The organism is Nannocystis pusilla (assembly GCF_020073745.1).
In the GTDB taxonomy this organism is placed as follows: Bacteria; Myxococcota_A; Polyangia; order Nannocystales; family Nannocystaceae; genus Nannocystis; species Nannocystis radixulma.
The window spans coordinates 113961-170772 of the sequence record NZ_JAIRAU010000044.1; the positions used below are offsets into that span (position 1 = coordinate 113961).

Genomic DNA, 56812 nt, shown 5'->3' on the forward strand with positions numbered 1-56812 from the left:
ACCACCAGCGGGCCGATCGTGATGTTGGGGACGAAGCGACCGTCCATCACGTCGACGTGCAGCCAGTCGGCGCCGGCCCGGTCGAGCGCGACGGCCTCCTCGCCGAGGCGGGCGAAGTCGGCGCTGAGCAGCGAGGGGGCGATCACCGGCGCGTGCCGGTCGGACGGTGCTGTATGTTGGGACATGTCTCTCCGAGACAGGTGAGGAGCGGGCGGCCGCGGTGTGGTAGCACAGTCCGGCGCGCCTGCGGTACGCTGTCCGGGTGAGCTCGGAGGACACGCCGCCTGCGCCGCGGCCCGGGTTCGCCGCGGTGGTCCGCGGCAACGTGCTCGCCGTCGGGGTAGTCAGCCTGCTCACGGACCTGGCGAGCGAGAGGATGAACCCCCCGCCGCCGGTCGACCGGGTCGGCAAGGGCGTCCGCACCGGCCCGCGCGACGCGCTGATCGCCGACGCGGCGCCGGCGGCCCGCCGCGGGCTGGCGTTCTCGTTCCACCGGGCGATGGACCACGCGGGGGCGGTGATCGGCCCGCTGGTGGCGCTGGGGCTGCTGCACCTGCTGCTCGGCCACGGGTCCTGGCGCGGCGACCGGGCGGCGCCGGCGGCCGAGGAGCTGGCGGCGCTCTCGATCGGCGCCGGGCTGGCGCTCGCGGCCGCCGTGGTGCTGCTCACCGCCGTCAGGCCGGGGCCGGGGCGATGAGCAGCGAGGCCGCCCGGGCGCACGAGCGCGGGCTCGACCCGGCCCGGCGCAAGATCGACGGGGTGTTCTACACGCCGCCGGACGTCGTCGAGCGGCTGGTCGCGGAGGCGCTCGGCCCGCTGCTGGCGGCCCCGCCGACCGACCGCCCGATCCGCGTGGTCGACCCGGCCTGCGGCGCGGGGGCGTTCCTGATCGCGGCCGCGCGGGCGCTGCTGGCCCGGCACGAGCAGATGTCCCAGGGGACAGGTGCGCCGGCGTCGCGGCTCGAGCTGGTGCGCGCGGCGATCTTCGGCGTCGACGTCGACCCGGCGGCGGTCGAGCTGACCCGCGCGGCGCTGGCCGAATTGGTGGGGGCTGTCCCCGAGGACATGTCCGAGAACATCAAGGTCGGCAACGCGCTGCTCGGCGCCGACGCGCCGGCCGAGGCGGGGGCGCCGTTCGTGTGGGCGCGCGAGTTCCCGGCGGCCCACGCGGCCGGCGGGTTCGCGGCGGTGCTCGGCAACCCGCCGTTCGTCGACGCCGAGGCGATGACGCGCCACCACCCGGCGCTGCGCCGCCACTGCGCGGGCCGCTACGAGGCCGCCCGCGGCAACTGGGACCTGTTCTGCGTGTTCATCGAGCTCGGCCTGCGCCTGTGCGCGCCGGACGGCTGCCTGGCGCTGGTCGTGCCGAACAAGCTGGCCTCGGCCGACTACGCCGCGGGGGCGCGCCGGCTGCTGACCCGCGAGGCGCGGCTGGTGGCGCTGCACGACCTCAGCGCGGCGGCGGTGTTCGCCGCCGGGATCTACCCGCTGGCGTTCGTGGCCCGCCGCAGGCCCGCGGGCCACGAGGGACCGGTGACGCTGACGCGGGCCGGCGCGCAGCGGGACGAGGTGCGGACGGAGATGTCCCTCGGGACAGGTGCCTCCGCGGGGCCGTGGCCGATCTCCGGCCGCGGCGACGCGACCTCCATCGCCCACATGCGCGCCGTCGGCCGCCCGCTCGGCCAGCTCGCCGAGGTGTGGGGCGCGGCCACCGTCGGCGAGGCGTACGCGATCGCCGAGCTCATCACCGAGGGCGAGGCGGGCGCGCCCGGGCTGCGCGTGGTCAACAGCGGGACGATCGACCGCTGCGCCTCGCTGTGGGGCTCGTCGCCGCTGCGCTACCTCGGCCGCAGCTTCCTCCGCCCGGTGGTCGCCGAGCCCGAGAAGCTGCCGCCGCGCCGGCTGGCCCAGGCCAGCACGCCGAAGCTGATCGTCGCCAGCATGACGCGCACGCTCGAGGCGATGATCGACGCCCGCGGCGAGGTCCTGGCCGGCAAGTCGACGACGATCTGCTGGTGGCCGGCCGACCTGCGGGTGCTGGCCGCGATCGTCCACAGTCGGGCGATCGACGACTATTATCAGCACGTGCACGGCGGCGACCGCCTGGCCCGCGGCTACCTGCGGATCGGCCCCCGCCAGCTGCGCGGCCTGCCGGTGCCGGCGCCCGCCGACTGGGACGCGGAGGTGGCGGCGCAGATCGCCGCGCTGGTCGACCGCTGGACCGCCGGCGATGCCTCGGTCGCGCCCGCGCTCGACGGGCTGGTCGACGCGCTCTACGGACTGGCGTGATTGGACCCGGGGGACATGTCCCGCGGGACATTGGACAGGATCAGGCGAGCAGCTTGTCGCGGATGTCCTTGAGCGTCTGATCGCTCGGCTGGGGCTCGGACGGCGGGACGCTGCGGCCGCGGATGACGGCCGGCCGCTCGCCGATGGCGCGGAGCCAGCGCTGGAGGTTGTCGAGGCCGTCGACGGGGACACCGGCCCAGTCGTGCCCGCGGACCCACGGCCAGGTGGCCATGTCGGCGATCGAGTAGTCGCCGGCGACGTACTCGACCTCGCCGAGCCGCCTGTCGAGCACCTCGAGCAGGCGCCGGACCTCGCGCTGGTAGCGGCCGATGGCGTAGGGGATCTTCTCGGGGGCGTAGCGGAAGAACACGTTGGCCTGGCCCATCATCGGGCCGATGCCCCCCATCTGGAACATGAGCCACTGGATCACGCGGCTGCGCGCGCGCGCGTCGGTCGGCAGGAACTGACCTGTCTTCTCGGCCAGGTAAATGAGGATCGCGCCCGACTCGAACACGGCGAAGTCGCCGGCGTCGCGGTCGACGATCGCGGGGATCCGCCCGTTGGGGTTGATGGCGAGGAACTCGGGCTGCTTCTGGTCGCCGCGGGTGAGCGAGAGCGCGTGCACCTCGTAGGCGAGGCCCATCTCCTCGAGCGCGATCGAGACCTTGTGCCCGTTCGGCGTGGCTGCGGTGTAGAGGTCGATCATCGCGATGCTGTAGCACAGATGCCGGCGGACCCGACGAGGCCGCAGGCCGCACCTGCCGCGAATCACCCGCGACCCTGCCGCCGCCCGCGAGTCGTGTGCGACGTCGCGGCGAGCGGAGGGACGAGCAGGCGGCGCGATCGGACGGTCACCGAGGCAGGCGGGCGGCTCGAGCGCAGCGGGGGTCGCGGGGTGTGGGATGGTGCTAGCGACATGTCTCGAGGGACATGCAGTCAATGTAGTCTGCCCGGTCCGACATCGGCGGGTGCCGGGCTCGCTCCGACAGCCAGGCTCGGCGGCGTCGACCCGCGGCCGCGCGGGATTGAGGGTGGTTGGAATGGCGGCTCACGCGTCGCGCACGATGGTCTTGAAGCGCCGCAGGTAGGTGACGAAGGGATCGCTGATCGCCAGCTCGTGCAGCTGGGCGGGGGTCAGCGGGCCGCGCTCGGGGACGAAGGCGGGATCGGCGGCGCGGCGCGGCCAGTCGGGGTTCAAGACCGCGGCCTTGCCGAGGGCGACGATGTCGGCGCCGCGGGCGAGCGTGGCCTCGGCGTCGGCGACGGTCCAGATGTTGCCCGCGACGACCAGCGGCACTTCGACCGGCAAGGCGGCGCGGAACAGCGGGATGGGGTGCTGGTCAGGCCGCTTGGCGGTATTTTTAAAGACGTCCCACAGCGAGACGTGGAGGAAGTCGACGCCGTCCTCGGCCAGCCAGGCGGCGAGCTGCAGCGATTCGTCGAGGTCGATGCCGCGGGAGTAGCCGAAGTTCTCGGGGGAGATCCGGACACCGAGGACGAATTCGGCGGGGGTGGCGGCGCGGACGCGGCGGGCGATCGTGCGGATGAGGCGAGCGCGATTGACGAATGCGCCGCCCCAATCGTCGGTGCGCTGATTCATGGCGCTGCTGAGGAATTGCGCGAGCAGGTAGCCGTGCGCGCCGTGGAGCTCGACGCCGTGGAAGCCGGCCGCGGCGGCGCGCACGGCGGCCTGCTCGAAGGCGGCGATCGCCGCCTCGATGTCGCGCTCGTCGGCGGCGCGCGGGACCTCGAATTCGGGCCGATCCTCGGTGAAGCTGCTCGCGCTCCACGGCTGCCGGCCGGTCAGCCGCGAGGGCGAGCGCACGCCGCCGTGGTAGAGCTGGACCAGGCCGAGCGCGCCCGTCCGGGCGATGCCGGCGGCGAGCTCGCGCAGACGCGGCAGCTGATGGTCGCCCCACACGCCCATCTGCCCGTCGAAGCCCTTGCCGTCCTCGGAGACGTAGGCGGCGCAGGTCTCGATCGCGCCGAAACCCCCCTCGGCCCGCCGCTCGAGCCAGCGCTGCTCCTCCGGCGAACACACGCCGTCGACGGCGCTCTGGCCGTTGGTGAGCGGCGCGAGCCAGACGCGGTTGCGCGCGACGACGCCGTTGCGGAGGCGGATCGGGGACAGGAGAGCGCTGCTCATGCAGCGGTGGTTAGAGCATCACCAGGGCGCCCGACCGACACGGGGGCGCGACGAGGTGTCGTGATAAAAATCGCGCGAGAGGTGGCGCGCGACGGCGACGGGCCCGCCGCGTTCGGCGAATGACGGGCGGCCGTCGATGCCGCGACGAACGAAGGCGCCCGCCCGCGAGCGGACGAGCGCCTCGGGGCGCCGGGCGGTCACACCATTCGCGGGGTCGACCGCCGGCGTCGCGACGAATCGCGCGGCTCACATCGGCGGCATGACGCCGCAGTCGTCGACCTCGCTCGGGACGCAGCCCTCGCAGTCCCAGCGGAAGTTGTCGAGGAGCGCGGTGCTGGTGTAGATCGTATCACCCATGTCGGTGATGTAGAAGCCGATCGTGACCTCGGCGCCGGGCTGGACGCCGCCCTTGGCGGTGAACCAGTCGGAGCAGGCGTGCTGCTCGAAGCCGGTGCCCTGCAGCTGCGGCTCGGCGTAGGTGTAGCCCGGGCCCATGTAGTACGGGTCGAGCGCGGTGATCGTCAGCGGCAGGCCCTTGGTCGGGTCGCCCGGATCGGGGATGAACGTGACGTTGCCGGTGTACGGCTCGACCGGCGGGTTGGCGTTGGGATCGGCCGGCGTCGGGTCGACCTGCCAGGCGACCAGCAGGTCGTTGAACGAGCCGCCGACGAACACCGGCCACTCGCTCGAGCAGAACACGAAGTCGAACGTGTAGCCGAAGGTGCCGGCCGGGACCGTGGTCTTGAAGGTGAACCACAGCTGGTCGTTCGGGTTGGCGCTGGCGACCTCGAACCACTGGTACTGCAGGGTGTCCGAGCAGTCGTTGACGCCGTCGCAGCCCTTGAACGGGGTGCCGCCGAGGCCGCCGTTGCTGCCGTCCTTGGCCGCCATGGGCGCGGGCATCGCGTCGGGCAGGTCGGGGTTGCTGTTGCTGCCGACGGCGGCCTGCGAGTTCGGCGGCTGGATGACGATGCCCTGCGGGTTCGGCGGGGTGATCGTGCCGGTGCTGATCATCAGCATGGTGTCGCCTTCACGCGGGCTGTAAAGCAGCTTCGGCGGCGTGTTGGGGTCCATGTCGTGATCGTGGGTGTAGGTGCCGAAGCCCTTGGCGATCTGCCACGACGCGTTGTCGACCGCGTTGAAGCTCCAGTCGGTGATCAGCACCGAATCGGCGGCGTTGCTGTTGCAGATGCCCATCGCCTTGTGCGCCTGGGTCTTGTCGGCCTTGTTGGCCAGGTCGAGGGTGTCGTCGCAGACGACGTAGTCGGCCGGGGCGTTGCAAGAGGCCGGGAAGAACGGGGTGCAGTCGTTCTTGCAGAAGTCGCCGGGGCCGCCGTTGATGTCGTTGCCGTCGTCGCACTGCTCGGTCCCCTCGACCTTGCCGTTGCCGCACATCGGCGGCGACACGGTGCAGTCGGGCTCGCAGCCGTCCCCGGGCACGTCGTTGCCGTCGTCACACTGCTCGGGGTCCTGCACGGTGTTGTCACCGCACACCGCAGCCGGCGTCGCCGTCTGACAGTCCGCGCTGCACTCGTCGCCGTCCTCGTTGTTGCCGTCGTCGCACGCCTCGCCCTGCTCGACGATCTCGTTGCCGCACACCGGCGTGGGCAGGCAATTCGGCTCGCAGCCGTCGCCGGCGTCCTGGTTGCCGTCGTCGCACTCCTCGTTGCCCTCGACCTCGCCGTTGCCGCACACCGGCTCGGGTGCGCCCGTGGTGTCGACCGCTCCGGTGGTGTCGGTGTCGCCGGTGCTCGAGTCGCCCGAATCCGAGTCGGTGCCGCCCGATTCGCTGGTCGTCGGCACGCTCGTCTGCGAGGTCTGCGTGGTCTGCGTGGTCGTGGGCGTGCCGTCGTCCGTGGTTTCGGTCGTCGCGCCCAGACTGTCGCCGGCGGTGGCGCTCACGTTGCCACCGTCGTCACCGCACGCTGCGAGCATCAAGGTGCTCAGTCCAATGCTCAAGTGTCGGGTCATCATCGGCTGTTCCTCCTGTGGGCCTCACGAGCGCGCAGTGGGCGCGAGCGCGCAGCCAACCGCACGGTACCTCACAGGATCTGTGGGGGTAACCGCCCTCGTGAGATGAGACTCACGGCCAATGTCGGGACGTGGGGTGTGATGATCCTCGCGAGTGTGCGGCAAAACAGCCGGCCGCTCTCTCGGCGGACGGCGTGATCGCGGCCTGAGTGCCCCGTATGTCGAATCCTCCGTCTATTGAATGCGATTCAGCGCCTCGTGGAATCCCCGATGATTGTAATCGGTATCGGGCTCGAATCGTCGTCCGGTGTTTCGACGTGAGAATTTTCGGCTGGAGCTGCAGTGAGCGCGATCCCGGCGGGCGCCACGCGAACGCGGGTGCGCAGCGCCTGCTCCGCGCCGGGGTGTTGCCATCACCGCGAGCCGTCGTCGTGCGGTTCAGCAATCCTATGTCTCGAGAGACAGGCGGTCGGCGAGCTCACGGCGAGCGTTCGCGCAGGCGTCGCGCGAGCGCGGACCGGTCGGCGAGGAACCACACGCTGTCGCCGCGGTTGGACTCGCGCACGTAGTCGCGCAGCGCCTCGCTGTCGGCGAGGGCGGGCTCGAGGTCGCCGAGGACGACCATGCGGAGGCGGTAGTTGACGAACTTCTGCGCGAACTCGCCGGCGATCCGGGTGCGCAGGCGCAGGAATTCGGGGTGCAGGCGGGCGAGCGGGACGACGACCGTGTCGGCGCCGGCGCCGAGAGCGTCGCCGATCAGCTGGGCGGCGTCGGCGGTGCCGAGGACCGGCCCGACGTCCGCCAGCACGAGCAGGGTGGCGCCCTCGAGCCGGACGATCTGCGAGGAGGTCATGGGCTCGACTATGGCCCGGGCGCAGGCCGCTGTCGTGCTCGAAGCGCGGATGAAATCGCGCGCCGCTCGTACCTCGGTCGGACATCGCGCCGGGGCGCGGCGCGGTGCGGTTATCGTCGATGCATGCGTCGGGTCGTCCTCGCGGGGGTGGTGGTGCTGACCGGTTGCGCCGCGCGGCCCTCGTCGGACGAGGCGACGGCCGCGGACGCGACGACAGACAGCGAGACCACGGGCGAGGCGAGCGCGACGGAGGCGGTCGAGCCGACGACGACCTCGGCCCCGGGCGGGCCGCACATCCCCGAGGGGCTGTTCATGTGCCTCGACACCGAGCTGTGCGCCCGCTGGGACTGCGCGGGCGGCTGCGAGACGCCGGGTCCCGAGGCCATGTGCGTGCTGAGTGCCCTGTACGAGCGGACCTTCGGGGCGGTCGAGGTGGTGCGCTGCGACGGCGACTGCGCGCTGCACCGCATGATCCCCCGCGCCCTCGGGACCGACGGCGTGCGCTGGCAGTGGCGCTCGCAGACCAATCCGCCCGGGTACGCGGAGATCGTCGACTGCGTGCTGCGGCCGCCCGAGTTCTTCGAGTCGTGCCTGCTCGCCTTCACGCCGGAGTGCGCCGATCCGGCGGCGTGGGTCGAGGATTGCTCGCCGAGCCTCGAGGTCTGCTTCGACTGAGTTGTTTTGGACATGTTTTTTAAGACATGTCCTCCAGGGCATTCAGATGAGCTTGACGTGGACGGACCAGGAGAACGAGGGCCGGCCGTCGGGCAGGGCGGTGGACATTTCGAGGGCGACGGTGGCGTTCGCCGGGGCGCCGATCAGCCAGCAGGGGTAGATCTTGCTGCCGAACGGCGAGTCGGGGACGAGGTAGCGGCGCAGCTCGGCGAGGGTGACGGGCTCGGCGTCGGCGGCGGGCGGCGGCCAGCGGGTGCCCAGGGCCTGGGCGACGGGGCCCATGCCGCCGAGGGCGGCGAGGACCGGCGCGAGGGCGGCGAGCAGCTCGTCGAGGCTGGCGAGGTCCTCGCGGCGGAGGGTCATGCCGGTGATCTGGCCGTTCCACGCGCGGAACTGCAGCTCGCCGAGGCCGGAGGCGGACAGGTCACGCGTGAGGCGCTCGGCCAGCGGGTCGAAGCGCAGCTCGGGCCGGCGCCGGTGCAGCTCGGCCAGCGACTCGCGCTGGAGCTCGCGCACCTCGGCGAGCAGGACGCCCTCCCGGTCGGGGACGACGAGCCGGGCGCCGGACGGCGGCGGCGCGGCGGGGCGCGGCGAGGCCGGGGCGGCGCCGTCGCGGGCGGCCTCGAGGGCGTGCAGGGACGCGAGGTCGAAGGCCGGGGCGCCGCCGGGGGGCCGCTGCGAGGCGCCCGGCGCCGGCTCGGGCTCGTGGTCCCAGCCCTCGTCGATGCCGTTCAGCGGGTCGAGGAACAGCGACAGCGGCTCCCGCTGCGGGACGTGCTGCAGGACGGGCAGCGGGTGGAGCTCGAGCTTGGGGGCGAACAGGGAGCGGAGCCAGCCGGTGAAGCCGCGCGCGGCCGGCCGGGTGGGCGGCCGGGCCTCGGGGAGGCCGCCGTAGCGGCGCTGCAGCTGCTCGCGCAGGGCCTCGGCGGACAGCGGCGGGGCGATGCCGAAGCTGGTGGTGCAGCGGCCGTCGCCGGCGATCTTGATCTCGATCGAGGTGAGGCGATTGCCGCTGTCGTAACGCGAGAGGACGTCGAGCAGCCGGCGCGTCTCCTCGGTGAAGTGCTTGAGGCGGAACACGTGCTGCTGGCCCGCGAGCTCGTGGACAAGCAGCCCGGCGCGCACGTGTTCGCCGGGCTGCGGGAAGTGAGCCGCGAACACCAGCGCCTGGAGCCTGGCGCTGAGCGGGATGACCTGCAGCAGCTGGACGGCGATCTGCTGGGTGAGCGGCAGCAGGACGGCCTCGTGGTCGAAGGTCTGGCGCCTCGGCCTGGCAGGCCTGGCGGCAGGCTTGGCGGCAGGTGGCGCGCCGATGCCGTGCTGCTCGGCGAGCAACTTATTGAAGTTCTCGGGCGAGACGCGCGGCGGGGCCTCCTCGTGCGCGTGGTCGGGTCCGGCGATCTCGCCGGGCGCGGTGCCCCTGAGCCAGGCGACGTGCCGGGCGAGGTCGACCTCGAGCCACGGGCACGGATTGGTGGGACCCTCGTAGTAGTCGACGACGCAGATGTCGCGCCACACGCGGGCGCCGCTCGAGGTGTCGCGCAGGACGAGGCCCATCGCCTCGAGCTCGGCCGCGAGGTCGCGCGCGCCCATGTCCATGAAGGCGACGGCGAGCAGGTGCTCGTCGCGCCACGACGGCGACCAGTTGGCCTGGACCCGGGCGACGCCGTCGGGCGCGACCGCGGCGAGGCGATCGACGCGGACGATCAACGTGGTGAACTGAATGAGGACAGCCATGCGGGGGGTCCGGGGTCTGTACCACAGACCTCCGGACGCCGCATTCGCGCGATGGTGTCGTCGATGTGCCCCGTGAGGGGGCCGCCGGACCGCTCAGTTCAACACGACGGGGATGTCGGAGTCGCGGATGAGGTCACTGGCGGTGATCTCGGGGGCGGCGCGCTCGTTCTCCCACTCGAGCAGGCCGAGCGCGGCGTAGTGCGGGCGCACGCGGTCGGTGAGCAGGCCGATCCGCTTGAGGTTGGGGACCAGCCGGCGGAACATGGTCTTGCGGAAGTTCTGCATGTACGCCGAGCTGAGGATGAGCTCGTCCCACTGCTTGCGCGTCATCGCGTGGGCGTAGTACTCGTCGTAAAACTCGTGGGCGAGGAAGCGGTTGCGCATCAGCACCGCGACCTCGAAGGCCCAGTCCTCGCGCTCGCGGCGGTCGGGCTCGGGCAACTGATGATAGAAGTCGCGCAGCGACAGCACGCCGTAATGCACGTGGCGCGCCTCGTCGGTGATGACGTACTTCAGCAGCTCGCGCAGCAGCGGCTCGCGGCTGGTCTGCCGCAGGGTGCCGAAGGCGGCCAGCGCCAGGCCCTCGACCATGATCTGCATGCCGAGGAACTTGAGGTCCCAGCGGCCGTCGGTCATCAGCGCGTCGATGAGGGTGAACAGGTTGTCGTTGACGGTGTAGAGCTTGCCGAGCTTGTCGTTGAGGTAGCGGTAGAAGACCTCGACGTGGCGGCCCTCGTCGACCACCTGGGTGCTGCCGTAGAGCTTGCCGTCGACCCAGTGCACCGCCTCGGTGACCTGACAGGCGGCGAACAGCGCGCCCTGTTCGCCGTGCAGGAACTGCGACAGCATCCACGCCAGCAGGGCGTGGCGCTGGATCTGCTGGCCGCGCTCGTCGAGCTTGCGGTAGGCGGGGATGCTCGGCAGCGGCGACAGCTGCTCGGGGAACAGCTCGCGGCGCGTGTCGAACGGGTCGACGTCGATCGACCAATCGAGGTCGGTGGTGGCGTTCCACTGCGAGGTCTTGGCGACCTCGTACAGCCGCGCCATCTCGGGCTGGGTGCGCTGATACGTCCAGTCGAAGTGGGCCTTGTGATTGGCCTGCATCTCGCTGGTGGCGCTGCGCCCCCCGTGCAGGACGAGGCCGCGAATGGCAGGACCCAACAGATTGAGGGCGACCTTGACGTTGCCGCTGCGTAGGACCTTCTGCAGGACCGAACTCGGGTTGTAGGCGCTGGCTTGGTTGAGGAGCTCCTTGACGTGCATCATTGTTCTCCGCTGTTGCTCGGGCCCGGGAAGAACAGCGCGCGGGCGAGCTCCCGCGCGTGGTCGTCGTCGCCCCACAGGGCGGTCTTGAACTCGCGCGCCGAGGTGCGCAGCACCAGGTCGCTGGCGATCTGCAGGATGGCCGCGCGCACCGGCAGCCTGGGGCGGATCTCTCGCCGACCCTCGATGCGGGCGAACCGCTCGCACAGGTCGAGCAGCGGCACGACCTGCTCGAGCAGGACGACGCGCCCGGGGCCCTGACCGTCGAGCAATTCCCACACGAGGATCCGCGCCAGCTCGGGGTGCTCCTCGAGGAAGCGGGTGTACGTGGCGATGATCGCGTCGAAGCGCTCGGAGAAGCTCGAGGGCTGCAACATCGCCTCGGTCAGCGCGGCGCCCAGGCGCTGGAAGGTGCGCCGCACGACCGCGTTGTAGAGCAGCTCCTTGGACGGGAAGTGATAGAGGAGCGACGGCCGGCGGATGCCCGCGGCGGCGGCGATGTCCTCGAGCCGCGCGGCGCGGAATCCGTGCTGCGAGAACACGGCGTCCGCGGCGTCGAGCAGGCGCTCGGGTGTGGCCGTGGTGACGCTCCCTGCCGCAGGTCGGCCCATCGGCCGGAACCATATCTACTCCCGAGTAGATTTGCAAGCGTGCTTGTCGGGGCTGCTGTTCGCGATCACGCTTGCCGGCGAATCGGAGGAACGGCCATGCGCGGAACGAGGATTCAGGCGCTCGCGGCGGTGCTGTCGGGCCTGCTGGCGGGCTGTGGCGACTCGGCGGCGAGCAAGAAGGCGGCCGAGGAGACGAAGGAGGCGCTCGACGCCGCGGGCAAGGCGGCCAAGGCGGCCGGCGAGAAGGTGCGGAGCGGGGCCGAGCGGGCCGTCGGCGTGATCGAGTCGGGGGCGAAGGTGGCCGGCGAGAAGATCGAGGACGGGGCCGAGGACGTGGCGGCGGCGGTCAAGCACGGGGCCGAGAAGGTCGAGGCAGGAGCCCGCGACGCGGTGGCGAAGGGCAAGGCCGAGCTGAACGAGATCAAGGAGGCCGCCGACGCGAAGGCAGAGGCCGCGCGGGCAGAGGCCGAGCGCAAGGCCGCGGAGGCCGAGAAGAAGTAGTGGGACGGATCCGCAACTGGATCGCGGAGCTCCTGGCCCTCAACGGCACCCCGCAAGGGGTCGCCGGAGGGTTCGCGCTCGGGGTCGGCCTGTCGCTGATCCCGATCCCGTTCGCGGGCATGCTGCTCGCGCTGGCGCTGGCGCCGGTGCTCAAGCTCAACATCCCGGCGACGTACCTCGGCACGGCGGTGGTGAACCCGGTCACCGGCGTGGTGTTCTACGCTGGCGAGTTGTACCTGGGATTGTCGCTGATGGGCCGTCCGCTGCCGTCGTGGGCCGAGTTGACGGCGCTCGACGCCCGCGGCTGGTGGGACATGTTCACGGGCATGCTCGGGCCGTTCGCGCTCGGCGCGGCGGTGATGATCCCGACGCTCGCGGGGCTCAGCTACGTGATCGTGTATCTGGCCGTGCGCGCGTGGCGGGGCAGCCACGAGGCGGCCAAGGTCGACTGAGGTCGCGAGGGGGAGCGCATCGGTATTTTGCATTGAGCCGCCCGCACCCTCGGGCCGCAAGGCCGAGAGCGGGCCACTGAAGCCGTGTTGCGATTCAGAAGGTGCTGCGGGCGCGGCGAACACGAGCGCGCGCGACGACGAGGAGCGCGCCGCGCTGGTGGCGGATCTGATCTGTCTCGAAGGCCAGGTTGACTGATTTTCGCGCGGCGCACCAGCGCGCCGCGCTGGCCCCGGCCGCGGGGCGCGAGCGGGCCGAGGTCGGGCCGGCGTGGGTGGAAGGGGGGCGCTGTCGCCGGTGGCTGGCGCGCCGCCGGTACTGGCTATCGTGTCGGGTCGCAGGCGCGGCCGTAGGGGCGCGCGGCTGCGAGCTGTTCCAAAGGACATATCATGCACACCGAACGCGCCACCCCCCACTACGGCCGCCTGTCCGCGACGGACGCGGCCCTCCTCCTCATCGACCACCAGTCGGGCCTGGCCTCGCTGGTCCGCGACCAGCGGCCGGAGGAATTCTGCAACAACCTGCTCGCGCTGGCCGACACCGCCAAGCTGATGAAGCTCCCGGTGGTCCTGACGACCAGCTTCGACACCGGCCCCAACGGACCGCTCTTGCCCGAGATCCGCGAGCGCTTCCCCAAGGCGCCGCTGATCCGCCGGCCAGGCGAGATCAACGCGTGGGATAACCCGAAATTCGTCGAGGCGGTCGAGAAGACCAAGCGCAAGCAGCTCATCCTCGCCGGGATCACCACCGACGTGTGCGTCGCGTTCGTGGCCCTGTCGGCGCTGCAGGCCGGCTATCAGGTGTTCGTGGCGGTCGACGCCTCCGGCTCGATGAGCCACATGGCGACCCACACCGCGCTGGCCCGGGTCGCCCGCGCCGGCGCGGAGGTGGTGACGTGGTTCGTGGTCGTGTCGGAGCTGATGCGCGACTGGCGGAACGACAAGCCGGGGCTCACCAAGCTGATGCGCGAGCACGTGCCGACCTACAGCAACCTGATCGCCAGCCACGAGGCGAAGGCCAAGTGAGGCGCGTCCCGGGGGCACCTGTCCCCCGGGACAGACGGTCTGCTCAGCCGCGCGGCCAGCTGTCGGAGGCGCCGGCGATCGGGTAGCGATCGCCGCTGCCCTCGTACTCGGCTCGCAGCGGCTCGAGCAGGTCCCTGACGACGGTCCGCAGGGTGTCCATCACGCCGATGCCCTCGGTGGCGACGGCCTCGATCGTCGGCAGGGCGTTGGGGTTGATGGCCTCGTTGAGCGCGTCGAGGGTGGAGAGGATGATCGGCTGCGAATGCATCGACTCCGGCGGCGGCGCGGCGAACCCCTCGACCAGGTCGCGCTTGTTGTACTGCAGCACCATCGGCATGACGGCGCTGTCGACCCCGACGTCGTCGAGCAAGGACAACAGGAGCTGCATCGACTCGATGTTCTCCTCGAACCGTACCAGCTCGCCGCCCTCCTCCTGGGTGTCGGCGACGAACACGACCGCGTCGACGCCCCTGAGCACGAGCCTGCGCGACACCGGGCTCAGCACCAGCCCCGGGACGGTGACCAGGTGGAGCCGCACGCGGTAGCGGCCGTCGAGCAGCGGCAAGGTGTCGGGCGCGAAGTCGAACGACAACATCGGCTCGAGGTCGCCCGCGATCTCGTCGAGCCGCCCCCGCAGCTCCGGCCGCGTCTTGCGGTGGATCGTGCGGATGTTCGTCGACTTGCCGGCCAGCGCAGGCCCGAAGTAGACGACCTTGACGCCGATCTCGCCGGCTTTGGTGTTGATGATGGACACCCTGGTAACCCGGAATTGTCCCGAATCCAGGCGATAGAAACAAGGGGCTGCGGACGACGGGCGCGCAGGCGGCGCCGTCCTGACACGAGGTCGGCCAGCGCGGACTTCCGCGGTGGCAGGATCCGGGCCGGCGATGGTCGACCCGGAGCGAGGCGCGAGGGTCGACGACACACCATTGCTGCTGGCGTCATTGCCTGATCCGACTCGTCGCGGACACTCCGAGCATTCGCCGTCTCAGTGCGGATCGAGCCCGGCGAAGGCCGGCCAGATCGCCTCGTACCACGCGGCGTGACCGGCGGCGGACGGGTGGAAGCCGTCGGCCGCGAAGTACTCGGCGTGCTCGTCGAGGCGGGTGGCGCCGAACAGGTCGACGAGCGCGTAGCCGTGGTCGACCGCCAGCCGGCGGACGCGCTCGTTGTAGGCGACGATCCGTTCCTCGATCTGGGCGCGGGCGATCCCGAGGAAGCGCTCGGCGAGCGCCGCGGCTGGCGCATGGGACAGGTTGGGCAGGGTGCCGACGACGACCGGGCAGCGGGCGCGGTCGAGGCGGTCGGCGATCGCCTCGAGGTTGCGGCCGTAGTGCGAGGGCGTCACGCCGCGCCACAGATCGTTGCCGCCGATGAACAGCGAGCAGACGGTCGGTCGGGCGCCGAGAGCGGCGTCGACCTGGTCGGCGCGCAAGGTCTCGGTGGTCGCGCCCTTGCGCGCGAGGTTCAACAGCCGCGCCGAGGCGTCGCGCTGCTGCAGGCGCGCGTACACGCGGTCGACGTAGCCCGCGCCGGCGGGTACGCCGAAGCCCGCGCCTGCCGAGTCTCCGAGGGCGACGTAATGGGTGGGCACGAAGCGCCAGGGTAGGTCCTCGCGGCGGCGGTGCAAGCGGCGCGGCGCCGCGACGCCGCGACGCCGCGGCCGGCGCGTGGCGGGGCGGGCGCGGGCGCGGCGGCGAGGGTCAGAGCTGCTTGCCGATCGCGAGCAGCTGTTGGCGCAGCCACTGATGGGCGGGGTCGAGGTGGCGACGCTCGTGCCAGTAGAGGTGCATGGCGAACCGTGGGATCGCCAGCGGCGGCTCGTGGATCGTCAGCGGCAGGTGGGTGGCGAAGGCGCGGGCGACCCGCTCGGCGAGGGTGATCACGAGGTCGGAGCCGGCGATCGCGTACGGCGCGACGAGGAAGTGCTGGACCATCAGCGCGACGCGGCGCGACAGGCCGCGCTCGGCGAGCAGGTCGTCGACGACGCCGCCGGGGATCCCCCGCGGGGCGATGAAGGCGTGCGGCAGGGCGACGAAGGTGGCGAGGTCGAGCTTCTTGCCGATCCGCGGGTGGTCCCGCCGGGCGACGCAGACGAAGCGCTCGCGGAACAGCCGGCGCTCGCGGAGGGCGGCGCCGACGTGCGGGCCGATCGGGTCGCCGCGAGGGAGGCTGCGGTCGGGAGCGACGAGGACGTCGAGCTCGTCGAGCCGCTCGAGCGGCCGTTCGAGGGGGAAGTCGCGCGCGACGAGGTCGACGTGCGGGGCGATCTCGGCGAGGCGCGCCAGCAATGGCGGCAGGAGGATGAACTGCGCGTAATCGGCGAGCCCGAGCACGAACCTCCGCCGCGCGGTGGCCGGGTCGAACGCGGGCGGCGGGGCGAGCACGGTCCGCAACGAGGCCAGCGCGTCGGCGAGGCGCGGGGCGAGGGCCTCGGCCCGCGCGGTGGGCACGAGCGTCTGGCCGTCGCGCACGAGCAGCGGGTCGCCGAGCAGCCGCCGCAAGCGGGCGAGCGCGTGGCTGGTGGCCGAGGGCGACAGGCCGACCCGCCCGGCCGCGCGGGCGACGTGCCGCTCGGCGAGCAGCGCCTCGAGCACGACGAGCAGGTTGAGGTCGAGCGCGGCGAGGTTCGGTTCGTCGTGCATGCCATGCATGACGCGAGTGTACATGCTGCACTGGGCGCATGTCGCGGCGGGCGTTAGCTTGAGCGGCGGAGGCAACGAGCATGTACGTCATCAGCGGAGTCACGGGTCACACGGGCAAGGTCGCGGCGGAGACGCTGCTCTCGCGGGGGGAGGCGGTCCGGGTCGTGGTGCGCGAGGCGGCGAAGGGGGCGGCGTGGGCGGCCCGCGGGGCCGAGGTGGCGGTCGCCGATCTCGGCGACGCAGAGGCGCTGGCGCGGGCGTTCGCCGGGGCGAAGGGCGCCTACGTGCTGCTGCCGCCGAACCTGGCGGCGCCGGACGTGTTCGGCTGGCAGGCGGGGCTGCTCGCGGCGTTCCGGGCGGCGGCGGAGGCGGCCGCGCTGCCGCACCTGGTGTTCCTGTCGTCGATCGGCGCGAGCCAGCCGTCCGGGACCGGGCCGATCGTCGGGGTCCACCGCGGCGAGCAGGCGCTGCGCGGGCTGTCGCGCACGCGGGCGACGTTCCTGCGCCCGGGGTACTTCCACGAGAACGTGGCGGCGTCGCTGGGCAGCCTCGCCGAGGGCAAGCTCGTGACGTTCTTCCCGCCCGAATTCCCGCTGCCCTCGGCGGCGACGCGCGACATCGGAGCCCTGGGGGCGACGCTGCTCCTCGAGGGTCCGACCGAGGACGGGGCGGTGGTCGAGCTCGGCTCGCCGGTGACGCCGAACGAGACCGCCGACGCGATCGGCCGGATCACCGGACGCCGGCCGGCGCTCGTCGCCCTGCCGGCGACGGAGCAGGCGGCGACGCTGCGCGGCCTCGGGGTGCCGCCGCCGGTCGCGGCGCTGTTCCAGGAGATGACGACGGGCTTCATCGCCGGGCGCATCGCCTGGGAGCCCGGACGGCGCCACGTGCCGTCGCAGACGTCGATCGAGGAGGTGCTGCGCGGGCTGCTGTCTCAAGCCGGCCCGCCGCGCGCGCAGTCGTAGCCCGATGCCCGGGCGCGGTGAGCGGCCGAGTGGCTCGCGGCGGCGATCCGCGCTACATGGGCGTCGTCATGTTCGCCGTCATCTACCGCTGGAAGCTGATCCCCGGGCGCGAGCAACAATTCGAGGAGGGCTGGCGCGCCGGCACCCGGGCGATCGCGGAGGAGTTCGGCGGCTGGGGCTCACGGCTGCACCGCGGCGAGGACGGCGTGGTCGTCGCGTACGCGCAGTGGCCCGATCGCGCCACGTGGGAACGTGCGATGCAGTCGCGGATGCACCACTCCGACGACGAGGCCCGCGCCAAGTATCGCGGCGCGTTCGAGCCCGACAGCTTCGAGACCCTGTTCGCCGGCGAGGTGACGGCCGACCTGCTCGAGCTCCGCCGCGCCGGCAGCGACGCGTGAGCCGAGCGCGGCGGGACGCAGTTGTTCGCGGCGAGGGCGAGCGGTAAGGTGCTTCGCGCATGACGACGCAGGGACAGGTCAAGGATCTCATCTGCCAGTTGCTCAGCCTCTTCCAGCAGCTCGATGCTCTTTTTGCCGGTGCACGCAACGGCTTCGCCGGCCTGACGGACCGCGTGGTGGCGTCCGCCGGAGTATTGGGGGCCCTGACGGACAACGGCTTCTCGACGGCCCTGGGCCCGCCTACTTTCATGAATGTCGGATCGGCGGGCTCATCGGGTTATGTTCTGATCGATGACATCGATGAAGCGTCGTACATCGGGGTCGTCAAGGCGAACTACGGCGAGGGGTTGCAGGGGATCTACTTGTTCCGCAGCGGGACCATCACGATAGGCCCGGACGGGAGGGCGATTCCCGAGCCCGTTCTCGGGCAGAATATCGTTGGAGCGAGCTTGAGCGCGATCGTTGCTGCATGGGGCGAAGCGGTTGATTCCGACCCCAGAGCGCAGCTCCTGATGGTGATCGCCCCGTCCTGAGGCTGGCGCCGACTGCCGCGCGTGCGAGGCCGTATCACACCACGCCGATCTGCTCCGCGAGCACGTGTGAGAAGCGCAGCAGCGGGCCGAGCGTGACAGTGGGGTCGGCGGTGATCGCCAGCGTCGAGATCGTTCGCACCGCGAGGGCGGCGTCGACGACGGCGGGCTGCGGCGTCGGCGGGCCGGCGAAGATCGTCAGCCCGGCGCGCAGGCGCGGGCCCGGCAGCACGAGCGGCGGCGCGGGCGGCTCGATGCGGACCAACTGCAGGGTCGCGTGGGCCGCGTCGCCGTCGCGCAGCCGCGTCCCGCTGCGGAGCGCGGCGAGGAGCTGCTCCGGCGAGGCGTCGGGGCGGACGTCGAGCTGCACCCAGCGCACGCCGTCGGCCTGGACGTCGCCGCAGGCGATCCGCAGGCCCGGCTCCGCGAGGAATTCGGCGAGCGCACGCTCGAGCAGCGTGGGCGTGGCCGTGAGGGCGCGCAGGGTGGCGACGCACAGCAGCGCCATCTCGGCGGCAGGCACCTCGGCCGGGTCGTCGGCGAGTCGGCGGGCGCGGGCGAGCAGGTGCTCGACGTCGCAGGGCTGCTGCACGCCGGTATGGGCGGGGAAGCGGGGGGCGTCGGGCGCGGGCGTCGGGAGCGGCCACAGCTCGTAGAGCGGCGCGTCCACTGGCAGTTCGTCGTCGTCGGCGGCGAACAGCCGCCCGACCACGCCGGCGCGGGGGACGGTCAGCTCGGCGACGACCTTGCCGATGTCGACCTCGAGGATGGGCTCGTCCGCCTTGACGACGTCGCCGGTGCGACGGAGGAAGCGGACCCGCCCCGAAGCGTCCTGGTCGAGCGCGGGCAAGCGGACGAGCAGCGGTCGGTCCTCAGGGTCCTGCGTCATGTCGTTGCTCCGCTGGTTCGAGCGCGCGGGCGACCTCCGGCAGGATGTCCTCCGCGGCGCCGGGGAGGTGGTGCACGCGCACGGCCGCGGCCAGGCGCGACGGCCGACGCTTCAGCTCGACGATCCGCGCCCCGGCCCGCGCGGCGATCAGCGGCAGCTCGCGCGCGGGCGAGACGTCCATGGCGCAGCCGATCACGAGCAGCAGGTCGGCGGCAGTCACCTGCGCCCGCGCGGCTGCCATCATCGCGGCGGGGACCTGCTCGCCGAACAGCACGACGTCCGGCCGGAGCACGCCGCCGCAGTCGCAGCGCGGCGGCAGCGGGCGGTCCGCGGCCGCGAGGGCCTGCGCCGTCGCCTCGCCCGGGCGCCCGCAGCCGAGGCAACGCGTCTGCGACAGGCTCCCGTGCAGCTCGATCACCGGCGTCGCTCGCCCGGCGGCGGCCGCCGCCGCCTGGTGCAGCTCGTCGACGTTCTGGGTGACGATCGCCGCGAGGCCGGGCAGGCGCGCGAGGGCGTGATGGCCGGCGTTGGCGAGGTGCGGCACGTCGCCCCAGAACGCGCGGATCACCGACCACAGCGTCGAGGGATCTTCGCGGAAGCGGGCGATGCTGACCGCGTCGTCTCGCGGGAATTGTTGCCACAATTGCTTGCGGGTCTGCAGCCCGCTCGCGGCAGACATGCCGGCGCCGGTCAGCGCGACGATTCTTGTTGAGGTGCGGAGCGCCGCGGTCAGCTCGGCGATCGACCAGGTCACGCGCCCGCGCGCGGCAGGAGGGCCCATCGGCGGCTCCACGGGTTCGCGCGGGGACGGCAGCGGGGTGGCGCAGCGCGACCACGAGAGCGCCGCTCCGGCGTCGTCGAGCTCCCGCGCCTGCTGGAACGCCTGCAGCCATTGCAGGTCGTCGAGCGGGGGCGAGGCGTCGGCCGCTGTCGCCGCGGCGAAGTGGGCTCGCGCCGCCGCCGGCTGCCCGCGCTGCACGAGGTTGACCGCCAGGGCCGCGTGCGCCGCGGCGTCGCGCGGAGCGAGCGCGAGGGCTCGCCGGTAACGCGAAGCGGCTCGCTCGAGGTTACCGCGCAGGTGGTCGATCGATCCCAACAGCACCCATGCGCGCGGATCGGCGGGCGCCGCAGCGACGGCGGCCTCGGCGGCCTCCGTTGCCTCCGCCAGCTCGCCCCGGCGGCGCGCGGCCGCGGCCTGCTCGATCGCCGAGCCCTGCATCCCGCGAGTGTCGCCGCGGAGCGTCGCGCGCACAAGCGTGACGACGAGGGTGGCGGCGTGCTCGGTCCCGACGAGGTTCGGCCGACCAGGGCCCGGTGACATCGTGCGGGGGCCGCGGCACGGGGGGCCGCCTCCGCGCATCTGTCCGTAAGGACATGGAGCTCGCCGCGACGTACAGGGCGTCGGAGGCGATGGGGGTCCGAAGCGGGGCCGCGAGGTTCGGGGAGCCGATCGTCGGATCGCAGGGGTCTGGTCTTCGAGACAGGTCCGCGGACGGGCACGCGGCCTGCGAATTGCGGGGTGAGCGAGAGCGCCGAGCGCCCCGCGGACGGAGCGCTCGGCGCAGGGCGCTCAGCCGTGATGGCTGGTGCCGGCCTTGACCTTGCTCTTCGTCTTCATCGGGACCTCCTCCGGAGCCGAATATGACTCGCACCGCGGCGGCCGACGAGGACCACCTTTGCGCGGGCGCGCCGTCGCTTGAAATCGCCACTGCGGCGCGGAGACGTGCTCGCGCGGCAAAGAGGTCGGCGCGAAGCCGTCGGGCGGGGCGAGGATGTCTTTTCGGCCAGGTTCCGGGGAAGCCGGGCTCACGGGGCCGGCGAGGCCTCGCCGTAGAGCAGCTCGAGCGTCTGCGGCGGGTCGGTCGCGGGCGCGCCCGCCAGGGTGACGACGAACAGCCGATCGTAGGCGTCGTCGGGCAGCATGCGCTGGCCGTTGGATTCGACGGTGTCGCGGACCTGCCCGCCGAGCGCCTCGACGATCGCGGGCACGGTGTTCGAGTGGGCGGCGACGACGGCGATGGCTCCGGTCGGGAGGGCGCGGAGCGCCATCACCAGCTCCTGCGGCGCATCCGCGGGTAATGCGACGACCGCGAGCCCGGTCGCGCCGGCGAGCGGTGCCAGGGTCGCCCGGGTGCGCCGGTACTCGCTGGCGAACAGGTGCGTCACGCCGGCGCGGGCGAGCAGGGCGGCCAGGGCCCGGGCTCGCGCCTCACCGGCGGGGCTGAGGCCGGGGTCGCGCGGGTCGTCGGTCGCCTTTTCGCCGTGGCGCACGAGGATCACGGTCACCCGCGGGGCGGCGACCTCGGGCTCGTCGCCGGCCGTGGGTGCCTGCGGGGGCGCGGCCGGCTTGCAGGCGGTGAGGGTCAGCGCGAGCAGGCTCGCCAGGCCCAGCCGGGCGTACAGGCGAAACAACGGTGAGGTGGCGGAGCGAGGGCGGGGGCCGGGCATGGCGAGTGTGTCGATTCGGATCCGTCCACGAGGGCGGAGGTTTCGCGGGGGCGTGTGCGAGTGAGATCGGTTCAGCCGCAGTCCCAGGTGATGCTCTCGCAGGTGAGCACGCGGCCGCCGTCGTCGGCGGCGCAGGTGCCGGCGTCCTCGCAGGCGAAGCTGCCCCACTGCGCGTCGGTGCCCGGCGGGATGCAGTCGCACGAGTCGTCGCCGTCGCACGCGGCCGGCAGCGGCACGCAGGTCGAGCAATCGTGGGGGCCGCCGACGATGCACAGCTCGTCGGCCTGGCAGGTGCCGCCGTTCGCCCCGCAGGGGAACGACTCGCCGGCCGTGTCGATCGTCTCGTCGCGCCCGGGCGGGCAAGCGGTCAACAGCAAGCAGACGAGCCAGCGCGCGCGGACGGTGGGCATGGTGACCCCGACGATACAACCTCGGAGGTCGTTCGGGGCGCGCTTTTGGGCCGGGGCGGCGAGGCTCCGCCGTGACGCGAGGGGACGGACGCCGGCGCACGGGCGAAGCCGTCACCGGCGGCGAGATCCTGGATGCTTCGGGGGACGCTCGCTCGCCGGCCGGGCATTCGCGCGGCATATGTGTGAGATGTCTCTTCGGGCAGGTGCATGAAGGGCGTCGTCATCTGTCGTCCGGCGCGGCGAAGCGGGCGAGGATGGCGGGCGGGTCGCGCACGGCGATGACGACGAGCTCGTCGTCCGCGGCGACGGCGAGCCGTTCGGCGGCGGGGCTGAACGCGGCGGCGAGGATCGAGGCGTCGACGCGGAACCACCGCTGCTCGCCGTCGCTGACCACGCCGGTGCCGTGGAGGATGCGAAACCGCCGCTGCGGCGTCAGGCCGAGCGCGGTCGCCATCTCGCCGGCGCTGGCCTCGTCGCGCACGTCGGGCGCGTCGGCCGAGAGGCTCACGACGGGGGCCTCGTCGTCGGCGTGCGACTCCATCACCGGATCGAGCTGGGGGACGCCGGTGTCGAGATCGAGGACCGCGGTGGATTGGTCCTCGCCGACCCACGCGAAGCGGCCGTCTCGTGTGGTGGCGAGCACGGCGGGGCGATCGCCGCCCCAGCGCAGGGCGCCCGACACGGGCTCGCCGGCGACGCCGGTGACGAGCAGGTCCTCCGGCTGGTCGTGCTCGAGGTGGCGCTGCGGCAGATCGGCGGGGTAGGTGTCGAGGTATTCGCCGGTGGCGAGGTCGAGCACGGCGAGGCTGGCGCGACCCGCCTTCGCGTCCCAGTATTCGTCCTGGTCGAACCATTCCCATTCGTTGCCGATCCACGCCGGCATGCGCAGGCGCGAGCCGTGCACGCTGGCGGCGATCCGCCCGCACGAGGGGAAGCGCGCGAGGACGTCGCCGGCGGTGGTGACGAGCCAGGAGCCGTGGGGTCGCTGGACGAACAGCCGCTCGTCGTCGACGAAGACGAGGCCGACGACCCCGGCGCCGACGTCGTCGCGGAGGCGGCCGGGCGGGCCCATGAGGCGCACCGGCTGCGCGGGCGGGGCAGGCTCGGGCCACGGGCGCTCGAACGCGGGCGGTGACGCGGTCCACTGCACCAGTGATTCGAAGCGCTCCTGCACCCGGCGCTGGCCGTGCATCTCGATGATCGGCGGGACGCCGATCTCGAGCAGGCGGAGCTGCTGGTTGACCTCGAGCACGAAGGTGCGCCAGGCCTCGTTGAGGGGGCCGATCCACGGGTCGACCATCGCGGGGCCGAGGTCGGCCACGAACGGGCGCAGCCCCGGCGGCGGGACGGGGATGGTGCGCAGGAGCGCCAGGTCGACCAGGGCCGGGTCGGCGCCGACCCGGACGAGCGCGGCGACGAGCGCGGCAGGGCCGGTCGTGTCGAGCTCGTCGCAGGACTCGTCGTCCGGCAGCCAATGACAGGTGTCGCCGTCGAGCCAGGCCTGGCAGCGGGCGACGGCTCGCACCTGCTCGACCGACAGCCCCAGCGCCCGCGCGACGAGGGGCGCGAGCGCGGGGTGCAGCACGCCCGCGACCTCGATGTGGCCGTGACGCCGCCGGCGCACGTCGGCGGTGGTGCAGAGGACGCCGCAGCGCTCGCACGTGGTGCCTGCGTGCTCCGCTCCGGAGACGTCGCCGCAGGCGCAGCGGAAGTCGGTCAGGGGGCCGAAGATCTTCTGGCAGAAGATGCCGTCGCGGGCCGGCCGACGCCCGCTGCCCGACCAGCGGTGCAGGAGGTCGCCGCTGGTCACGCGCCCGTGCGAGCGCTCGTCGGCCGGCGCGGCGGGATCGAGGAGGCGCGCGCGGACCCATCGCAGATCGGCGAGGACATCGGAGGGGCGGAAGAACCGATCGTGGAGAGACATGGGCGCCGAGGATCGCGGGCGGTGTCGGGTGATTCACCAGCGCGGGTGGCCGCCGCCCTGGACGATGTCGACGGATTCGACGGTGAGCTCGCGCAGGGGGTTCTGCGCGCAGTCGAGGAGCCGCGCCTGCCAGGTCGTCTCGGCCGCCTGCGGGTCGGACCGGACGAGCAAGATGCAGGCGCCGTCGGCCTGCTCGGCGAATCGCACCGCCATCGACGGCTGAAATCCGTAGGCGTCATTGACGTCGCCGGCCGAATACTCCAGGTCCCAGTATTTGTCGACGTCGATGGCGATGCCGTCGACCTCGCCCTCGGCCAGGACCGTGAAGCCGAGCTGGTGCCGCGAGACGGCGGGGCGCGTGTGGAACGAGACGGCCCCCTCGGCGAGGGTGACGTCGACGCGATCGACGTCGAGGTCGTCGCGCTCGCACGGGGCGGCGCGGACGCGCAGCGGCGGATCGTCGGCGGCGACGCCGGGGACCGAGGCGAGCACGCGCAGCCGGCCCTCGCGGTCGAGGAGGGGCAGCGGTGATAGATCGAACTCGGTGGTGTCGGTGGGGTAGGCGACCTGAAGATGCAGGCGCCGGCCCCACGGCTCGGCGGCGGGATCGTCGGTGTAGGCCGCGAGCTCCCAGCCGGGTTTGTCGCCCTGGGGCAGTCCGGGGGCGCTGTCCGGCGCGAGGCTGACGGCGCCGGGGCTCTCGCCGCCGGGGACCTCGGGCCCGCCGACGCTCGACTGTAATGAATAGGGGAGCCACGCCTCGGCCTCGCCGTGAGGCCCGGACGGCAGCGCGACGTCGCCGGCGTCGAGGCGCAGGACGCCGCGGTAGTGAAAGAGCGGGGCGTCGCGAAAGGTGAACGGGGAGGGCGAGACGAGGCAGAGCTCGAAGCCCTCGGGGACCCGCAGCACCCGTTCGTCGAGCGGCGTGGTCGTGTCGTCGACGCAGGCCGCGGCGCCGCTCACGAGGGCGAGCGCGAGGGTCGTGCGGGGCGAATAAGAACAAGGCATGATCACACGACACGGTACCCGCGCGGAGGCGTCTGCGTCGAGCGCGGCGCACCCGTGAGGTCGCTCCGCGTGAGCTCAGCCGAGGGCCGGGCGACAGCGGGGGCGCGACCGCGGACGCGGGTCGCGGCTGCCGCGCGTGAATCCATGGTCGCCGCAGTGTGTCGATCGTTCGACCGCGTCCGCGGCCGGCGGGAGGCGGTGGCGACAGTGGCCGGCAAAGCTGCTATCCCCCGCGCCATGAAGGAGTTCACCGACAGGGTCGCAGCGATCACGGGCGCCGGCTCGGGCATGGGCCGGACACTGGCGCTGGCGCTGGCGCGGCGCGGCTGTCACCTCGCGCTGTCCGACATCGACGAGCGCGGGCTGGCCGAGACCGCGGCGCAGCTGCAAGGCGCCCGCGTCAAGGTGACGACCCAGCGCGTCGACGTGGCCGACCGCGAGGCGGTGTACGCATGGGCCGATCAGGTCGTCCGTGACCACGGCAAGGCCAACCTGATCTTCAACAACGCGGGGGTCGGCCTCGGCGCCACGGTCGAGGGCATGCGCCAGGAAGACTTCGAGTGGCTGATGAACATCAACTTCTGGGGCGTGGTCCACGGCACGCGCGCGTTCCTGCCGCACCTCAAGGCCTCGGGCGAGGGCCACGTCGTCAATACGTCGTCGGTGTTCGGGCTCATCGGCGTGCCGTCGCAGTCGGCCTACAACGCCGCCAAATTCGCCGTCCGCGGCTTCACCGAGTCGCTGCGCCAGGAGCTCGACATCCTCCGCTGCGGCGTCTCGGCCACCAGCGTGCACCCCGGCGGGATCAAGACCAACATCGCCCGCTCCGGGCGCATCGACCCGAGCATCGCCTCGCTCGGCGCCGACCCGAACAGCGCCAACCTCAAGTTCGAGAAGAACTTCATCACCTCCGCGGAGGCCGCCGCCGAGGCGATCCTCCGCGGGGTGGCGAAGAACAAGCGCCGCGTGCTCGTCGGCCCCGACGCGCTCGTGATCGACTTCATGGCGCGGCTCTTGCCGTCGCTCTACCAGCGGCTGACCGTGGCGGTCGCGCGCAAGAACATCTGAGCCGCTCCGGCCGCGGCGTGGCGTCGCCGCGGCCCGCCCACCCCGTCACTGCGGGGTGATGATCACGTCGTTGATGAGCCGCACGTTCATGCCGGCGGGGTAGCCGTACGAGACGTTCTGCGTGATCGGCGTGGTATTCGGCGAACCCCAGCCCCAGATCCACATGCCGAAGCGACCGGCGCTCGAGATCTCGCGGCGACCGGTGGTGCAGCCGCCGACCGGCTGGAAGTTGCCGGTGCTGAGGTCGACGCGCGTCCACTCGTAGTCGCCGACGCCCTGCCAGCCGCCGACGACGCCGGCGCAGTCGAGCGTGACGTCCTCGAACACGTCGTCCTCCGTCTTGGTGCGCACGAGCACGAGGTTGGTCTCGGGGTAGGTCGGGTCGGTGAAGAACACGTAGCGCGGCAAGTACTGGTCGACCGGGACGCTGATGACGTAGTCCGAGTCGCCGCGGCCGCTGAGGTTCGGCATCCAGGTCGAGCCGCTCATGTACGTGAACAGGAAGAACGGGTGGTCGTCGTCCTGGCTGCTGACGACGAACGGGGTGCTGGTGATGAACTCGACCTTGTCGCCGCGGCTGAGCGTCGCCGGGCCGCCGACGTCGGTGCTCCACGTCAGCTCGGTGCCGTCGACGGCGCCGACGACCCGCCAGATCGCCGGCTCGTTGACGCGCGGGCGGTACATGACGCCGACGTACTCGCTGCCGAGCGCGCGGATCGGCGGGATCATCTGCTCGGCGTGATCGGAGTAGGCGGTGCCGACCGGGGCCTGCATGCCGGTGTGCCCGCCCATCAATCCGATCGGCTTGTCGGACTGGATCACGCTGCCGGTGAGCTCGGCGGTCTGGGTCAGCTGCGCGTGCTGGCCGGCGTCGAGCTTGAACTCGACGGGCACGCCGGCGGGGCTGCCCGGGATCCCGCCGCCGCCCGCCAGCGCGACGACCGGCTCGATCTTGACGGTGGTGTCGTCGTGGTGGGCGATGATGTTGGCCGAGGGCTGGCCGATCGAGGCCGGCAGCGAATTGATGACGACGTAATTGGTGTCCCACGCGCTGGTCGGCAGCAGCAGCGAGGCGCCGGTGACGGCCGCGCTGCCGCCTCCGTACGGGTTGATCTGATAGGCGACGACCGGCACGTCGGAGCTGATCCGGAAGCTGTGCCCGAGACCGGTGCCGGCGACGTCGGCGCCCTGCGGCACCGCGCTGGCCACCGGGCACGGGGCCGAGCCCTGCTGCGGGTTGCCCTGCGGACCGGCGAGGAAGAGGATCGCGACCTCGCCCGGCGCGAGGCCGGCGACGGGGTCGTAGGGGCCGTACGACAAGCCCTGGCCCATGCCGGTGGGGATCCGCGCGAAGGTGGCGATGTCGAGAGGCTGGCCCTGGCGCGTGACCGCCAGCTTGGCCGGGGTGTTCCAGGTGTTGGCCACGAACGCGGCGAAGCAGCGCGACTGCGGGCCGTCGTGGTGCTGCATGAAGGTGGCGTAGTACTCGCAACCGACCGACTGCTTGCTGTTCTCGGCCGCCTGACAGGCGTTGATGCAGCTGACGGTCTCGTCGTCGCAGCCGTCGGTGCCCTCGCACTCGAACACCAGCTCGCCCTCGCAGGTCTCGACGCCGTGCAGGTCGGGGCTGCACTTGATGCACGAGCCGCCGCTGTCGGTGTTGGTCGCGCTCGGATCGACGGCGGTGGTGCCGGTGGTGCCGCTCGTGGTGGTGTCGAGCGTGGTGGTGCCGGTGGTGCCGTCGGTGGTGCTGCTCGTGGTGGTGCCGGTGGTCGGCAGCGGGCCGGTGGGGTCGCCCTCGGTGGCCGTGCCGGTGCCGGAGGCGTCCGTGCTCGCGTTCGTGGTGCCGGTCGTCGGCGGACCGTCCGTGCCCGTCTGGCCGGTGACCGAGGTCTGGGTGCTGGTGGCGTCCGTCGCGGCGCTCGAGTCGCCCCCGCAGGCGGCGAGGGCCGCCGACAGGACGATGGGCGCGCGAGGGCAGTGCGAACGAAGCGAATCAAACGACATGCGAGCCATCCTACCAGCGACGTCGCGGTCGCTGGCGAACTGCTCGTGCGGCGCCGTCCGCGGACATCGCGAGCCGGCTCGTCAGCCGTGGCAGGCGATGAAACACACGCACCGAGCGACGGGTGCAGCGCGGATGCGGCGCGTTTTCGCCGGTGTCCGCGTGTCCGTCACGAGTCACGCGAATCGCGGCGCGCTCGCGACCATATGCACTTGAGGACAGGTTCTTCGCGCGGCCGAGCGCGAGCTCGACCGCTCACTCGGTGCGCGTGAGACCGACGGCGACGCCGTCGCGGCGAGGATCGGCGACGCCGACGAAGGTGCCGCCCTCGCGGCGGATCACGCCGACGTCGCCCACGTCCTCCGGGTCGTCGCGGAGGCCGTGGCCCCATTGCTTGAGCTTGGTGCGGACGGCCGCCGGCAGGCCGGGCTCCCAGCGCGCCTTGCGGTCACAGAGGTCGCTGAACACGCGCGGGAGGGCGACCGCCGGCTCGAGCTCGAGGCCGTACTCGAGCAGGTTGAGGAGCACCTGCGCGACGGCGGCGATGATCCGCGGGCCGCCCGGCGAGCCGAGGGCGTAGACCGGCGCGCCGTCGCGGAACACCAGGGTCGGCGACATGCTGCTGAGCGGCCGCTTGTCGGGCGCGGGCGAGTTCGGGCGGCCGGGCCGCGGGTCGAAGTCGGTCAGCTGATTGTTGAGGAAGAAGCCGTAGCCGGGGAGCATCCGACCGGTCCCGTAGTGCTGCTCGATGGAGGTGGTGAAGCTGACGAGGTTGCCCCAGCGATCGGCGACGTTGACGTGGGTGGTCTGCGGGTCGGCGCGCACGTCGTCGACGAGGTCCGCGGCCGCGGCCATCCCGCCGAGGTCGCCGGGGGGCAGCGGGCAGGTGTTGCCGTCGAGCTCGATCAGCGCCGCCCGCTTGGCGATGTACTTCGGGTCCAGCCACGCCCCGAGATCGAGGGGGACGAATTCGGGGTCGCCGAGGTAGGCGTTGCGGTCGGCGAACGCGAGCTGCATCGCCTTCATGACGAGGTGGTAACGCGCGCTCGAGCCGACGGCGTGCTTGCCGACGCCGACGGTCTCGAGTAGATCGAGGAATTGCAGCACCGTGATCCCGCCCGAGCTGGGCGGCGCGGCGGTGAAGAGCTCGTAATCGCCGTAGCGACCGGTGAGGGGCTCGTCGAAGGTGACCTCGTAGTTCTTGAGGTCGGCCAGCGTCATCTTGCCGCCGGCGGCCTTGACCTCGGCGACGAAGGCCTCGCCGATCTCGCCGCGGTAGAAGGCGTCGATGCCGTCGTCGGCGAGGGTCCTCATGGTCTCGGCGAGGTCGGGCTGGACCAGCAGGTCGCCGATCTGCAGCGGCTCGCCGTCGGGGAAGAACACGGCGCTCGCGATGGGGTTCTCGGTCAGGATGGCGCCGTGCTCGGCGAGGCTGTCGGCGAGCAGCTTGGTGACGACCACGCCGTGCTCGGCCAGCGCGATCGAGGGCTCGATGAGGGCGGCGAGCGAGCGGGTGCCGAACTCGTCGAGCGCCGCCTGCAGGCCGGCGAGCGCGCCCGGGACCCCGACCGCGACCCCGAGCGTGCGCCGCAGCTCGAACGGCACCGGCTTGCCGTCCGGCTGCAGGAACATGCCGGCCTTGGCCTTCGCGGGGGCGCGCTCGCGGCTGTCGATGACGGTGACGCTCTTCGTGTCGGCGTCGTAGATCATCATGAAGCCGCCGCCGCCGATGCCGGAGTAGCCCGGCTCGGCGACGCCGAGCGCGAACTGCATGGCGACCGCGGCGTCGACGGCGTTGCCGCCGTCGGCGAGGACCGCCGCGCCGACCCGCGCGGCGTCGTTGTTCGACGAGACGACCATCCCGTCCTCGCCGCCGACGATCGGCCCGATCGAGGTGACCATCGTCGGCTTCGCCTCGGCCGCGGCGGTCGCGGAGGCGAGGGCGAGGCAGACGGTCGACATTGTGCAGAGGAGGCGTGCGCGCATGCGGGCTCCGTTCGACGCGGCGGTCGGTGGTAGCAATGGTGATGCCGCGCCGACCGAGGCGCCGACGCGAGAGGCGCTACCATGACATGCGGCGCGGCCCCGGCAACCGGCGCGCCGAGGCGCGGCCGCCGGGTCGCCGACCGACGCATGGGGATGCGGCCATTCGCCGGCGAGCGTGCCCTGTGATGATTGGCGGCCGTCGCCGGCTCAGGCGCGGCGAGGCCGGCGGCGACGCACCGCCGCGAGGGCCAGGAGCACCAGCGGACCGCCGAGCGGCGAGCCGCTGCGGCAGCCGCAGCCGCCGTCGTCGTCCTGCTCGGGCGAGGTGTCGCCGGCGCTGGCGCTGCCCGGTTCGGTGGCGGCGCCGGTGGTGTCGTCGGTCGTCGGGGCGCTGTCGGTCGCGCTGCCCGGACTGCCGGTGGTCGGGTCGTCGGTGGCGCCGGACGTCGGCAGGTCGCCGGTGGTCGGATCGCCGCCCGTCGGGTCGCCGGTGGTGGTGTCGCCGCCGGTGGGATCGCCGGTGGTCGACGGCTCGTCGCCGCCGGTCTCGGCCGGCAGGCCGCCGTTGCAGCCGTCGCCGTCGTACTCGATCGCGCCGATGTCGGGCGTGCCGTCGTCGCGGAGGTTGCCGCAGTAGTCGTCGGTGACGTCGGGCACCGCGAGGCCGAGGTCGACGATGGCGGCGCCGTCGACGAGCGTGAAGTCCTGCGCGGCGGGGTCGACGAACCACGCGGCGAATTGCTCGAGGGTGGCCTCGACGAGGTTGTTCTGCTTGTCGGTGACGGCGCCGTCGCGGTCGCGGATCTTGCCCATCAGGAGGTTGTTGTGGACGACGCCGGTGGTCTCGGCGAAGCGCATGTCGATGCCGGCGGTGTTGTAGAGGGTGTTGTTGAGGATCTTCGAGTCGGCGCCGGCGTTGATGTAGATGCCGACGTCGGCGGGGCAGTTGAGGACGATGTTGTTGCGGACGATGCCTCGCTCGTGCTCCGGCTTGCAGGCGCCGTCCTCGCAGATCATGTCGGGCCCCGAGCCGCCGCCGCCGAGCGACAGGCCGAGCCGCACCTGGCCGCTGTGGAGCAGCTCGCAGACGACGAGGTTGCGCTCGATGAGGCCGTCCTTGGAGTGACCCTTGAGGAAGGCGGCGTAGCTGATGTTGTCGCCGCCGCCCTTGGCGTGGTCGTGGATGAAGTTGCCGCGGAGGATCCACCGCTGGCCGCCGACCACGTCGATCGGGGTGACCGGGTTGCCGGTGTCGCGCGGCGCGGGGTTGAAGAACTCGTTGTACTCGACGACGACGTCGTCGGGGTGCACGTAGCTCATGCCGGGCCCGATCGGCTCGCCGTTGCCCTTGATCATGGCGTTGAAGCCGTGCAGCCGGTTGCGGACGATGTGGGTGTTGCTGGCGTCGCCGGTGACGTGGAAGGCGTGCTCGCAGTCGCTGTCGGCGGCGCAGATGCCCTCGATGTCGAGGCCCTCGAACACCCACCAGGGGGCGCGCACGTGGAAGCCCTCGAGCGCGTCGAAGCGCAGCTTGGCGGCGCCGGGCTCGGCGGCGCGGACGGTGATCGGGGCGTCGGCGGTGCCGGGCGTCTCGCAGGCGATCTTGTTCTGGTGCACCTCGTAGTCGCCGGCGGCGAGGACGATCGTGTCGCCCGGCTGGGCGGCGGCGATGGCCTGCAAGAGCGCGTCGACGTCGGCCACCGGCACGTCGGCGGCCCGAGCGGTGGCGCCGGCGAGCGCGGTGAAGAGGAGCGATGAAACAACGAGAAGCGAGCGATGCATGGCGCGACGGTAGCACCGCGCCGGGGCGCGGTTGCGGACGCGAGCTCGTGAAATTGCTCGTCGCCCGCGGGCCCCTCGATCCGAGGAGCACCCGCGCGCGATGCACCGGCGTCCGCGTCGTGAGCGAGTGGCCGGCGCGCGCCGTTGCGGCGCGCCGACGAGCGTGGCATCCTGCCGCGATGCGCGACCTCTGCCGCTGCCTCGTCCTCGCGCTGGCGTGCGCGTGCAACCCGACCGACGACACGAAGACAGGCAGTGGGTCGAGTACGTCGGGCGGTACGAGCACGACGGACGGGACGGGCAGCGGGTCGGGGTCGGAGTCGACGGGGACGACCGCGCCCACCTCGGGCGACGATCCCGCCTGCGCCGGCGATTACCTGTGCTTCGGCGCCGACGCGGCGGATTGCGAAGACGATCGATGCTGCGTCGCCGCGTTCGGGCGCCGGTACGAGCAGGACGGCGACGCCTGGTGCCTGCACGCCGAACAGGAGTACGTCGGCTGCGCCCACAAATACAACAGCGCCCCGTGCGATCACACCGGCACGATCCAATGCGTCGACATGGACGACCATGAGTATTTCGCCGAGCTCGAGTCGGAGTGCTTCCCCCACTCGTGCCTGGTCGGCGTGCCACCAGCGGCCGATGCGGCCGTCTGCGGCGGTTGAGCGGCGCAGGTCCGCCCTTCCTCCCGCTGGGAGCACCCTCCAGGCGCGATTCTACCCCGGACTTCTGGTGTTTTCAGCCCGGCGGCACTAACCTCCTGAGCCCCGCCGGCGAGGCCGCCGCGAGGTCGGGTCATGGCGAAGCAACGCGACAGGCAAGGGCTGCGGCCGGTGCAGGACGTCGTCGGACGGCTGCGCTTCGACCCGGTGTTCGACGCGCGCCGGTTCGTGGTCGGCTACGAGGAGCGGTTCGCGGGGGTGCGCGAGGCGCCGCTGGCCGATTTCCTCGCCGGCGACAACGAGATCCCGTGGCACCGGATCTTCTTCATCAAGGCCGGCGAGCTGGTGGTGTGGGACCGGCGGGCGCGCATCGATCTGGTCTTCGGGTCAGGTGACAGCGCGGCCGCCGATCACCCGGCGATCGCCCGCGCGTGCGCGCCGGCGCCGACGGTCGCGCCGGCCCCGGCGGCGCGGCGCGGGAAGGCGCGCGCGGGGGCTGCCCCGGCGGCGTTCACGACCCGGCCGTGCTGGCGCTACGAGCCGACGCGCGGGGCGTGGCTGCCGGTCGCGGCGGCCGGGCTGGCCGAGGCGCGGGTCGAGTCGCTGCAGGTCGCGACCTACAACGTGCTGTTCGACCTCTACGAGCCCGAGCAGCTGTACAGCGAGCGGCGCACGCCGGCCTGCCTCGAGCTGCTGCGCGAGCGCGACGCCGACGTCATCGCGCTGCAAGAGGTGACGCCGACGCTGTGGGCGGCGCTGCTGGCGGCGCCGTGGGTGCAGGCGAATTACCACGTGTCCGAAGGGCCAGACGCCGAGGGGCTGGTGCCGTACGGGCAGGTGCTGCTGTCGCGCTGGCCGCTGGCGGTCGAGGTGCACGCGTTCTCGCCGCGCAAGCGGCTGGTGGTGGGCCGGCTCGCGCTCGCGGGCCGTCGCCTGGCGATCGCTGCGGTGCATTTGACGAGCAACCGCCACGACGACGCCGATCGCCGCCGGGCCGAGCAGCTCGGGGTGCTGGCCGAGCGGCTGGCTCGCGCCGACGTCGACGACGCGCTGGTCCTCGGCGACCTCAACTTCGGCGACGGCGAGGAGGACGCCCAGATGGCGCGCGCCGGCCTCGTCGACGTGTGGCGCGAGGTCCATCCGCACCACCCGGGCTTCACCTTCGACCCGGTCGCCAACCCGCTGGCGGCGCTGGCGACCCGCAGCGGCCGGGCGGCCCGCTTCGACCGCGTGCTGCTGCGCTCGCCGGCGGGGGCGCTGGCGGCCATCGACGCGACGCTGTTCGGGGACAGGCCCTTCGGGACAGGTCCCGAAGGACAGCCGATGTTCGCGTCGGACCACTTCGGCGTGTGCGCGCTGCTGCAGGTGGTCGAGGGCGCCGAGGCTGCCGCGCGGCGGGCCCGGCTGGCCGAGGCGGCGCCGGTGCACCGCAGCGCGCTGGTGGTGATCCCGCCGGAGTCGGCGTGGCCGGCGATCGAGGCGATCCGCGCCTGGCACGACCCGAGCCACGAGCGCTGGATGCCGCACATCAATTTGGTGTACGGGTTCGTGCCCGAGGCGCTGTTCGCCGACGCGGCCGCGGCGCTGGAGCCGGCGCTGCGCGGGCTGCTGCCGCTGCGCGTGCGCCTCGAGGGCCTGCGCCGCTTCGACCACCGCGGCAGCACGACGGTGTGGCTCGAGCCGATCAGCGACCCGCCCGGCGCGCTGCAGGCCCTGCAGGCGGCCGCGGCGGCGCTGTTCCCCCTGTGCGACGAGCAGTCGTCGCGCGGGCCCGGCTTCACGCCGCACCTGACGATCGCCAAGCTGAGCGGGAGCGAGGCCGAGATCGCGGCCGCGGTCGCGCGCTGGGACAAGGAGCTGGCGCCGATCTGCTTCACGGTCGAGGCGGTCCACCTGATCAGCCGCCGCGACGAGGCGCCTTTCGAGATCCGCGCGACGGTTCCGGATGTTTTCCAGGGACATGTCGTAGAGGACATGTCGGTCGTGACGCTGCCGCCGTGGGCGGTGCTGCCGTCGCCGGCGCACGCGCGGGTGGTGGCGGCGTTCGCCCGCGCGGGCGCGGCGGTGGTCGAGTCGTCGCACGTGCACGTGGTCGGATCGGCGCGGCTCGGCGTGGCCCGCCCCGACGCCGACCTCGACCTGGTGTGGGCCGGGCCCGAGGGCGTGAGGGAGGAGCTGTTCGCGGCGCTGACGCGGCGGCTGGCGGACGCGGGGGCGCTGCAGGCGGTGCGCACGGTGACGAGCGCGGGGCTACCTGTCCTGAAGTGCAGCTTCGAGGGGATCGCGGTCGACCTGCAGTACGCGGGGCTGCCGGCGTGGCTGCACGCGCGCGAGCTGGCGGCGCTGGAGCCCGAGGCGCTGGCCGGGCTCGACGAGGCCAGCCGCCGGGCCGCGCTCGGGTGCGTGGACGCCGACGCGCTGGCCCGCCTGGTCGCGGAGAAGCTCGACGTCGCGGTGTTCCGCGCGACGCTGGCCGAGGTGCGGCGGTGGGCGCGGGCGCGGCAGCTCGACGCAGGGGCGTGGGGGCTGCTCGGCGGGTACACGTGGGCGCTCGTGGTCGGCTTCACGGTGCGGGCGGCGATCGACGCGGGGGTGCCGGCCGAGCCCGCGGCGCTGTTGCGGCACTTTTTTGAAACGCTGGCCGCGCGGGCGCCGGGCGAGCCGATCGCGTTCGGGCCGCTGCCGGCGGCGAAGGGCGGGCGCAGGCCGCCGTGGCCGATCTTCACGCCGACGCCGCCGGTGTTCAACTCGGCGCGCGGGGTGACGCGCTCGACGCTGGCGCTGCTCCACGCGGAGCTGCGGCGCGGGCACGCCTGCGACGCGGCGGAGTTGATGGCGGCGGTCGATCCGGCGGCGGAGTCGCGGCGGGTCGAGCTGACGGTGCGGGCGGCGGGGCCGGAGCTGGCGATCTGCGTCGGCTGGCTCGAGGGACAGGCGGTGGGGTGGATCCTCGCGCTCGAGGGGGCGGGGGCGCGGGTGCGGCCGTACCCGCGACCGCTGCACGGCGAGGCGGGCGAGATGACGTGGGTGCTCGGGGTCGACGGGGGAGACGCGACGGGAATCGTGGCAGTCGGCGAGGCGATCGCGGGGGCGTTCGCTGGCTGGGAGGAGCGTCCGGGCGGGGCTGAATTGACGGCGCGGTTCGTCGACGGGTGAGCGCAGACAAAGGCGTGCTGCGCGAGGTGCTGCGCCTCGCCAGCGGGCTGCGCCTTTGCGCCCGGGCCGTCCGTGCGCTTCACGCGCTCGCTCACGAAGAATTTTCTTGCCCGGGCGCGTCACAACTCGGGGATGCGGTCTCCACCGCACCGACATGAACAGCACACGCTCTCGCATCACGCTCTCCGTCACCATCACCCTGCTCGCCGTGACGCAGCTCGCATCGGGCTGCATCGCGGAAGAGGAGCTCGATCTCGCCGAGCTCGACGACGCGGTCGAGTTGGAGGAGATGGAGCCGCTCGACGAGTTCGCCGCGGCTCACGAGGAGCTCGAGCCGGGCGAGGACGCCAGCCCGCGCGCCCTCTGTTTCCTCGACGCCGAGACGTTCGCCGAGGGTAACTTTTCGTGGCACCACCAGACCGACGCGTACTCCTGCGTCATCCATCAGGTCGACCTCAATCGACACACGTCGGACTACCCGGCAGGGCAGTCGGCGCTCGGCGATTTCCCGCAGTACTCCGGGGCCTTCTCGCTCAACGATCTGATCCTGTGCACCAACTCGTACATCCTGATCGAGCGCTGGCATCGGCCCAACCCCGGTTCGGCCTGGACGCAGCTCACCAACAAGACGCAGCAGGCGACGTACGCTCAGCGGCCGGACGGCAGCTACCGCTGCCGGGCCAGCTTCACGCCCGGGTTCTGCGGCAATCTCGGCCACGACCTGCAGAAGGCCCGCGTCCGCCCGGCGCCCAACGGCGACCTCGCCAATCCCAACGGCGCCACCGTGAGCCACTATTTCCGGAAGGGCGTCGACTGTTAGGCGGTGCCTGGCACCGATCGGTCCGCGACGCCCGGCGTGGGCGTCGCGTGCGGTGCGTCGACGGGTGAAGCCTGGGCTCAGCCGGGCGGGCGCGGGCACTTGCCGGTGCCGGAGGCGCGGTTGTTGTCGACCCGGCACTCGTGCCAGGCGTGCATCGGCATGGCGTCGTCGACGACGACCCACACGACCGAGCTGCCGTCGACGACCCCGGGGGGCGGGTTCGGCAGCACCAGCACGACCTCCTCGGCCTCGGCGGGGTAGAGCACCTTCGTCGTCACGCCCATGCCGAGCAGGACGCCGCCGCTGTCCGGGTCGCCCTCGTAGAAGTAGACCGGGACGCCGACCGGGACCGAGGCCTCGCCGATGTTGCGGACGCGCGCGGTGAGCCCGTAGGCCTCGGGCGCGCATTGCAGGCGCAGGTCGACGATGAGGTCGGGCGCCGCGAACTCGCCCTCGGGCTGGACGTTCTGCCGGAAGTTGTTGAGCCCGGGCACCTTCCAGTTGGCGGCCTCGATCGTCGGGGTGACGCCGCCCTCCTCGGTGTTGGTCACATGATAGGTGTGTTGATTCCACACGCGGCGGGTCCGCACCCAGGTGCCGAGGCTGTCGCCGAAGATCCGCACGCCGGTCTGCTTGGTGCCCTCGCAGGTGAGGCCGGAATAATCGTTGGAGACGGCGACGATGTCGGCGTGTCCGTCGCCGTCGACGTCGGCGACCAGCGGATACTCGACGAGCGTGCCGGTGGTGTTGCAGGTGCTCCACAGCACGGTGCCGTCGCTGCCCTTGTACACGCGCAGGGTCGTCTCGTCGGAGTAGACGACCTCGGCCGAGCCGTCGCCGTCGAAGTCGAACACCGAGGAGCCGGTGGCCGCCGACGAGCAGTCCTGGGTCTGCTTGATCCACAGGAAGGTCTCCGCGTCGGGCACGTTCGGGTCCATCAGCTTCTTGCCGTCGAACACGGCGTAGCCGACCCCGCCGGCGACGGCGACGTCGGGCGTGCCGTCGCCGTTGAAGTCGGCGATCGTCTGCGGGCCGCCGCCGTTGGTGTTGCCGGCCGACCCGACGGGGCACAGGTCCGGCGAGAGCGCGCCGTTGATGTCGATGCCGGCGCGGAGGATCTGGGCCCCGTTCGCGGCCATCGGGTCGTGGCGCCAGATGATCAAGTGGTGGGGCAGCAGGGGGCCGCCGTTGGCGATCGTGGCGACCTCGGCCTTGCCGTCGAGGTCGAGGTCGGCGACCGCGCTCCACGAGCCCTCGAGGCCGGTGGTCGCCAGCACGCCGCCGGCCGCGTTGTAGGCGCCGCGGGAATGGACGATGTCGAGCTGACCGTCGCCGTCGAGGTCGGCGGCGGTGTTGACGTAGCTGCCGGGGAGCATCGTCTCGATCGCGCCGGTCTTGCCGTCGAGGACGGCGCTCGGGGTCAGGACCTCGGGGATGCCGTCCTGATCGAGGTCGGTGATCGAGACGAACACGCCGGAGCCCTGGGCCGGCGAGGTCCACAGGACGGTGCCGTCGCCCCTGAACGCGACGATCTTGCCGGTCGTGGTGCTGGCGACGACCTCGTTGCCGGGCAGCCCGTCGATGTCCCCGCCCGCGAGCTCGCGCCCGGGGGCGATCGGGTCGACCGCGTCGAAGTAGGTCCACTTCTCGACGATCTGGCCGTCGACGATCGAGATGGCGTGGATCGTGCCATTGTTCTGGTAGTCGCCGTTGTCGAAGGTCGAGAACGCGATCTCGGGGATGTCGCGCTCGTCGACGATCAGGTCGCAGTTGTCGTCGTCGAGCTGGACGACGATCGGCGTCATCATGACGTCGCCCTTGTCCCAGTGATACTTGACGACCGGCGTGAACGCCCCGGGCGGCGGCTTGTACTCGCACTTCGACAGGCAGGTCGGCGGGTCGCCGGGGTCCTGGCCGTCCAGGCAGACCGGCGGCGACGGCAGGCACTTGCCGGTCGCCGGGGTGACGCCGCCCTGGCACATGCCGCCCATCATCTCCGGCTCGCCGAGCGAGTACTCGCAATATTCGTCGTCGGCGCACTCGCTGGCGTCGATGCAGGCGTTGCCGGGGGTGACGCAGGTGTTGAACGAGCAGAAGCCGCCCTCCGGGCAGCAGGTGTCGCCGCAGGCGCGATCTTCGGTCGGACAGCACTCGCCGCCGGTGCAGATGCCGCCATGGTCGGCGCAGTCGGCCGGACACACGGGCTCCGCGGTGGTGCTGTCGGTGCCGTCGGTGCCGCTCGGCTGCGTGGTCGTGGTCGGTTGCGAGTCGCTGGCGGTGCCGGTACCCGCGTCGCTGCCGGCCTCGGTCGACGTCGGGGTGCCGTCCGTCGCAGTGGTCGTGGGCGACGTCGAGGTGAGGCTCTCCGTGGCGGACTCGCGGGCATCGTCACCGCAGGCCGCGCCGAACGCGAGACCGCAGCACAGGAGCATTCTCGGGGTAGGCTTCATGCGCACAGGGTAACGAAGCTCGTTCGTCGCCGATAGCGGGACGAGCTCACGGCGCAATTGCCCTCGGGTCGGCGCCGAGGTCGCGATGGCCGAGATCGTTGCGATCGAGGCTGCGCGGCTGGCCGTGAGCGTCGACGACTTCGCATTTCGCCCGCGGCGACCGGGGCACAAGGTGTCGCGGCGATGCACGCTCGTGCATGTGGATAGCGACTCGCTGCGTTCGCGCAGCTCGGAGGGCCGCGAGCGCCGGCCCGACGAGGTGCAGCTCGCCCTGCGCGAACCCGCGTGCGAGCTGACCGCCCATGGCGCCGGCGACGAGGGCGCTCTGCGGCTGTCGACCCCGGCCCGTGCGGACGAGGCGCAGACCGGCGCCGTGGCGGCTGCGTGGGCCGCCGTGCGCCGGGACCACCCGGAGGTGCGCGAGCTCGCCGCGCTGGCCCGACCTGCCTGGACTCAAGTTGCACGGCGGCAGCCATGAGAGGCGGACCGCCGTCGCGGGCTTTGAGGCGAACATGGGCGCTGGCAGATGTCCGCGCCCGTACGACGGCCCGGGCTGGCCATCGTACAGGCGCTTGTTGCCTCATTCACGGCGCTCGTACCCGTGCGGCGAATGCCGGTCCGTGACGGGTACATCCTTTCGCGTCTGCGCTCGGCGACCAGATCCACCTGCTCAACGCGACACCGCCGAACGAGCACGCCCGCTTCGTCGTTCACAGGCCCGCGCCGCCACAGCCGGTCATCTCGCGGCTGCTCGACCATGTTGCCGACTGGACGGACGACGATTACGATTCCGATCCGTCGCTGTTTCATGCGCTCGCAGTGCTCGAGCCCGCGGGCCGGCGCCGCGCGCTGCTGCACGCCCGCGCGACGCTCCCGGATCAGACGCCGTCGCTGTGCGCCTCGGCGCCCGGTCGCCCGAACTTGCTGCTGTCGCACCATCAATCCGGGGTCCTGGTCACGGTCCAACGGCGCTGGCGTGAGTTCGAGGTGACGAAGACCAGCGACGAGGAGTATCGGGTGTGGAGCGAGCCGCGGCGCAAGGATTGGATGAGCTATCGCGACGAGGTGCCGTGGCACGTCGTCCCGACGGTGTGGTTGCCGGCGATCGAAGAGCCGGCCGAGCTCGTCGATCTGTGGCTCGACAATCAGGAACGCTCGGCGTGGGTGGACGAGTGGTCCTGGGACCAGTTTCCGCGACGTCAAGCGCTGCTCCAGAGCTATGCGGAGTGGCCGATCGCCCTGTTTGACCCGCAAGATTGGGAGAGGCAGGCGATCGAGGTGGCGGCCGCGACCTGGGATCAGGCTGATGCGATCCTCGCCCAGTGCTGGATGGCGTCACGTGCGGCCGTGCGGGAGCCCGTGGCCGTGCGGCTTCCTGACGGGGTGGTGTTTGTGTCGCTCGGCGCGGGAACGAGCGCCCGTATCGAGATGAGCGAGCGTCGCGGTCGCTATCACGGCGAGCCCGAGGGGGCGTGCGACGCTGGCGTTCATCAGCTCGTGGACGCACGACGAGCGGCCGCAGGCGCCGACTCGGACGCAGACCTCGACAACCGGGCTCGCCTGTCGGGGCATGATCTCGGCCCGCTGCCGGCCGTCTCCTCGTCCAGTCCGTACTTCGCCGGCGCCTTTCTCGGCGAGCGGCGAGCGCGTGCCCGAGGGCGGTCGGCATTGTGAGAAGCACACGCGCGGCTCTCCGCCGCATCTGATTCGGGCGCGGCCTCGCCCGACCGGGACGCGCTCGCGCAGCCTGAGCGCAAGCGCGCGGCTCTCGTGCTGGACGTGGTCGGCCAGCGCTGGCCGTCTTCGTCCGACGGCAAGCGGCGCAAGGGCTGTTTTTCTGGAGCTCGGGGACGGCACGCCCAGTGCAAAGGCGCCGCGTGTAATTTCGGTTCGGTTCCGTTCAGGAAAAGGCGAACTCGGCGCGCACTTCCGCGCATCTCCGAACATCGAGTAGCGATGCGCTCGATTCATACAACATCTCGTTTGGTCACTTACCATCGCGTCTAAATCGCGCTCTGAATGGCATTATCTTGAGATGGTTTGCAGTTGCGTCCTCCAATGCAGCGATCTCTGGCGCGAGCGTCCTGGCCAGGACCTCGAGCGTCTCATGACGACTGGCGGCGCTGCAGCCCGCGGTCTGTCGGCGAACATGATGTCGAGGTCGGAGACGGCGCGCCGGTGGCCCCCAAATCATCATCCGGCGCGAGAGAACGGGGCCTCCCGGGGGGTTGAAACAGGGAGGCACGACCTTCGGGCCGTCGAGGCCGAATCGCCGCGCGCCCTGGTTCGCCGTGCGCGCGCATCCCCTTCGACGATGGGCCGCCGTTCAAGCGCCGTTTTCACAGCTGCGCAGGTTGTCGCGCTCGGATCTCCCAATCCCAGGTCGGCGGGTTCGAGCCGACTGTCATGTTTCATGACGTACGTCGAAACTCGTCTCTCGCAGATATTGCTCGTCGACCCCGGCGACGAGCTGAGCCCCGAGGTTCTCGAGCAGTTCAGCACCCCGTTCATCGCGCTGCGCCCCGTGTCGAGCCCCGCGGCGGCGAGACGAATGATCGACCAAGGCGGGTTCGACCTCGTCGTGCTCGTGATCCCCGTCGGCCCCTGCGGGGACGGCGAGCGATCGCTAGGGATCGGTACGCTAGTGCTCGAACTGATCCAGCGTCGCCCGCTCTCTTCGGTCCTCGTCACCTCGGTCGACGAACTGCGCCGCCGGCCGGCCGCGCTGTTTACCGGGGTTCGGACGCCGTCGAGCCTCCCGGCGCTCATGCCGCGCAAGCTCGCGGCTGCCGATCGGATGCGCGGCATCATCGGCGACGCGCCAGCGACCCGAAGGATGCGGCACATGATCGAGCGGGTCGCTCCCTCGGATCGTCCAGTCCTGGTCGTCGGCCCGACGGGGACGGGTAAAGAGCTGGCTGTGGAAGCGATTCACCGATTGGGTCGGCATCCCGAGGCTCCTCTGCTCGATCTCAACTGCGGGGCCATCCCCGACACGCTGATGGAGTCACTGCTGTTCGGGCACGCGCGCGGCGCCTTCACGGGTGCGGATCAGCAGCAGGAGGGCTATCTCGGCGCGGTCGGCAAAGGCACGCTGTTCCTCGACGAGATCGCGGAGTTGCCCGTGCTGCTGCAGTCGAAGCTGCTGCGCGTGCTCGAGACCCGCAAGTATCGCCGGCTCGGCTCGACCGAAGAGCGCACCTTTCACGGGCGGATCGTCGCGGCCACGCACGCGGATCTGTTGGCGAGGGCCGCGGAGCGGCGGTTCCGGGAAGACCTCTATTATCGGCTCGCGGTGCTCGTCGTCGACGTGCCGCCGCTCGACGATCGGCGCGAAGACATCCCCGCCCTCGTCGAACACTTCGCGGGGCAACAGGACCGACCCCTGAACTTCTCGTCCGCGGCGATGACCTACCTGCAAGCGATCGACTGGCCGGGCAACATCCGGCAGCTGCGCAACGCCATCGATCGCCTGGCGGTGACGACCGACGTCGAGCTCATCGACGTCGAGGCGCTCCGCCGGTACCTGCGTCCCGAGCACTACCAGGAGGCGCGCCTGCGAGCGCCGCAACTCCACGACCTCGCTTCGGTGTTCCTGAGGACCGCCTCCGGCGACAAACTCGCCGCCGCGCAGGACCTGCTGATCGAGGCGGCGATGCGGGAATTCGGCGGCAACAAGAGCGCTGCCGCCCGCGCGCTGGGCGTGCATCGTAAGGTACTCGAGCGCCGTCTCGCACGAGATGACCGGAGCGGCGAGAACGGCGGCTCCCACGTCATGTTCGATCGCGAAGTCGATTGACCGCGAGAGCCCTGACCCACCTCGTCGCCCGCGTGATCCTCATTGCCGAGGCGCCCGAGCGGCCGGGCCGGCGCGTGCCGACGTCCGGCCTGCTCGCCGACATGCTCGGTCGAAAGATCGCGCGAGGGCCTGGCGCCCGGGACCGGTGTTCGAGCCCGACCTCTGCCGCGAAGCTCGCCGTCCGAGAGGGCCTCTTCGGCAGCGACGAGGACGCCTGCTCAGGGTCGTCGCTCCGACGAGCGTCCATGACTGGACGCGACTTGGACTTGTCCGTCCACCCGCTCTCGAGCGGCGACGGCGAAGATTGGCTTCGGTGGTGGCACGCACCGTGCAGCAGGATCGTGCGGTCGTCTCGCCTGTCTGTGATCTGTGAACCCTCGTCATTCCCGATCGAGGCCAGCTGCAGAATCCTCTGAACAATCTGTCCCCAAACATCGAAAGAAAGCGCCACAATCATGCAAGAGTCCAACAACTTTGCCAACTCCACCCATTACCCCCCGGTCTTCAATCAGCAACAAGGTGATGACGTTCAACACCGTGGTGTCTGGCGATACGCCAGCGGCCTCGCCTTCGCGCCGCAGGGCGTGTTCGGCTCGCAGCTCGGCTCGGCCCTCGGCGGGGTCGGCGGGCAGCTCCTGGGGGGTTTCGCCGGTCAGCCCGGCGCCGGGCAGTCCATCGGCAGCCAGATCGGCGGGATGCTGGGCGGTCTGCTCCCGTTCCAGGCCGGCCCCGCCTTCGCGCCGCAGGGGGTGTTCGGCTCGCAGCTCGGCTCGGTCCTCGGCGGGGTCGGGGGGCAGCTCCTGGGGGGTTTCGCCGGTCAGCCCGGCGCCGGGCAGTCCATCGGCAGCCACCTCGGCGGGGTGCTGGGCGGTCTGCTCCCGTTCCAGGCCGGCCCCGCCTTCGCGCCGCAGGGGGTGTTCGGCTCGCAGCTCGGCTCGGTCCTCGGCGGGGTCGGCGGGCAGCTCCTGGGGGGTTTCGCCGGCCAGCCCGGCGCCGGGCAGTCCATCGGCAGCCAGATCGGCGGGATGCTGGGCGGTCTGCTCCCGTTCCAGGCCGGCCCCGCCTTCGCGCCGCAGGGCGTGTTCGGCTCGCAGCTCGGCTCGGCCCTCGGCGGGGTCGGCGGGCAGCTCCTGGGGGGTTTCGCCGGTCAGCCCGGCGCCGGGCAGTCCATCGGCAGCCACCTCGGCGGGGTGCTGGGCGGTCTGCTCCCGTTCCAGGCCGGCCCCGCCTTCGCGCCGCAGGGGGTGTTCGGCTCGCAGCTCGGCTCGGTCCTCGGCGGGGTCGGGGGGCAGCTCCTGGGGGGTTTCGCCGGTCAGCCCGGCGCCGGGCAGTCCATCGGCAGCCACCTCGGCGGGGTGCTGGGCGGTCTGCTCCCGTTCCAGGCCGGCCCCGCCTTCGCGCCGCAGGGGGTGTTCGGCTCGCCGGTCGATTGGGTGAACGGGCACCCGCTCGCGCGAATGATGTCGTATTCGGGTGTCGTCCCGATGATGAGGGCCTAGCCCGGATTTCTCACCACGCACAGCGGAGCCTGCTGAGCGGCCGCCGTCGACCTGGCGCGGGGCGCTCGGACGGCGGTGACATGAGCCGCAAGCGACGGACGGCGAGCGCGCGAGATCGAGCTGTATGCCGGCTTACAAGTCCGGCGGGCGCCTTCCGAGCGACATGTCCATGAGGACAGACGACCTCCTGCGCAGAGAGGCGCATCCATCACGCGGGATGTTGTCGAGGCCGTCAGCGTTTCATGAGTGAGCTCGGCGGAGGTTGTCGAGGGCTCGCCACCAGACATGCTGGAAGGGAAAGACCGAGCTGAGGGAAACGCAGATGCGGCGGACCGAGGTCGTGACGATCGCACCGATCTTGAGCAGCCGCGTGCGGATCGTGGAGACCTGGGCGTGCGCGAGTTCGGTGCTGGCGAGGGCGATTCGGCGGAGCTCGTTCAGGATCATGTACGCGACCGAGGAGAGCCAGAGGCGCAGTTGATTGGCCCGCAGCGTGTGCGCGCTGGTGCGGTCGGCGAAGAGGCCGAGTTGCTGCTCCTTGATCCGGTTCTCCATGTCGCCGCGGGCGCAGTACAGGTCCTCGTAGAGGCCGCGGGCGTCGTACTCGTCGCAGGACAGGTTGGTGGCGACGAAGCGCGGGTTCTCCTTGTCGGTCGTGTATTCGGCCTTGCCGATCACGCGACGTTCGCAGGACCAGGACCGGTTCGTCTCGTATCGGAAATCCTTGAAGACACGTGCGTTCTTGCCGGTGCGCTCGGCGATGGCGCGGGCCTCGTTCATGTCGTCGTCGATCTCCGCGATTAAGCGAGAGTTCTTCTGCAAGCCCAGGACGAAGAAGAGCCCGTTATCCTCGCACCAGCGCATGATGTCGTCCCGACAGAAGCCCGAGTCGCCGCGCACGATGATCCGCGCGCCTGGCCAGCGCGCGAGGATCTGCGCGACGATCCGTTCGAGTTCCTCGACCGCGTGGCTGGCCGGCTGCTCGTTGGCGGTGTTCAGCGCGGCACCGAGGAGGAAGTCGCCGCAGAAGACGTACAGCGGCAGGTAGCAGTAGCCGTCATAGAAGCCGTGAAAGAAGCGGCCCTCCTGCTGACCGTGCACCGGGTCGTCGGTCGCGTCGAGATCGAGGACGATCTCCGCCGGCGGTTCAGCGTGCGCGGCGAGGAAGGTATCGACGAAGAGGCGCTGGATGGCGTGGTCGTCGTAACTGATCTTCTTGTAACGCTCGTCTCCCGCGACGCTCGGCGTCGCCAGCTCCAGGCGGTTCAGTGTGCTCTTGCCCGCCAGCGCGTGACCCCGGTCGCGCTCCCGCTTGCGCTGCTCGCCAGTCGGATCGGCCTTGCCGACCGCCAGCGCGAGCAAGGCGTCGTCGCGGAGTGTGTCGTGGTCGTTCAGATCCTCGTAGCCGCACAGCAGACCCAGCACGCGCTGCGCAAGCAGCTCCTCGACGGTGTGCTCGATGCGGCTCGGATCGCGGTGGTCCCGGAAGCAGGACGCAAACCTTCGAAACACACCTGAACTCTTGGTCAGCTCGCGCAGCAGCAGCAGACCGCCGTCCGAGCTGACCCGTCCCGCGTCGAACGCCGCCTCGACACGGCGTCGACCGGCAGGTTGAAAATCGAACTCGGCGCGGATACACCTTGTCGCGTTCCGGCCGTACCACTTGGTGAGAGCATCTCGTTTCACACCCGCTCTAACTCGGGAAGTACGGCCGGAATTCCTATCCGTGGTGAGAAATCCGGGCTAGCGAGGGAAGCGACGCCCCGGTCCGCTGGACATGCGCCAGCGGCTCCTCGTCTCACCCAATTCTTCGCCGTCTGTCGCTGACACGGCTGGATGCGGACGAGCTGACGCCATTTGGTGGTCGAGCCCGCAGCCGACCGCCTACACGCATGACTCGGGTCCTTCGCCGCATGTCTCCTCGCCATGCCCGACGCGCCCTGGAGCGCCCCGACTCCGCCGCTCCTCGTGGAGCGGCGGAGGTTCCATTGACTCTCACCCGCTCACGAGCTCAACGATGCCTCGCCCGACGACCCCGAATACCACCACCACCCCATTGTCCCCTCCGCGCCGGCGCCTGCTGGTGGCCGCCCGGCACGCCCATGACGCCGCAGCCCGCGGTCTGAAGCCGTTGTCCGCCCAACAACTCGATAATGCAGTGAACGGCATCCTCGGCCTCCCTGGCGTCACTCACGTGCGTGTGCTGCGACCCGGCGAGCGCCGGCTGCGCGCATTCGACGCGAACGGATTCGACGGCGCCGCCGCGTCCGTACACGTGATCGAGGCGAACGAGGACACCGCGTCACGGCTCAAACTACAGGCGTCGGTGTCTGACTCGCTGCTCGTCGAGGAGGATGCCGCGCTGCGGTACGGCGCCGCAAGGCTCACTTTCCCCGCGGCGGTCTCGCCCGCCGATGCCGTGACGGCCGTCAACTTCCGCTTTCGCGTGCTCGGATCGGACGACAGCCCTGTCTCCGGCGCGCAAGTGAACTTGCGGCTCGACTGCGTGAACCTGTCCGCCGTCACCGACGCGGCCGGGATCGCCGAGATCGCCGGCTACGTCGTGCCCGGCAGCACCGTCCAGTACCTGCAGATCCTGCCGCAGTACGGTTATTGGGACCTGTACGCGGAGAACCCCTCCCTACGCACGGACGCTGCCAACGAAGTGCGCCTGGCCTCGCTCGCGGCGGCCTTCCCCGGGTTCCCGCAGGGGTTCCGGCACGGGTGGGGCCAGAAGATGATGGGGCTCGACCAGCTCACGAAAGCACTGTCGGGGCGCGGCGTCCGGATCGCCGTCGTCGACTCAGGCGCCGACCGACGGCATCCCCAGCTCGGCCACCTCCGCACCGGGCTGGACTTCACGGATCATGCGACTGCCGACTCCTGGGCGACGGACGACATCGGGCACGGCACGCACTGCGCGGGGATCATCGGCGCCGCCGGCCAGTCGGGCCTGGTCGGGTTCGCGCCCGAGGCCGAGATCCACGTCCTGAAGATCTTCCCCGACGGCCGTGTCAGCGGATTGCTGGACGCCCTCGAGTACTGCATCGAGGAAGGCATCGACCTCGTGAACCTGAGCCTCGGCACCGACGCGGTCTCGGAGCTCGTCGAGAGTCGGCTGGCAGAGTGCGTCGCGCACGGAGTCGCGTGCGTGGTCGCGGCGGGCAACTCCGGCGGGCCGGTGCAGTTCCCGGCCCGCTCGCGCCACGTCCTCGCGGTTGCGGCCGTCGGCGCGGCCTCGCAGGTGCAGCCCTGGAGCTGGGACGTCTCGCAGTACACGCCGCAGCTCGCCGCCGCCGACGGGGTCTTCAGTCCCCTGTTCAGTTGCTATGGGAGGGAAGTGGCGGTGGCTGCGCCCGGCGTCGGCATCGTCTCGACGTATCCGGGCGGGAGCTACAAGCCCGAATCGGGCACGTCGATGGCCGCCCCGCACGTGACGGGTCTCGCGGCCCTGCTGCTCGCCCACCACACCGACCTGCGGACGGGCTCCGCGGCGCAGCGGGGTCCGGCGCGGGTGCAGCAGCTCTTCACCCTGGTGCGTGACGCCGCGCGGAACTATCCATTCGGAGCCGAGCGCGTCGGGGCCGGCGTGCCGACCCTCGATGGGCTCGAGGAGAAACTCGATGCGGCCCCGGCAGCCCGTGCGACCGAGGCGCCAGCGCTGGCGACAGCCAGCGCCGGGCCCCGGGCCCCGGGGAGGGATGCGACGGCATTCCTCCACACGCTGGCCGCTTCGCACGCCTCCACCCCGGCCGGACAACTCGCGGCCCGTTTTCGAGCCCTCCGAGCCTCGCCGCTGCACGTGCGCACGACCTCCAGGACCGCGGCCGATGACGACGCTTCGACCGGCCCGTGCCCCTCGCCGCCCGCTCCGAGGTCCGAGGCGCGCCCCGTCGCGGCCGGCACGCCGGCGTCGCCGGAGGCTGCTGCGCTCTCCCGTGCGAACGGCGCCGGCGACGAACCGACGGAGCTCCCCTCAGGGAGCCCACCCTCGACGGTCACCGACATCAGGGGGTTGTCGCCGGCCCAGGAAGCCGACGTCCGACGAATCGTCGACGAAGCGATCGCATCGGCCCTCGAGCGCGACCGCGAAGCTCCCGTGCAGCGACATCACGCCGTCACGCGGTGCGATGGGCATCACGAGAGCGTCTCGTGATCGACAGCACCGTTGGGCGACAATTCACGGGTTTCGCCCCCGTTCCGACCCTCTCACAGTGCGACTCGAGGATCAGACATGCCCATCACCCACATTCCAAGCCAGACCGAGATGAACTTCGCCGCTTCCACGCTCCGGGATTTCAGCATCAGAATTCAGCGGCTCAACCCGTTCGGGGCCGCGAGCTTCGTGGTGTACGAGACCAACAACCCCGGGAGAACTCTCGCTGCAGGGACGTGCCCGGCTCTCTCCGCAGCCCCGAATTTTGTCGAAGTCATGATTCGCCAAAATGTCGCGTTCACGGTGCAATCGCTCGACGGCGAGCTCGCGGTGGAGGAACCGGGCAATAGGTAGCAAGGGAGCCTCGGCGACGGTCGCCGACCGCGAGGTCGACGACCGTCCGTGGGCGCGCGAATGCGGGCTCGGGCCCGGCGAGACGCGGATCAGTTGGCGGCGCCGGGCGTGGGGGTGGGGACCTGCTTCCAGTCGGCCATCAGGCTGTTGGTGTCGACGCCGTTGGGGATGCGGGCGAGCGAGCCGTTGAACGGGCTCGTCTCGACGAGGTTGTGGGCCGGGCCCTCGAGCAGGCTGAAGGAGCCATAGTCGGGGTTGTTGGCGAGCATGGTCGTTCCGCCGTACGAGACGGCGTCGATGAGCTGCTGGGTCGGCTTGTACACCAGGGCCACGCCGTCGGGGTTGCCGTTCTGGATGTTGTTGCTGGCCATGGTGAACTCGACCTTGAGCGCGCCTGCGGCCGGCTCGAGGGCCGGAGGGGCGAGCACGAGGTACTGGCCGGCGGCGAGCGTGGGGTGCACGGTGCCGAGGTCGATGTCGTCGCCGTATTTGACGCTGCCGTTCCCGTTGACGAGCACGACGTGGTGGCCGGCGAGGCTGACCGGGCCGCTCGAGACGTTCAAGATCTCGATGAACTCGGCCGGATCGGGGTTGGTCGATTGATCGTAGTCGACCTCGTTGATCACCAGGCACTGCGTGGGGCAGGAGCCGCCGCAGTCGACGCCGAGCTCGTCGCCGTCCTGCATGCCGTTGCCGCACTGGCCGGCGGTGCAGGCGTTGGTGCAGGCGTCGTTGTCGTCGTCGTTGCCGTCGTCGCAGTCCTCGTGGCCGGCCCAGACGAAGCCGTCGCCGCAGGTGGCGAGCTTGCACAGGTCGGTGCAGTCGTCGGTGGAGCCGTTCTTGCCGTCGTCGCAGTCCTCGACGCCCTGCTGGACGAAGGTGTCGCCGCAGGTGGCGTCCTTGCACTCGAGCACGCAGGCGTCGGTGTCGTTCTGGTTGCCGTCGTCGCACTCCTCGGCCAGCTCGTTGACGAAGCCGTCGTGGCAGACGTTGGGCTCGCAGGTGTCGAGGCAGGCGTCGCTGTTCGACAGGTTGCCGTCGTCGCAGGTCTCGCCCATCTGCTGGAAGCTGTCGCCGCAGGCGGGCAGGGTGCAGGCGAGGGTGCATTCGCCGGTGTTGTCGTTGTCCTCGCCGAGGTCGCACTCCTCGGCGGGCTGCTTGATGCCGTCGCCGCAGGTGGCGGGCTTGCAGGCGCTGGTGCACACGTCCTCGTCGGCGTTGCCGTCGTCGCAGCCCTCGCCGGGGCCCTGGTCGCCGTCGCCGCAGACGTTGGTGATGCAGCCGGCGCGGCAGGCCTTGCCGGGGCCGTTGTTGGGGCCGTCGTCGCACTGCTCGACGCCGGCCTGGATCAGGCCGTCGCCGCAGCTGGCGATCTGACAGTCGAGGGTGCAGGCGCCGGTGTTGCTGTTGTCGGGGCCCGCGTCGCAGGTCTCGCCTTCGCTCTCCTGGACGAAGCCGTCGCCGCAGCTGGGGGCGAGGCAGAGGTCGGTGCAGCCGTCGTCGGGGTCGCCGTCCATGCCGTCGTCGCAGTCCTCGCCCGGGTCGACGATGCCGTTGCCGCACTCCTCGAGCTTGCAGGTCGGTGAGCAGCCGTCGCCGGGCTCGAGGTCGCCCTCGTCGCAGGCCTCGCCGGGGCCCTGGTCGCCGTCGCCGCAGACGTTGACGGTGCAGTCGGCCTTGCAGGTCTTGCCGGGGCCGTTGTCGGGGCCGCTGTCACATTCCTCGCTGCCGTCGCCGGTGTTGAAGACGTGGTTGTCGCCGCAGGTGGCGGGCTTGCACTCGCTGGTGCAGGCGGCGTTGTCGGAGTTCTCGACGCCGTCGTCGCACTCCTCGCCGGCGCCGGGCTGGAGGTGGCCGTCGCTGCAGGTGGCGAGGGTGCAGGCCTCGGTGCACTCGTCGGTGCTGTCCATGTTGCCGTCGTCGCACTCCTCGTCGGCGGCGACGATGCCGTCGCCGCACGAGGCGAGCGCGCACATGTTGGTGCAGGCGTCGTCGTCGGTCTGGTTGCCGTCGTCGCAGCCCTCGCCCGGGCCGACCTTGCCGTCGCCGCAGACGTTGTTGAGGCAGCCGGGGACGCAGCTGTTGTTGTCGGCGTTGTCGGCCCCGTCGTCGCACTCCTCGCCCGGGCCCTGGTCGCCGTCGCCGCAGACGTTGAGGACGCAGGCGGCGTTGCAGCTGTTGCCCGGGCCGTTGTCGGCCCCGTCGTCGCACTCCTCGCCGGCGTCCATGGTGCCGTCGCCACATACGCCCTCACCGCCGGTGGTGGTGGTGGTGTCGGTGTCGGTCGTGTCCGTCGCGGTGGTGGTCGTGGTGGTGGTCTCGGTGTCGCCGGTGGTGACCGTGGTCGTCGGCGGCGACGTCGAGGTCGGCGGCTCGGCGGTGGTCGTCTCGGTCCCGCCGGTGGTGTCGGTGGTGGTGCCGGTGTCGGTCGTCGTCGCCGGCGTGTCCGGACAGCCCGTCAACCACAAGCAGCCGGCCAGACCGAGCGTCCAGCGCCGCGGCGTCGAATGTCGAGAAACGTCATGACCTATGATTGGAATGATGCGCATCAATTGGCCTCGGATGGCGCGCACGCTACCACAAGCCCCCTGCACCGCCGCGCCGCGTTCGACGTGAGCGGAGGCCGAAGGCCGCGGCGGGTGCCGCCGCACCCAGGCGGGTGACGACACCGTCGCGACGCGTTCGCGAGTGTGCAGCCGACCGCGCTGCGCCCGGGCCCGGGCCCTGGACGGCGGCAGATGACGGAGCTGTCATGCGCGGCGAGGACGGGCGTGGCTGCAGATGCGGCAAAAATTCGGCCGGCGAAGATTCAGGCCGGTGGAGATCCCGGCCGGAACGGCGGCGGGGGTCGGACGCCGAGGGCCGCGAGGTCGCCCGGAAGGAGCGCGGGGGCCCGCGAGCGCCCGCCGAATCATCGGAGCCGGGCATTCATTACAGCAACCAGCCGTAGCTGCCGGGTTGCCCGACCTCGGCCCGCAGATCGCGAGTCCCATCGCGCGAGGTCCGGCTGCTGTTCACGCGCTACATGTTCTCCGGGACATGTGCGAAAGAGAATGAACATTGTCGGTCGGGGCGACCGATCGCCGGCTCGCAGGCGCGGGGCTCGGTCGGCGCGGCGAGGACTGGCGCGAGGGGCGAAGGAGCCGCGTGACGGCCGTGGAGCGCCGGCGCGCGACGGCGGGGGCGCGCGGCGACGGTACCGCCCGCGCCGGCCCCGCGTGAGGCGAGCAGGGTCGGGCAGGCGTCAAGTCTGCGCCGATCCAGCGCGTCGCCACCGGTGTTCGGCGGGCCCGGCGAGGACGGGCGGGGGTTGTGGGGTTACGGTCGATGGACCAGCGAGCAGGAGGAGGCCGATGGATCCGAGTGATCACAAAGAGAGCATGTCGCACCTGGCGGCGCAGACGGTGGTCCTCGCGGTGGTCGAGCGCGCGCGCGAGCTCGGCGTGCGCCAGGCGGTGGCGGTCCTCGACGCGAATGGCCTGCTCATGGCGTTCTGTCGCATGGAGGGCGCGCCGCTGATCAGCCGGGAGATGGCGCAGAACAAGGCGCTCACCGCATTGTTCGGACCGTCGGCGCGCGACCCGTTCGCGCGCGGCGGCGGCGATCCGGCGCTGCTGGCGAGCCCGTCGCAGCGGCCGCGGATCACGCCGATCGGCGGCGGCTTGCCGGTCGTGGCCGGCGACGAGCGGATCGGGGCGATCGGGGTCAGCGGCGGGACGCTCGAGCAGGACATGGCGTGCGCGCAGGCGGGGCTGGCGGCGCTGCGCGAGGGCGGCTTCCTCGGCGATTCAGCGGGCGACGAAGGCGGCGAGCTCGGCGAGCGTCGGGCCGGTGGCGTCCGCGGCCGCTGACAGGGCCTCGGGCGCGACGCCGAGGCGGTTGAGCCAGAAGGTCGGAAAGCCGTACCAGGCGGCCCCGGCGGCGTCCCAGCCGCCGAAGGCGGCGAATACGATCTGCTCGCGCGGGAGGCCGAGGACGGCGGGACCGAGAGCGTAAGCCCGCGGGCTCGGCTTGAAGGTGCGCGCGCGGTCGGTGCTGATCTCGGCGTCGAACAGCCCGGCGAGCCCGGCGTGGGCGAGCAGGCGCGAGAGCATGCCCGGCGAATAATTGGCGAGCGGGGCGAGGCGCAGGCCGGCCCGCCGCCAGGCCTCGAGGGCGGGGCGGGTGTCGGGCCACGGGGTGAGCTCGGAGCAGGCGGCGACGAGCCGGCGGCGATCGACCGCGGACAGCGAGAGGCCGCGCGCGCCCGCGGCGTAATCGAGGGCCTCGCCGGTGACGACCTCGAAGTCGCGGTACTGCCCGGCCGTGGCGCGGAGCCATGCATATTCGAACTGGCGGACCCGCCAATCGCGGCACAGCTCCGCGGCCTGTCCGGGGGCGACGGCCTCGGCGACGCGCTCGACGCCGCGCGGGTCGAACAGGGTGAACAGGTCGAAGCAGATGCCGCGGATCTCGACGTTCTCGCGCGCGGGCGGCTGCGAGGCCGTCGGCGTGGATTTCGGCCGGCACGCGCCGAGCAGGCCGCCGGCGCCGGCGACCAGGCGGAGGAATTGGCGGCGAGACATGGCGTCGAGGATGATGGATCGCGACGCGGCGGTCGATTGGCGAACGGCGCACCGGGGGCATGCATTTGTGCATGGGGCCGGCTATGCTGGCGCGGTGCTCGACTGGGACGACCTGCGGATCTTCCTCGCGGTGGCCCGCACGGGCTCGTTCTCGGCGGCGGCGCGCGAGCTCGGCGTGGCCCAGCCGACCGTGGGGCGCCGGATCGCCGCGCTCGAGCGCTCGCTCGCGGCGCAGCTGTTCGTGCCGGCGGCGACGGGTCAGTCGCTGTCGGGCTCGGGGCGGCTGATGCTGGCGCGCGCCGAGCAGATGGAGGCGGCGGCGCTGGCCGCCGAGCGGGTGGCGGCGGGGCGCGACGCGGGGCTGCGCGGGCGGGTGGTGGTCACGGCGTCGGAGTGGCTGGTCGGCAGCGTGCTCGGGCCGCTGCTCGGGCCCCTCGTCGGCGAGCACCCCGGGCTCGAGCTCGAGCTGGCGGCCGACGTGCGCCACCTGAGCCTGGCGCGCCGCGAGGCCGACATCGCGGTCCGGCCGTCGCGCTTCGAGCAGGCCGAGGTGGTGCAGCGGCAGGTCGGGGTGGTCGCGTTCGGCCTGTACGCGTCCGACGGCTACCTCGCGCAGCACGGCATGCCGGACTTCGCGGCGCAGTGCGAGGGGCACACGCTGATCGCGATGAGCGAGTCGCTGACGAAGATCCCCGACGTCGAGTGGTTGCCGCAGATCGCCGGGCGGGCGCGGGTGGTCGTGCGCACCAACGGGCGCGAGCCGATGGCGACGATGGCCGCGGCGGGGCTCGGGCTGACGTGCCTGCCGCGCTTCCTCGGCGACCGCGCGCCGAACCTCCGCCTGCTGCCGACGCCCGTGCCGGGGCCGCGGCGGCAGCTGTGGCTCGGGGTGCACCGCGACGTGCGCTCGGTGCCGCGGGTGAAGGCGAGCGCGGCGTTCTTGCGGGAAGGGCTGGGGCGGCTGGCGTGGGCGCTGGGCCCGGCGTGACGGCGGGCGTGGTGCGGCGAATCGCGGTGTGACGAAAGAAGACGCGGTCGGCGAATCGGCGGTGCACCGAATCGCATCCTGACGTGTAAAGGGAATGCAGGTTCGTGGGCGAGGAATGATCGCGGCCCTGGCAGGCTACCGGCGCACGAGGCGGGCCCACAGGCTCGGCTTCTTCCAGCGGCCCAGGGGCGCGTCCGGAGGGACATCGAGAGCGGCGCACAGCCGCCACAGCGGCGCGGTGGAGGACGGGTGCAGCAGGTCGAGCACCGCGCTGGGATCACCGGCGCGCCGGGCCGCCTCGAAGCGCGCCACGTCCTCGGCGGCGAGCTCGTCGTGGAGCATGTCGGGCCAGCCGTCGCTGTCGGGGGCGGTCGATGCGTCGTCGAAGAAGAAGGCCGGCTCCCACGGCTGGACGTCGCCCTCGACGCGGAGCCAGCCGCCCTCGTCTCGCGAGTAGACCAGCCGGCGGACGCAGGCGCCGCGCTCGAAGGCGTGCAGCTCGTACACGTCGGAGCAGGTCTGGGCCGCGAAGGCGAGGCCGCTGGTGGACAGCTCGCCGGAGAGCGCCTGTGCCGTCCGCTCGGCGGCCTCGGGCCCGCCTCGCGGCTCGAACTCGATGAGGACGCGCGCCGGGACGTCCGTGGCGAGCGGCTCCACGCCCTGCTTGCGCGCCAGGTCCCAGAAGTCCCGGCGTCCCTGCGTCTCGACGATGGCGCCCACCCAGGTGCTCATCGGGCCGGTATACCGCAAGCGGGACGGCGGCGGCGAGGCGGTCGACACCGTGCTCGCCTCCGGGTGAACTACACGCAGAGGCTCACGGCCAGGCGACGCGGCCCTGGCGCTCGAACCACCAGTACAGGCCGCAGAACACCATCGCGTTGAGGACCGGGCCGCCGAGCTGGGCCCGCAGCTCGGACGGGCTGCACAGCACGATCTCGATGTCCTCGCCCTCGTCGAAGTCGGTCTCGCCGGTGCGGACGCAGCCCTCGGCGAGGACGGTGTAGCAGCGGTTGTGCTGGAAGGCGGCGTTGGGGGCGACCTCGCCGAGGCGGGAGATCGCGGCGGCGGAGTAACCTGTCTCTTCGAGCAGCTCGCGCGCGGCCGCCTGCTCGGGCGTCTCGCCGGGATCGATCGCGCCGGCCGGCAGCTCGAGCTCGAAGCGCCGGGTGCCGTGACGCCACTGCCGCACCAGCACGAGCTGGCCCTCGGGGGTCAGCGCGACGAGGTTGACCCAGTCGGGCGCGTCGAGGGTGACGTAAGGCCGCCGGCTGCCGGTGCGCGGGTGCTCGGCCTCGACCTCGTGCAAGCGGAAGATCGGGGTGGTCGCCAGCTCGCGGCGCTCCCCGTAGCGAAAGGGTTTTAATGCTGTCACACAGATCCTCCGCGCTGACGGTAGCACGGCGGCGGCGGGCGCCGGCGGCGGCGCGAGCCCGGGGAGGCGCGCGCCGCCACGAGGGCGCGGAAGTGATCGGTGGCGCGGATCGATCGCCGCCGACGCCGGTCGATGTCCGCGCGCGCTTCGGGTCAGGGCAGGTCGCCCTTCTCGAGCCCGAGGAACGTGGCGATCGGCTTCTTGCTGCCGTTCTTGCCGACCGCGGGGATCTCGAGGCCGTTCTTAAACAGGTCTTCGTCGGCGCGGCCGTCCTTCGGGTCGGTGTCGGCGACCTTGTGGAGGCCGTTGGGGACGAACAGCTGCGGGTGGTCGAAGGGCGCCCGCTCGTAGACGACGTCGGGGTCGGTCAGCGACTCGAGGAACAGCACGAGGTCGGCCTTCTGCTTGTCGGACAGGCCGAGCGGGGTGATGTCGGGGTCGCGCTCCTCGTTGCGGTGGAAGTCGCCGCCGCGGTTGTAGAACTCGACGACCTGCTCGAGGGTGGCCATGCCGCCGTTGTGCATATAGGGGGCGGTGAGCTGGATGTTGCGCAGGGTCGGGGTCTTGAAGGCGCCGCGGACGGCGGTCCGCAGGTGCTCGATGGAGCGGCGGTTGGCGCTGTTGTTCTTCGGCGCGCCGGTGGACACCGGGAGCTTGCCGCCGCATTTGGTCTTGTCTTTGAACCCGCCGGGGAACAGCGGGTCGTCGACGACGATGTTCCACGGGACCTCGAAGCGGCAGGGGTCGACCTCGAACGGGTCGCGCACGTCCTTGCCGAGCAGCTTCTGCACGTACTGCTCGGTGAACGACAGCGGGTTGCCGAACGGGTCCTCGCCGCCGACGCCGATGTCCTCGGCGGTGGGCCGCACGCCGATGTTGTAGAAGCCGTTGTCGTAGAGGGCGGGCTGGCGGATCTGCAGCAGCGACCTGTCGGCGTGGCCGACGAACTCGAGGTGGCCGTCGCCGTCCTGGACGACGACGAAGTCGAGGTAGGTGTCGAAGACCTTGAAGTCGTCGCGGACGGAGATCTTCAGCTTGTTCGGGCAGCCCTTGCCCTTGCGGCGCACGGCCTCGATCTTGGCGTCGCGCGAGATCGAGTCGTCGGCGCCGAAGGTCATGGTGAGCGGCTCGTACGTACAGATGACGTCGCCGCCGGGCCTGCCGAGGACGATGTGGCCGTCGGCCTTGCCGGGCACGATCTGGCTGTTCTTCGCGGTGGGCGTGGCCTCGACGTCGAGGTCGAGGAAGCGCTCGTTCTGGCTCGGCTTCCACAGCGAGAGCGGGTGTACCTTGAAGGCGGGCCGGGTGCGGACGCCGTAGTGGAAGCGCTCCTCGGACATCAGCATGCGCTCGACGAGCCCGCCCTCCTCGTCCTCGGGGATGAGGTGCAGGGTCGACGCGCTGGTGAA

Annotated in this window: 47 protein-coding genes and 1 pseudogene (2 of these 48 only partly in view); 21 read left to right on the forward strand and 27 right to left on the reverse strand. The window is 71.9% G+C overall.

All coding sequences use genetic code 11. The annotated features are described in order from the left end of the window. Positions 1 to 185, reverse strand: partial view of a ribulose-phosphate 3-epimerase gene (gene rpe, locus K7C98_RS31835; RefSeq protein ID WP_224195583.1) — the 5' end (the start) only. The gene continues 553 nt to the left of window position 1, outside the view; the window shows 185 of its 738 coding nt (coding positions 1–185); its start codon is at positions 183 to 185; its stop codon lies beyond the left edge, outside the window. A 212-nt stretch (positions 186 to 397) separates the two neighbouring features. Between rpe and K7C98_RS45135 the strand changes: the two are divergent. Beyond that, positions 398 to 550, forward strand: a pseudogene (locus K7C98_RS45135) (MFS transporter); the annotation flags it as partial. Between the two features lie 143 nt (positions 551 to 693). After that, entirely contained in the window at positions 694 to 2289 is a 1596-nt protein-coding gene (locus K7C98_RS31845; RefSeq protein ID WP_224195585.1) for an Eco57I restriction-modification methylase domain-containing protein, read from the forward strand. Positions 2290 to 2329: 40 nt separating this feature from the next. Here the strand turns inward: K7C98_RS31845 and K7C98_RS31850 are convergent, their stop codons facing one another. From K7C98_RS31850 to K7C98_RS31865, 4 genes are all read right to left on the reverse strand, one after another. Further along, complete coding sequence (locus tag K7C98_RS31850) at positions 2330 to 2995, reverse strand: glutathione S-transferase N-terminal domain-containing protein (RefSeq protein WP_224195586.1); 666 nt, start codon at positions 2993 to 2995, stop codon at positions 2330 to 2332. A 342-nt stretch (positions 2996 to 3337) separates the two neighbouring features. Then, complete coding sequence (locus tag K7C98_RS31855; RefSeq protein WP_224195587.1) at positions 3338 to 4435, reverse strand: NADH:flavin oxidoreductase; 1098 nt, start codon at positions 4433 to 4435, stop codon at positions 3338 to 3340. Positions 4436 to 4681: 246 nt separating this feature from the next. Then, complete coding sequence (locus K7C98_RS31860; protein WP_224195588.1) at positions 4682 to 6394, reverse strand: DUF4215 domain-containing protein; 1713 nt, start codon at positions 6392 to 6394, stop codon at positions 4682 to 4684. Positions 6395 to 6884: 490 nt separating this feature from the next. Continuing rightward, positions 6885 to 7259, reverse strand: a complete 375-nt coding sequence (locus tag K7C98_RS31865) for a DUF4180 domain-containing protein (protein ID WP_224195589.1) — start codon at positions 7257 to 7259, stop codon at positions 6885 to 6887. Between the two features lie 123 nt (positions 7260 to 7382). On the opposite strand from K7C98_RS31865, the gene K7C98_RS31870 reads away from it, so the two are divergent. Further along, entirely contained in the window at positions 7383 to 7934 is a 552-nt protein-coding gene (locus K7C98_RS31870; protein ID WP_224195590.1) for a hypothetical protein, read from the forward strand. A 42-nt stretch (positions 7935 to 7976) separates the two neighbouring features. Here K7C98_RS31870 and K7C98_RS31875 read toward each other — a convergent pair whose 3' ends face one another. The 3 genes from K7C98_RS31875 to K7C98_RS31885 form a co-directional block, all read right to left on the reverse strand. Then, complete coding sequence (locus K7C98_RS31875; protein ID WP_224195591.1) at positions 7977 to 9671, reverse strand: hypothetical protein; 1695 nt, start codon at positions 9669 to 9671, stop codon at positions 7977 to 7979. Between the two features lie 93 nt (positions 9672 to 9764). Then, positions 9765 to 10934: a ferritin-like domain-containing protein gene (locus K7C98_RS31880; protein WP_224195592.1), complete on the reverse strand. Its 1170-nt coding sequence runs from the start codon at positions 10932 to 10934 to the stop codon at positions 9765 to 9767. Beyond that, a complete protein-coding gene (locus tag K7C98_RS31885) occupies positions 10934 to 11545 on the reverse strand; it encodes a TetR/AcrR family transcriptional regulator (protein ID WP_224195593.1) in 612 nt (203 codons plus the stop codon). The genes K7C98_RS31880 and K7C98_RS31885 overlap by 1 nt, the downstream gene beginning before the upstream one ends. A 96-nt stretch (positions 11546 to 11641) precedes the next feature. On the opposite strand from K7C98_RS31885, the gene K7C98_RS31890 reads away from it, so the two are divergent. From K7C98_RS31890 to K7C98_RS31900, 3 genes are all read left to right on the forward strand, one after another. Next, positions 11642 to 12046, forward strand: a complete 405-nt coding sequence (locus K7C98_RS31890; RefSeq protein WP_224195594.1) for a hypothetical protein — start codon at positions 11642 to 11644, stop codon at positions 12044 to 12046. Then, complete coding sequence (locus K7C98_RS31895; protein ID WP_224195595.1) at positions 12046 to 12498, forward strand: DUF2062 domain-containing protein; 453 nt, start codon at positions 12046 to 12048, stop codon at positions 12496 to 12498. Before K7C98_RS31890 ends, K7C98_RS31895 begins: the two co-directional genes overlap by 1 nt. A 387-nt stretch (positions 12499 to 12885) precedes the next feature. Continuing rightward, positions 12886 to 13521 (forward strand): hydrolase, encoded by a 636-nt coding sequence (locus K7C98_RS31900; RefSeq protein WP_224195596.1) that lies wholly within the window; start codon positions 12886 to 12888, stop codon positions 13519 to 13521. A gap of 43 nt (positions 13522 to 13564) precedes the next feature. Here the strand turns inward: K7C98_RS31900 and K7C98_RS31905 are convergent, their stop codons facing one another. From K7C98_RS31905 to K7C98_RS31915, 3 genes are all read right to left on the reverse strand, one after another. Then, the gene (locus K7C98_RS31905) at positions 13565 to 14275 is read right to left on the reverse strand and encodes a GTP-binding protein (RefSeq protein ID WP_224195597.1); all 711 of its coding nucleotides are present in this window, start codon (positions 14273 to 14275) and stop codon (positions 13565 to 13567) included. A gap of 234 nt (positions 14276 to 14509) precedes the next feature. Then, positions 14510 to 15115, reverse strand: a complete 606-nt coding sequence (locus K7C98_RS31910) for an SGNH/GDSL hydrolase family protein (protein WP_224195598.1) — start codon at positions 15113 to 15115, stop codon at positions 14510 to 14512. Positions 15116 to 15224: 109 nt separating this feature from the next. After that, positions 15225 to 16166, reverse strand: coding sequence for a LysR family transcriptional regulator (locus tag K7C98_RS31915; RefSeq protein ID WP_224195599.1), 942 nt, complete (start codon positions 16164 to 16166; stop codon positions 15225 to 15227). 80 nt (positions 16167 to 16246) lie between these two features. Here K7C98_RS31915 and K7C98_RS31920 point away from each other — a divergent pair, with 80 nt between their 5' ends. From K7C98_RS31920 to K7C98_RS31930, 3 genes are read left to right on the forward strand one after another with little or no spacing between them, the layout of a single operon-like run. After that, positions 16247 to 17131, forward strand: a complete 885-nt coding sequence (locus K7C98_RS31920; RefSeq protein ID WP_224195600.1) for an NAD(P)H-binding protein — start codon at positions 16247 to 16249, stop codon at positions 17129 to 17131. A gap of 17 nt (positions 17132 to 17148) precedes the next feature. Further along, positions 17149 to 17532, forward strand: coding sequence for an antibiotic biosynthesis monooxygenase family protein (locus tag K7C98_RS31925; protein ID WP_224195601.1), 384 nt, complete (start codon positions 17149 to 17151; stop codon positions 17530 to 17532). 59 nt (positions 17533 to 17591) lie between these two features. Next, positions 17592 to 18065 carry a hypothetical protein gene (locus K7C98_RS31930; protein WP_224195602.1) on the forward strand — a complete coding sequence of 158 codons (474 nt, stop codon included), beginning with the start codon at positions 17592 to 17594 and terminating at the stop codon, positions 18063 to 18065. A 34-nt stretch (positions 18066 to 18099) separates the two neighbouring features. Here the strand turns inward: K7C98_RS31930 and K7C98_RS31935 are convergent, their stop codons facing one another. The 6 genes from K7C98_RS31935 to K7C98_RS31960 all read right to left on the reverse strand — a co-directional run bounded on the left by K7C98_RS31935 (position 18100) and on the right by K7C98_RS31960 (position 24741). Next, entirely contained in the window at positions 18100 to 18951 is an 852-nt protein-coding gene (locus K7C98_RS31935) for a biotin/lipoyl-containing protein (protein ID WP_224195603.1), read from the reverse strand. After that, complete coding sequence (locus K7C98_RS31940; protein ID WP_224195604.1) at positions 18935 to 20272, reverse strand: SIR2 family NAD-dependent protein deacylase; 1338 nt, start codon at positions 20270 to 20272, stop codon at positions 18935 to 18937. The genes K7C98_RS31935 and K7C98_RS31940 overlap by 17 nt, the downstream gene beginning before the upstream one ends. A gap of 485 nt (positions 20273 to 20757) precedes the next feature. Then, positions 20758 to 21363 carry a histidine phosphatase family protein gene (locus K7C98_RS31945; protein ID WP_224195605.1) on the reverse strand — a complete coding sequence of 202 codons (606 nt, stop codon included), beginning with the start codon at positions 21361 to 21363 and terminating at the stop codon, positions 20758 to 20760. 107 nt (positions 21364 to 21470) lie between these two features. Continuing rightward, positions 21471 to 21809 carry a hypothetical protein gene (locus tag K7C98_RS31950; RefSeq protein WP_224195606.1) on the reverse strand — a complete coding sequence of 113 codons (339 nt, stop codon included), beginning with the start codon at positions 21807 to 21809 and terminating at the stop codon, positions 21471 to 21473. A gap of 220 nt (positions 21810 to 22029) precedes the next feature. Further along, positions 22030 to 23733 carry a hypothetical protein gene (locus tag K7C98_RS31955; RefSeq protein ID WP_224195607.1) on the reverse strand — a complete coding sequence of 568 codons (1704 nt, stop codon included), beginning with the start codon at positions 23731 to 23733 and terminating at the stop codon, positions 22030 to 22032. 33 nt (positions 23734 to 23766) lie between these two features. Continuing rightward, positions 23767 to 24741 carry a hypothetical protein gene (locus tag K7C98_RS31960; protein WP_224195608.1) on the reverse strand — a complete coding sequence of 325 codons (975 nt, stop codon included), beginning with the start codon at positions 24739 to 24741 and terminating at the stop codon, positions 23767 to 23769. A 237-nt stretch (positions 24742 to 24978) separates the two neighbouring features. Between K7C98_RS31960 and K7C98_RS31965 the strand changes: the two genes are divergently transcribed. Continuing rightward, entirely contained in the window at positions 24979 to 25809 is an 831-nt protein-coding gene (locus K7C98_RS31965; protein ID WP_224195609.1) for an SDR family NAD(P)-dependent oxidoreductase, read from the forward strand. 45 nt (positions 25810 to 25854) lie between these two features. Here the strand turns inward: K7C98_RS31965 and K7C98_RS31970 are convergent, their stop codons facing one another. The 3 genes from K7C98_RS31970 to K7C98_RS31980 form a co-directional block, all read right to left on the reverse strand. Beyond that, positions 25855 to 27816, reverse strand: a complete 1962-nt coding sequence (locus tag K7C98_RS31970) for an IgGFc-binding protein (RefSeq protein ID WP_224195610.1) — start codon at positions 27814 to 27816, stop codon at positions 25855 to 25857. 253 nt (positions 27817 to 28069) lie between these two features. Beyond that, the gene (gene ggt, locus K7C98_RS31975) at positions 28070 to 29776 is read right to left on the reverse strand and encodes a gamma-glutamyltransferase (RefSeq protein WP_224195611.1); all 1707 of its coding nucleotides are present in this window, start codon (positions 29774 to 29776) and stop codon (positions 28070 to 28072) included. A gap of 231 nt (positions 29777 to 30007) precedes the next feature. Further along, on the reverse strand, positions 30008 to 31582 hold the full coding sequence (locus K7C98_RS31980) for a right-handed parallel beta-helix repeat-containing protein (RefSeq protein WP_224195612.1): 1575 nt from the start codon (positions 31580 to 31582) through the stop codon (positions 30008 to 30010). Between the two features lie 179 nt (positions 31583 to 31761). On the opposite strand from K7C98_RS31980, the gene K7C98_RS31985 reads away from it, so the two are divergent. From K7C98_RS31985 to K7C98_RS31995, 3 genes are all read left to right on the forward strand, one after another. After that, a complete protein-coding gene (locus tag K7C98_RS31985; protein ID WP_224195613.1) occupies positions 31762 to 32247 on the forward strand; it encodes a hypothetical protein in 486 nt (161 codons plus the stop codon). A gap of 132 nt (positions 32248 to 32379) precedes the next feature. Next, entirely contained in the window at positions 32380 to 35400 is a 3021-nt protein-coding gene (locus K7C98_RS31990; RefSeq protein WP_224195614.1) for an RNA repair domain-containing protein, read from the forward strand. Between the two features lie 154 nt (positions 35401 to 35554). Next, positions 35555 to 36220, forward strand: coding sequence for a hypothetical protein (locus K7C98_RS31995; RefSeq protein ID WP_224195615.1), 666 nt, complete (start codon positions 35555 to 35557; stop codon positions 36218 to 36220). A gap of 77 nt (positions 36221 to 36297) precedes the next feature. Here the strand turns inward: K7C98_RS31995 and K7C98_RS32000 are convergent, their stop codons facing one another. Further along, positions 36298 to 38670 carry an FG-GAP repeat domain-containing protein gene (locus K7C98_RS32000; protein ID WP_224195616.1) on the reverse strand — a complete coding sequence of 791 codons (2373 nt, stop codon included), beginning with the start codon at positions 38668 to 38670 and terminating at the stop codon, positions 36298 to 36300. An 85-nt stretch (positions 38671 to 38755) separates the two neighbouring features. Between K7C98_RS32000 and K7C98_RS32005 the strand changes: the two genes are divergently transcribed. The 4 genes from K7C98_RS32005 to K7C98_RS32020 all read left to right on the forward strand — a co-directional run bounded on the left by K7C98_RS32005 (position 38756) and on the right by K7C98_RS32020 (position 43968). Continuing rightward, positions 38756 to 39148, forward strand: coding sequence for a hypothetical protein (locus tag K7C98_RS32005; protein ID WP_224195617.1), 393 nt, complete (start codon positions 38756 to 38758; stop codon positions 39146 to 39148). 341 nt (positions 39149 to 39489) lie between these two features. Further along, positions 39490 to 40344: a hypothetical protein gene (locus K7C98_RS32010; RefSeq protein WP_224195618.1), complete on the forward strand. Its 855-nt coding sequence runs from the start codon at positions 39490 to 39492 to the stop codon at positions 40342 to 40344. Between the two features lie 739 nt (positions 40345 to 41083). Then, on the forward strand, positions 41084 to 42469 hold the full coding sequence (locus tag K7C98_RS32015) for a sigma 54-interacting transcriptional regulator (RefSeq protein WP_224195619.1): 1386 nt from the start codon (positions 41084 to 41086) through the stop codon (positions 42467 to 42469). Between the two features lie 455 nt (positions 42470 to 42924). Continuing rightward, positions 42925 to 43968: a glycine zipper family protein gene (locus K7C98_RS32020; RefSeq protein ID WP_224195620.1), complete on the forward strand. Its 1044-nt coding sequence runs from the start codon at positions 42925 to 42927 to the stop codon at positions 43966 to 43968. A 240-nt stretch (positions 43969 to 44208) separates the two neighbouring features. On the opposite strand, the gene K7C98_RS32025 is transcribed toward K7C98_RS32020, so the two are convergent. Further along, positions 44209 to 45654 carry an IS1380 family transposase gene (locus K7C98_RS32025; RefSeq protein WP_431312826.1) on the reverse strand — a complete coding sequence of 482 codons (1446 nt, stop codon included), beginning with the start codon at positions 45652 to 45654 and terminating at the stop codon, positions 44209 to 44211. 370 nt (positions 45655 to 46024) lie between these two features. On the opposite strand from K7C98_RS32025, the gene K7C98_RS32030 reads away from it, so the two are divergent. Together K7C98_RS32030 and K7C98_RS32035 are read left to right on the forward strand one after the other, a co-directional pair. Further along, complete coding sequence (locus tag K7C98_RS32030) at positions 46025 to 48124, forward strand: S8 family serine peptidase (protein ID WP_224195621.1); 2100 nt, start codon at positions 46025 to 46027, stop codon at positions 48122 to 48124. Between the two features lie 78 nt (positions 48125 to 48202). Beyond that, positions 48203 to 48478, forward strand: coding sequence for a hypothetical protein (locus K7C98_RS32035; protein ID WP_224195622.1), 276 nt, complete (start codon positions 48203 to 48205; stop codon positions 48476 to 48478). An 89-nt stretch (positions 48479 to 48567) separates the two neighbouring features. On the opposite strand, the gene K7C98_RS32040 is transcribed toward K7C98_RS32035, so the two are convergent. Beyond that, positions 48568 to 50940 carry a DUF4215 domain-containing protein gene (locus K7C98_RS32040; RefSeq protein ID WP_224195623.1) on the reverse strand — a complete coding sequence of 791 codons (2373 nt, stop codon included), beginning with the start codon at positions 50938 to 50940 and terminating at the stop codon, positions 48568 to 48570. Positions 50941 to 51831: 891 nt separating this feature from the next. Here K7C98_RS32040 and K7C98_RS32045 point away from each other — a divergent pair. Then, positions 51832 to 52329 (forward strand): GlcG/HbpS family heme-binding protein, encoded by a 498-nt coding sequence (locus tag K7C98_RS32045; protein WP_224195624.1) that lies wholly within the window; start codon positions 51832 to 51834, stop codon positions 52327 to 52329. On the opposite strand, the gene K7C98_RS32050 is transcribed toward K7C98_RS32045, so the two are convergent. Next, positions 52267 to 53043, reverse strand: coding sequence for a haloacid dehalogenase type II (locus K7C98_RS32050; protein ID WP_224195625.1), 777 nt, complete (start codon positions 53041 to 53043; stop codon positions 52267 to 52269). The two genes, K7C98_RS32045 and K7C98_RS32050, sit on opposite strands and share 63 nt — an antisense overlap. Before the next feature lie 94 nt (positions 53044 to 53137). Between K7C98_RS32050 and K7C98_RS32055 the strand changes: the two genes are divergently transcribed. Next, a complete protein-coding gene (locus tag K7C98_RS32055) occupies positions 53138 to 54031 on the forward strand; it encodes a LysR family transcriptional regulator (protein WP_224195626.1) in 894 nt (297 codons plus the stop codon). Between the two features lie 135 nt (positions 54032 to 54166). On the opposite strand, the gene K7C98_RS32060 is transcribed toward K7C98_RS32055, so the two are convergent. The 3 genes from K7C98_RS32060 to K7C98_RS32070 all read right to left on the reverse strand — a co-directional run. Beyond that, a complete protein-coding gene (locus K7C98_RS32060) occupies positions 54167 to 54763 on the reverse strand; it encodes a hypothetical protein (RefSeq protein ID WP_224195627.1) in 597 nt (198 codons plus the stop codon). 82 nt (positions 54764 to 54845) lie between these two features. Continuing rightward, complete coding sequence (locus tag K7C98_RS32065; RefSeq protein ID WP_224195628.1) at positions 54846 to 55403, reverse strand: NUDIX hydrolase; 558 nt, start codon at positions 55401 to 55403, stop codon at positions 54846 to 54848. 152 nt (positions 55404 to 55555) lie between these two features. Next, positions 55556 to 56812, reverse strand: the 3' portion of a protein-coding gene (locus K7C98_RS32070; protein ID WP_224195629.1) for a cytochrome-c peroxidase. It continues 1359 nt past the right edge of the window; only the last 1257 of its 2616 coding nucleotides appear in the window; the start codon falls outside the window, past its right edge — the gene reads right to left on this strand; its stop codon occupies positions 55556 to 55558.

Excerpts from the sequence above, each read along its gene's own strand:
- K7C98_RS31845 (WP_224195585.1), top strand. The coding sequence starts at position 694 with ATGAGCAGCGAGGCCGCCCGGGCGCACGAGCGCGGGCTCGACCCGGCC.
- K7C98_RS31850 (WP_224195586.1), bottom strand. The coding sequence starts at position 2,995 with ATGATCGACCTCTACACCGCAGCCACGCCGAACGGGCACAAGGTCTCG.
- K7C98_RS31855 (WP_224195587.1), bottom strand. The coding sequence starts at position 4,435 with ATGAGCAGCGCTCTCCTGTCCCCGATCCGCCTCCGCAACGGCGTCGTC.
- K7C98_RS31865 (WP_224195589.1), bottom strand. The coding sequence starts at position 7,259 with ATGACCTCCTCGCAGATCGTCCGGCTCGAGGGCGCCACCCTGCTCGTG.
- K7C98_RS31870 (WP_224195590.1), top strand. The coding sequence starts at position 7,383 with ATGCGTCGGGTCGTCCTCGCGGGGGTGGTGGTGCTGACCGGTTGCGCC.
- K7C98_RS31875 (WP_224195591.1), bottom strand. The coding sequence starts at position 9,671 with ATGGCTGTCCTCATTCAGTTCACCACGTTGATCGTCCGCGTCGATCGC.
- K7C98_RS31880 (WP_224195592.1), bottom strand. The coding sequence starts at position 10,934 with ATGCACGTCAAGGAGCTCCTCAACCAAGCCAGCGCCTACAACCCGAGT.
- K7C98_RS31885 (WP_224195593.1), bottom strand. The coding sequence starts at position 11,545 with ATGGGCCGACCTGCGGCAGGGAGCGTCACCACGGCCACACCCGAGCGC.
- K7C98_RS31890 (WP_224195594.1), top strand. The coding sequence starts at position 11,642 with ATGCGCGGAACGAGGATTCAGGCGCTCGCGGCGGTGCTGTCGGGCCTG.
- K7C98_RS31900 (WP_224195596.1), top strand. The coding sequence starts at position 12,886 with ATGCACACCGAACGCGCCACCCCCCACTACGGCCGCCTGTCCGCGACG.
- K7C98_RS31915 (WP_224195599.1), bottom strand. The coding sequence starts at position 16,166 with ATGCACGACGAACCGAACCTCGCCGCGCTCGACCTCAACCTGCTCGTC.
- K7C98_RS31920 (WP_224195600.1), top strand. The coding sequence starts at position 16,247 with ATGTACGTCATCAGCGGAGTCACGGGTCACACGGGCAAGGTCGCGGCG.
- K7C98_RS31930 (WP_224195602.1), top strand. The coding sequence starts at position 17,592 with ATGACGACGCAGGGACAGGTCAAGGATCTCATCTGCCAGTTGCTCAGC.
- K7C98_RS31935 (WP_224195603.1), bottom strand. The coding sequence starts at position 18,951 with ATGACGCAGGACCCTGAGGACCGACCGCTGCTCGTCCGCTTGCCCGCG.
- K7C98_RS31940 (WP_224195604.1), bottom strand. The coding sequence starts at position 20,272 with ATGTCACCGGGCCCTGGTCGGCCGAACCTCGTCGGGACCGAGCACGCC.
- K7C98_RS31950 (WP_224195606.1), bottom strand. The coding sequence starts at position 21,809 with ATGCCCACCGTCCGCGCGCGCTGGCTCGTCTGCTTGCTGTTGACCGCT.
- K7C98_RS31955 (WP_224195607.1), bottom strand. The coding sequence starts at position 23,733 with ATGTCTCTCCACGATCGGTTCTTCCGCCCCTCCGATGTCCTCGCCGAT.
- K7C98_RS31960 (WP_224195608.1), bottom strand. The coding sequence starts at position 24,741 with ATGCCTTGTTCTTATTCGCCCCGCACGACCCTCGCGCTCGCCCTCGTG.
- K7C98_RS31965 (WP_224195609.1), top strand. The coding sequence starts at position 24,979 with ATGAAGGAGTTCACCGACAGGGTCGCAGCGATCACGGGCGCCGGCTCG.
- K7C98_RS31970 (WP_224195610.1), bottom strand. The coding sequence starts at position 27,816 with ATGTCGTTTGATTCGCTTCGTTCGCACTGCCCTCGCGCGCCCATCGTC.
- ggt (WP_224195611.1), bottom strand. The coding sequence starts at position 29,776 with ATGTCGACCGTCTGCCTCGCCCTCGCCTCCGCGACCGCCGCGGCCGAG.
- K7C98_RS31980 (WP_224195612.1), bottom strand. The coding sequence starts at position 31,582 with ATGCATCGCTCGCTTCTCGTTGTTTCATCGCTCCTCTTCACCGCGCTC.
- K7C98_RS31985 (WP_224195613.1), top strand. The coding sequence starts at position 31,762 with ATGCGCGACCTCTGCCGCTGCCTCGTCCTCGCGCTGGCGTGCGCGTGC.
- K7C98_RS31990 (WP_224195614.1), top strand. The coding sequence starts at position 32,380 with ATGGCGAAGCAACGCGACAGGCAAGGGCTGCGGCCGGTGCAGGACGTC.
- K7C98_RS31995 (WP_224195615.1), top strand. The coding sequence starts at position 35,555 with ATGAACAGCACACGCTCTCGCATCACGCTCTCCGTCACCATCACCCTG.
- K7C98_RS32000 (WP_224195616.1), bottom strand. The coding sequence starts at position 38,670 with ATGAAGCCTACCCCGAGAATGCTCCTGTGCTGCGGTCTCGCGTTCGGC.
- K7C98_RS32005 (WP_224195617.1), top strand. The coding sequence starts at position 38,756 with ATGGCCGAGATCGTTGCGATCGAGGCTGCGCGGCTGGCCGTGAGCGTC.
- K7C98_RS32015 (WP_224195619.1), top strand. The coding sequence starts at position 41,084 with ATGACGTACGTCGAAACTCGTCTCTCGCAGATATTGCTCGTCGACCCC.
- K7C98_RS32020 (WP_224195620.1), top strand. The coding sequence starts at position 42,925 with ATGCAAGAGTCCAACAACTTTGCCAACTCCACCCATTACCCCCCGGTC.
- K7C98_RS32035 (WP_224195622.1), top strand. The coding sequence starts at position 48,203 with ATGCCCATCACCCACATTCCAAGCCAGACCGAGATGAACTTCGCCGCT.
- K7C98_RS32045 (WP_224195624.1), top strand. The coding sequence starts at position 51,832 with ATGGATCCGAGTGATCACAAAGAGAGCATGTCGCACCTGGCGGCGCAG.
- K7C98_RS32050 (WP_224195625.1), bottom strand. The coding sequence starts at position 53,043 with ATGTCTCGCCGCCAATTCCTCCGCCTGGTCGCCGGCGCCGGCGGCCTG.
- K7C98_RS32060 (WP_224195627.1), bottom strand. The coding sequence starts at position 54,763 with ATGAGCACCTGGGTGGGCGCCATCGTCGAGACGCAGGGACGCCGGGAC.